The 49,034-nt window shown below is 46.4% G+C and carries 46 protein-coding genes and 1 tRNA gene; 21 read left to right on the top strand and 26 right to left on the bottom strand.

Annotation, left to right across the window (positions count from 1 at the left end; genetic code table 11):
- Positions 1-291 precede the first annotated feature (291 nt).
- Together V2H45_RS09740 and V2H45_RS09735 are read right to left on the bottom strand one after the other, a co-directional pair.
- Complete coding sequence (locus V2H45_RS09740; protein ID WP_330483445.1) at positions 292-813, bottom strand: exonuclease domain-containing protein; 522 nt, start codon at positions 811-813, stop codon at positions 292-294.
- Between the two features lie 168 nt (positions 814-981).
- Positions 982-1,659 (bottom strand): SDR family oxidoreductase, encoded by a 678-nt coding sequence (locus V2H45_RS09735; RefSeq protein ID WP_330483444.1) that lies wholly within the window; start codon positions 1,657-1,659, stop codon positions 982-984.
- A gap of 227 nt (positions 1,660-1,886) precedes the next feature.
- Between V2H45_RS09735 and ffh the strand changes: the two genes are divergently transcribed.
- From ffh to V2H45_RS09720, 3 genes are all read left to right on the top strand, one after another.
- Positions 1,887-3,311 (top strand): signal recognition particle protein, encoded by a 1,425-nt coding sequence (gene ffh / locus V2H45_RS09730; RefSeq protein ID WP_330483443.1) that lies wholly within the window; start codon positions 1,887-1,889, stop codon positions 3,309-3,311.
- A gap of 97 nt (positions 3,312-3,408) precedes the next feature.
- Positions 3,409-4,281, top strand: coding sequence for an isoaspartyl peptidase/L-asparaginase (locus V2H45_RS09725; protein ID WP_330483442.1), 873 nt, complete (start codon positions 3,409-3,411; stop codon positions 4,279-4,281).
- Between the two features lie 69 nt (positions 4,282-4,350).
- Positions 4,351-5,379 (top strand): NAD(P)/FAD-dependent oxidoreductase, encoded by a 1,029-nt coding sequence (locus V2H45_RS09720; RefSeq protein ID WP_330483441.1) that lies wholly within the window; start codon positions 4,351-4,353, stop codon positions 5,377-5,379.
- A 1-nt stretch (position 5,380) separates the two neighbouring features.
- Here V2H45_RS09720 and V2H45_RS09715 read toward each other — a convergent pair whose 3' ends face one another.
- From V2H45_RS09715 to V2H45_RS09700, 4 genes are all read right to left on the bottom strand, one after another.
- On the bottom strand, positions 5,381-5,566 hold the full coding sequence (locus tag V2H45_RS09715) for a hypothetical protein (RefSeq protein ID WP_330483440.1): 186 nt from the start codon (positions 5,564-5,566) through the stop codon (positions 5,381-5,383).
- Between the two features lie 56 nt (positions 5,567-5,622).
- On the bottom strand, positions 5,623-8,718 hold the full coding sequence (locus tag V2H45_RS09710) for a 7TM diverse intracellular signaling domain-containing protein (RefSeq protein WP_330483439.1): 3,096 nt from the start codon (positions 8,716-8,718) through the stop codon (positions 5,623-5,625).
- A gap of 122 nt (positions 8,719-8,840) precedes the next feature.
- Positions 8,841-9,596: a MinD/ParA family ATP-binding protein gene (locus V2H45_RS09705; RefSeq protein ID WP_330483438.1), complete on the bottom strand. Its 756-nt coding sequence runs from the start codon at positions 9,594-9,596 to the stop codon at positions 8,841-8,843.
- A gap of 3 nt (positions 9,597-9,599) precedes the next feature.
- Entirely contained in the window at positions 9,600-10,571 is a 972-nt protein-coding gene (locus tag V2H45_RS09700; RefSeq protein ID WP_330483437.1) for a GAF domain-containing protein, read from the bottom strand.
- Between the two features lie 478 nt (positions 10,572-11,049).
- Here V2H45_RS09700 and V2H45_RS09695 point away from each other — a divergent pair, with 478 nt between their 5' ends.
- The 6 genes from V2H45_RS09695 (at position 11,050) to V2H45_RS09670 (ending at position 19,786) form a co-directional block, all read left to right on the top strand.
- The gene (locus V2H45_RS09695; protein ID WP_330483436.1) at positions 11,050-13,902 is read left to right on the top strand and encodes a COG1470 family protein; all 2,853 of its coding nucleotides are present in this window, start codon (positions 11,050-11,052) and stop codon (positions 13,900-13,902) included.
- A gap of 52 nt (positions 13,903-13,954) precedes the next feature.
- Positions 13,955-15,385 carry a pentapeptide repeat-containing protein gene (locus V2H45_RS09690; RefSeq protein WP_330483435.1) on the top strand — a complete coding sequence of 477 codons (1,431 nt, stop codon included), beginning with the start codon at positions 13,955-13,957 and terminating at the stop codon, positions 15,383-15,385.
- A 135-nt stretch (positions 15,386-15,520) separates the two neighbouring features.
- Complete coding sequence (locus V2H45_RS09685) at positions 15,521-15,847, top strand: type II toxin-antitoxin system PrlF family antitoxin (protein WP_330483434.1); 327 nt, start codon at positions 15,521-15,523, stop codon at positions 15,845-15,847.
- 2 nt (positions 15,848-15,849) lie between these two features.
- A complete protein-coding gene (locus V2H45_RS09680) occupies positions 15,850-16,347 on the top strand; it encodes a type II toxin-antitoxin system YhaV family toxin (protein WP_408648761.1) in 498 nt (165 codons plus the stop codon).
- Between the two features lie 294 nt (positions 16,348-16,641).
- Entirely contained in the window at positions 16,642-17,739 is a 1,098-nt protein-coding gene (locus V2H45_RS09675) for a PDDEXK nuclease domain-containing protein (RefSeq protein ID WP_330483432.1), read from the top strand.
- 145 nt (positions 17,740-17,884) lie between these two features.
- Entirely contained in the window at positions 17,885-19,786 is a 1,902-nt protein-coding gene (locus tag V2H45_RS09670) for a PP2C family protein-serine/threonine phosphatase (RefSeq protein WP_408648762.1), read from the top strand.
- 40 nt (positions 19,787-19,826) lie between these two features.
- Here the strand turns inward: V2H45_RS09670 and V2H45_RS09665 are convergent, their stop codons facing one another.
- Entirely contained in the window at positions 19,827-20,354 is a 528-nt protein-coding gene (locus tag V2H45_RS09665; protein ID WP_330483430.1) for a pentapeptide repeat-containing protein, read from the bottom strand.
- Positions 20,355-20,463: 109 nt separating this feature from the next.
- Between V2H45_RS09665 and ilvN the strand changes: the two genes are divergently transcribed.
- Positions 20,464-20,970: an acetolactate synthase small subunit gene (gene ilvN / locus V2H45_RS09660; protein WP_330483429.1), complete on the top strand. Its 507-nt coding sequence runs from the start codon at positions 20,464-20,466 to the stop codon at positions 20,968-20,970.
- Between the two features lie 73 nt (positions 20,971-21,043).
- Here the strand turns inward: ilvN and V2H45_RS09655 are convergent, their stop codons facing one another.
- Positions 21,044-22,678, bottom strand: a complete 1,635-nt coding sequence (locus tag V2H45_RS09655) for a glycosyltransferase family 39 protein (protein WP_330483428.1) — start codon at positions 22,676-22,678, stop codon at positions 21,044-21,046.
- 314 nt (positions 22,679-22,992) lie between these two features.
- On the opposite strand from V2H45_RS09655, the gene V2H45_RS09650 reads away from it, so the two are divergent.
- From V2H45_RS09650 to V2H45_RS09620, 7 genes are all read left to right on the top strand, one after another.
- Positions 22,993-24,348 carry a tetratricopeptide repeat protein gene (locus tag V2H45_RS09650; protein WP_330483427.1) on the top strand — a complete coding sequence of 452 codons (1,356 nt, stop codon included), beginning with the start codon at positions 22,993-22,995 and terminating at the stop codon, positions 24,346-24,348.
- A 156-nt stretch (positions 24,349-24,504) separates the two neighbouring features.
- Positions 24,505-25,341 carry a Cof-type HAD-IIB family hydrolase gene (locus V2H45_RS09645; protein ID WP_330483426.1) on the top strand — a complete coding sequence of 279 codons (837 nt, stop codon included), beginning with the start codon at positions 24,505-24,507 and terminating at the stop codon, positions 25,339-25,341.
- 92 nt (positions 25,342-25,433) lie between these two features.
- Positions 25,434-26,699 (top strand): vWA domain-containing protein, encoded by a 1,266-nt coding sequence (locus V2H45_RS09640; RefSeq protein ID WP_330483425.1) that lies wholly within the window; start codon positions 25,434-25,436, stop codon positions 26,697-26,699.
- Positions 26,700-26,737: 38 nt separating this feature from the next.
- A complete protein-coding gene (locus V2H45_RS09635; protein WP_330483424.1) occupies positions 26,738-27,457 on the top strand; it encodes an FHA domain-containing protein in 720 nt (239 codons plus the stop codon).
- 353 nt (positions 27,458-27,810) lie between these two features.
- Positions 27,811-28,500: a (2Fe-2S) ferredoxin domain-containing protein gene (locus tag V2H45_RS09630; RefSeq protein WP_330483423.1), complete on the top strand. Its 690-nt coding sequence runs from the start codon at positions 27,811-27,813 to the stop codon at positions 28,498-28,500.
- Between the two features lie 53 nt (positions 28,501-28,553).
- A complete protein-coding gene (locus V2H45_RS09625; protein WP_330483422.1) occupies positions 28,554-29,297 on the top strand; it encodes an amino acid ABC transporter ATP-binding protein in 744 nt (247 codons plus the stop codon).
- A gap of 154 nt (positions 29,298-29,451) precedes the next feature.
- On the top strand, positions 29,452-30,228 hold the full coding sequence (locus V2H45_RS09620; RefSeq protein ID WP_330483421.1) for a photosystem II S4 domain protein: 777 nt from the start codon (positions 29,452-29,454) through the stop codon (positions 30,226-30,228).
- Positions 30,229-30,252: 24 nt separating this feature from the next.
- Here the strand turns inward: V2H45_RS09620 and V2H45_RS09615 are convergent, their stop codons facing one another.
- The 6 genes from V2H45_RS09615 to corA form a co-directional block, all read right to left on the bottom strand.
- A complete protein-coding gene (locus V2H45_RS09615) occupies positions 30,253-30,708 on the bottom strand; it encodes an ATP-binding protein (protein WP_330483420.1) in 456 nt (151 codons plus the stop codon).
- 28 nt (positions 30,709-30,736) lie between these two features.
- Entirely contained in the window at positions 30,737-32,059 is a 1,323-nt protein-coding gene (locus V2H45_RS09610; RefSeq protein ID WP_330483419.1) for a gluconeogenesis factor YvcK family protein, read from the bottom strand.
- Positions 32,060-32,485 carry a secondary thiamine-phosphate synthase enzyme YjbQ gene (locus V2H45_RS09605; RefSeq protein WP_330483418.1) on the bottom strand — a complete coding sequence of 142 codons (426 nt, stop codon included), beginning with the start codon at positions 32,483-32,485 and terminating at the stop codon, positions 32,060-32,062.
- Positions 32,482-33,339: an RsmE family RNA methyltransferase gene (locus V2H45_RS09600; RefSeq protein WP_330483417.1), complete on the bottom strand. Its 858-nt coding sequence runs from the start codon at positions 33,337-33,339 to the stop codon at positions 32,482-32,484. Before V2H45_RS09600 ends, V2H45_RS09605 begins: the two co-directional genes overlap by 4 nt.
- A gap of 70 nt (positions 33,340-33,409) precedes the next feature.
- A complete protein-coding gene (locus V2H45_RS09595) occupies positions 33,410-37,456 on the bottom strand; it encodes a PAS domain S-box protein (RefSeq protein ID WP_330483416.1) in 4,047 nt (1,348 codons plus the stop codon).
- Between the two features lie 187 nt (positions 37,457-37,643).
- Positions 37,644-38,795: a magnesium/cobalt transporter CorA gene (gene corA / locus V2H45_RS09590; protein WP_330483415.1), complete on the bottom strand. Its 1,152-nt coding sequence runs from the start codon at positions 38,793-38,795 to the stop codon at positions 37,644-37,646.
- A gap of 168 nt (positions 38,796-38,963) precedes the next feature.
- Between corA and V2H45_RS09585 the strand changes: the two genes are divergently transcribed.
- Entirely contained in the window at positions 38,964-40,577 is a 1,614-nt protein-coding gene (locus V2H45_RS09585; protein ID WP_330483414.1) for a glycoside hydrolase family 10 protein, read from the top strand.
- Between the two features lie 91 nt (positions 40,578-40,668).
- On the opposite strand, the gene lspA is transcribed toward V2H45_RS09585, so the two are convergent.
- The 5 genes from lspA to V2H45_RS09560 all read right to left on the bottom strand — a co-directional run bounded on the left by lspA (position 40,669) and on the right by V2H45_RS09560 (position 44,056).
- Positions 40,669-41,136: a signal peptidase II gene (gene lspA, locus V2H45_RS09580; protein ID WP_330483413.1), complete on the bottom strand. Its 468-nt coding sequence runs from the start codon at positions 41,134-41,136 to the stop codon at positions 40,669-40,671.
- 112 nt (positions 41,137-41,248) lie between these two features.
- Positions 41,249-41,422, bottom strand: coding sequence for a chlorophyll a/b-binding protein (locus V2H45_RS09575; RefSeq protein ID WP_330483412.1), 174 nt, complete (start codon positions 41,420-41,422; stop codon positions 41,249-41,251).
- A gap of 300 nt (positions 41,423-41,722) precedes the next feature.
- A complete protein-coding gene (locus tag V2H45_RS09570) occupies positions 41,723-42,625 on the bottom strand; it encodes a Sll0314/Alr1548 family TPR repeat-containing protein (RefSeq protein WP_330483411.1) in 903 nt (300 codons plus the stop codon).
- 129 nt (positions 42,626-42,754) lie between these two features.
- A complete protein-coding gene (locus V2H45_RS09565; RefSeq protein WP_330483410.1) occupies positions 42,755-43,621 on the bottom strand; it encodes a hypothetical protein in 867 nt (288 codons plus the stop codon).
- A gap of 36 nt (positions 43,622-43,657) precedes the next feature.
- Complete coding sequence (locus tag V2H45_RS09560; RefSeq protein ID WP_330483409.1) at positions 43,658-44,056, bottom strand: GIY-YIG nuclease family protein; 399 nt, start codon at positions 44,054-44,056, stop codon at positions 43,658-43,660.
- A gap of 120 nt (positions 44,057-44,176) precedes the next feature.
- Here V2H45_RS09560 and V2H45_RS09555 point away from each other — a divergent pair, with 120 nt between their 5' ends.
- Positions 44,177-44,311, top strand: coding sequence for a hypothetical protein (locus tag V2H45_RS09555; RefSeq protein ID WP_330483408.1), 135 nt, complete (start codon positions 44,177-44,179; stop codon positions 44,309-44,311).
- A gap of 180 nt (positions 44,312-44,491) precedes the next feature.
- A tRNA-Gly gene (locus V2H45_RS09550) sits at positions 44,492-44,563 on the top strand.
- Positions 44,564-44,611: 48 nt separating this feature from the next.
- Here V2H45_RS09550 and V2H45_RS09545 read toward each other — a convergent pair.
- The 7 genes from V2H45_RS09545 to V2H45_RS09515 are packed head-to-tail and all read right to left on the bottom strand — an operon-like array spanning position 44,612 to position 48,193.
- Positions 44,612-44,938 (bottom strand): hypothetical protein, encoded by a 327-nt coding sequence (locus V2H45_RS09545; protein ID WP_330483407.1) that lies wholly within the window; start codon positions 44,936-44,938, stop codon positions 44,612-44,614.
- Positions 44,939-44,961: 23 nt separating this feature from the next.
- Positions 44,962-45,720 carry a DNA cytosine methyltransferase gene (locus V2H45_RS09540; RefSeq protein ID WP_330483406.1) on the bottom strand — a complete coding sequence of 253 codons (759 nt, stop codon included), beginning with the start codon at positions 45,718-45,720 and terminating at the stop codon, positions 44,962-44,964.
- On the bottom strand, positions 45,707-46,174 hold the full coding sequence (locus tag V2H45_RS09535) for a hypothetical protein (protein WP_330483405.1): 468 nt from the start codon (positions 46,172-46,174) through the stop codon (positions 45,707-45,709). Before V2H45_RS09535 ends, V2H45_RS09540 begins: the two co-directional genes overlap by 14 nt.
- A gap of 1 nt (position 46,175) precedes the next feature.
- Positions 46,176-47,333: a hypothetical protein gene (locus tag V2H45_RS09530; RefSeq protein ID WP_330483404.1), complete on the bottom strand. Its 1,158-nt coding sequence runs from the start codon at positions 47,331-47,333 to the stop codon at positions 46,176-46,178.
- Positions 47,330-47,587 (bottom strand): hypothetical protein, encoded by a 258-nt coding sequence (locus tag V2H45_RS09525; protein ID WP_330483403.1) that lies wholly within the window; start codon positions 47,585-47,587, stop codon positions 47,330-47,332. Before V2H45_RS09525 ends, V2H45_RS09530 begins: the two co-directional genes overlap by 4 nt.
- Entirely contained in the window at positions 47,577-47,996 is a 420-nt protein-coding gene (locus V2H45_RS09520) for a hypothetical protein (protein WP_330483402.1), read from the bottom strand. Before V2H45_RS09520 ends, V2H45_RS09525 begins: the two co-directional genes overlap by 11 nt.
- Positions 47,993-48,193, bottom strand: coding sequence for a hypothetical protein (locus tag V2H45_RS09515; protein ID WP_330483401.1), 201 nt, complete (start codon positions 48,191-48,193; stop codon positions 47,993-47,995). Before V2H45_RS09515 ends, V2H45_RS09520 begins: the two co-directional genes overlap by 4 nt.
- Positions 48,194-48,285: 92 nt before the next feature.
- Here V2H45_RS09515 and V2H45_RS09510 point away from each other — a divergent pair, with 92 nt between their 5' ends.
- A complete protein-coding gene (locus tag V2H45_RS09510) occupies positions 48,286-48,969 on the top strand; it encodes a LexA family transcriptional regulator (protein WP_330483400.1) in 684 nt (227 codons plus the stop codon).
- Positions 48,970-49,034 lie beyond the last annotated feature (65 nt).

Raw genomic sequence — 49,034 nt, 5'->3', positions numbered from 1 at the left:
GGATGATTCAAATCCTCCTAAAACGTCTTGCTTAACTTCTCAAACACTCTCTAACGCTTGATAACGACTTTGTTTTTTCTTCTTCTGCTTTAGGCAAAGCCAGATTGAGAATCCCGTTTGTATATTTCAGAAGTAACTCTATTATAACTTACTGGTGCTACATGGAAGCCTGAAAATCCCTATATCTAGGCTGTTTTAATAGGGCTCAGCCCTAGCCCTACGGAACTTTTGGCTTCTTTAAAGTTCAAGGAATTTAGGGAGTGAAGAATGTGCTAGACCCTTGCTTACAAATTACCCCAAACTAATTTTGAGCCCATACTTCTCTTTGAGTTGTAAAAGTGCCTCCGCATTACCCCGCACATCATCGACAGGATGGTGAGTATGGGCAGTTTTTCGCAAATGCTTAAAGTTAACAAAGGTATCTTTAACCAGACCTTTATAAAGCGAACCAAGATTCGACGATGAATAGCCAAATGGGTTCTTCCCACAAAAATGATGGAAGTACCAATTGATAAACTGCCAGTCAAATCCATTGTTGTCTGAGATAAAGAGGGGTCTTCCTGAGCTTTCCGCTTCAATCCAATCGGCAAACTTTTCCATTGCCGTTTGAGGTTCTGCAAATGTTAGGGTTTCTTCGCGGCTAAACCCACTAATTTTGAGAGCTTCTGGAATCCATTGTGCTGAAATTGGTTTGAGTTGGGCATAAAACGTTCTACTCAGTGACGGCTCTACCACGATCGCGCCAAAACAAATCATTGAGTAGTCCCCTGGAATTGGCCCATCAGACTCCACGTCAACCATGATGTAACTCATCTGTACCTCACATACCCCTAGGATCTCATTACACTAATTATAGGTATGTAACTATGCGCTCCCTGCGATCGCCTTGTTAGTTTGTCCTGAATGAAGAATGAAAGAGATTGAACTTTGGGCAATCCTAGAGTTCAATCTGGAGTCACGCACGATTCGATTGGGATTTTTTTAGGCAAGATTGGCAAATAACTCTGCGATGTCAGTAGATTGCTCGGTGGTCGGCACTGCAATTCCAGCCTTCGCAATTACCTCTACAATTTTGTTGCGAGCGGTAGCCTGAAATAAAGCATCCACACAGACTTTCGCTACCTTAGGGCGAGGAATACTGCCTTCAAATAGGGTGTCAGCTGGCTTCATAATCACGACATCATCGTTATCTTCGTACTTGAGTCCCCCCGGACGCACGATTGTATAGGGCAGACCGCTCACTTGCAGAAATTCCTCGGCTTGTTTTTTCCAAAATAGAACCAACCAAAATAAGTTTAAGGGATGCAAGACTAAGGAAGTGCAGAGGGATGACACCATCACAAATTGTTCGATGCCCTTGGCTTTGGCAGCATTGACTAAGTTTTTTGTGCCTTCGTAGTCCACCATATAGGGCGCAAAGGGATCGAGGCTAGGCTTTGCACCTGTCGCTGAGAGTAAAACCGTACAGTCAGCGATCGCATTCACAAGCGTTTCTTTCTGTAAGACATCACCAACCACCAACTCGACTTCGGCTGGCAAAATTTTCTTGGCAGCTTCTAAATCTCTGACCAATGCCCGCACGGGAATATTGCGCTTGACTAATTCGGCAACAATGCAGCGACCCGTCCCGCCTGTTGCACCTGCGACAAATGCTTTCATAGAGTTTTTGACTTAATATTTGTTATGCCACCATCTTAATCTTACTTAATATTTATAGGGTCTGCCGTAAGGGCGAGAAGGACAACGCATTAAAACTAAGGAACAGGTAATCGGTGATGGGGAATTGGTAAAATGAGCAATCAGCATTAAGCTTTTGGGACACCACTGATAACTGCTTACTGAATAACTGACAACGACTCACTGATTAGAAGGCACGAAAAACTACTATGTTCGACGAAATTACCGAGAAATTTGAGGCTGCGTGGAAAAAGTTACGCGGTCAGGACAAAATTAGTGATTCCAACATCCAGAGTGCAATTCGGGAGGTGCGCCGAGCCTTATTAGAAGCGGATGTAAACCTGCAAGTAGTCAAAGAAGTCGTCGAGCAGATCTCTAAGAAAGCTTTAGGCACAGAGGTGGTGGCAGGCGTCCGCCCCGATCAGCAGTTCATCAAAGTGGTCTACGACGAGTTAGTGAAACTGATGGGTGAGGCAAACCAACCCCTCGCCGAAGTAGAGCCTACACCGACAATTATTTTGATGGCGGGTTTACAGGGGACGGGTAAAACCACCGCCTCAGCAAAACTGGCATTGCACCTACGCAAACTCGATCGCAGTGCCTTACTGGTAGCAACTGACGTCTATCGACCTGCGGCGATCGATCAGCTCGTAACCCTGGGCAAACAAATCGATATTCCTGTCTTTGAGCTGGGCAGCGATGCCGATCCCGTCGAGATTGCCCGTCAAGGGGTGGCACAGGCAAGAGCGCAAGGGATTAACACCGTGATTGTCGATACGGCGGGACGCTTACAGATCGACCAAAACATGATGGCAGAGTTGGCAAGAATTAAGCAGGAGATCCAGCCGAATGAGGTTTTGCTGGTCGTCGATGCGATGACGGGTCAAGAAGCCGCCAATCTCACCCGCACGTTTCACGAGCAAATCGGGATCACTGGGGCAATTCTCACCAAGATGGATGGCGATACCCGGGGTGGTGCGGCGCTTTCAGTGCGCCAGATCTCAGGACAGCCAATCAAGTTTATTGGGGTAGGTGAAAAAGTTGAGGCGTTACAGCCGTTTTACCCCGAACGTATGGCTTCTCGGATCTTGGGTATGGGCGATGTGCTCACCCTCGTTGAAAAAGCGCAGGAAGAAATTAATCTTGCCGATGCTGAGAAACTCCAAGAAAAAATTCTCTCGGCTAAGTTTGACTTTGATGACTTCCTCAAAAATACCCGCATGATGAAAAGCATGGGGTCATTTGGCGGACTGCTCAAAATGTTACCCGGCATGAAAGTCAACGACGCGCAGTTGCAGCAGGCAGAAGTTCAGCTAAAACGCTGCGAAGCCATGATTAGCTCCATGACCAAGCAAGAGCGCCAAGATCCCGACCTGATCGGCAAAAGCCCAGGGCGAAAGCAGAGAATTGCCAAGGGCTCGGGTTATACCAACCAAGATGTCACCAAGTTGGTGGCTGACTTCCAGAAAATGCGGACGCTGATGCAGCAAATGGGTCAAGGGAAAATGCCCAATATGCCCGGGATGGGTGGCTTTCCAGGCATGCCGGGGATGGGTAATCAGGGGAATACTAGTCCTAGTGGGTTGCCCTATGGAAAGAAAAAGAAAAAGAAGAAAGGGTTTGGGGAGTTGTAGGGTTTATTAGTTGACAGTTGATAGTTGTCAGTTTTGAACTAATTTCCAATAACTGTCAGATCTCAGTCTCAGTAATTTCAAGATATATCGCTAAAATATGCAGCCTAAGTTAATTATTCATGGTGGGGCAGGTAGCTCGCTCGAAAGTAAGGGTGGACTAGAGCCTGTACGCCAGTCTCTTCATGCCGTGATCGCCGCCGTCTATCCTTTATTGTTACAGGGTGAAAGTGCGATCGCTGCGGTCGTCAAAGCCTGCCAACTGTTAGAAGACGATCCCCGCTTTAACGCAGGGACAGGCTCGGTGTTGCAATCTGATGGGCAGATTCGCATGAGTGCCTCGCTGATGGATGGCGATCGCCAAAGCTTTAGTGGCGTCATTAATATCTCGCGGGTCAAAAACCCGATCGAGCTGGCTCAAGCGTTACAAACCAGTGACGATCGCGTTCTCTCAGACTATGGTGCAGCCGAGCTAGCCCGCGAACTTGCCGTGCCGATTTTTAATCCGCTCACCGATCAACGCTTGCAAGAATGGATCGAAGAACGCAAGACCAACTTTAGCCGCAAAATGGCTGAGGTGGCGATGGGAACGATTGGCGCAGTGGCGCTCGATCGCTCTGGTCGGCTTTGTGCGGGCACATCGACAGGAGGACGCGGGTTTGAACGCATCGGACGCGTCAGCGACTCTGCAACGGCGGCGGGCAACTATGCCACACAAATGGCTGGTGTAAGTTGCACGGGAGTAGGCGAAGATATTATAGATGAGGGGCTAGCAACTCGGATCGTGGTTAGGGTGACGGATGGTCTAAGCCTCCAGCAAGCCGTCGAAAAATCTTTTGACGAAGCCCGATCGCGCGATCGGGACTTTGGTGCAATTTGTCTGGATGCCAGCGGGGCGATCGCTTGGGGTAAAACCTGTGCGGTCTTGTTCGCTGCGTATCATGATGGAAATTCGATTGGTGATACGCTGTAATAGATTTGAAAGCATTGTTTGTGCTATTAGGTTTCGTTTATGTTATTGGCTTAACTCAGTGGTTCAACTATGAAAGACGTGATGATTATTGGTGCGGGTTTGGCAGGTTTGACCTGCGCTCGGCAACTTCGCCACGCTGGATTTAAGGTCACCATAGTTGAAAAATCGGCTGGTGTAGGCGGACGCATGGCAACGCGACGGCTGCAAGGAACTTGGGTCGATCATGGGGCACAGTACATCACCGTGAGGAATGATGGCTTCGAGCGATTTATTAACAAGCTGGAAGAAAAAGGCATCGTCCAAAAATGGACGCGAAATTTTCATTACCTCACAGAAAATGGGCTGCGACCTCCAACTGCCGATGAGATGTATCCCCGCTATTGCTGTCCTGCGGGGATGACCGCGATCCCGAAATATTTAGCCAACGAGCACCTTGCCAACGACCAAAAAATAATTTTTAACACCCGTATTGTTGCGGTCAACTGTGATGCTGGGAAGTGGCAACTGATCACCGACCAACGGGAACTCTTAGAAGCAACAGCGGTGGTCGCAACCATGCCTGCGCCACAGTTCTTACCCCTATTTGAATCTGTGCTTGCCCCTGCACCGAACTTTCAACAGGCGGTACGATCGGTGAAATTCTCTCCCAGTATCACGATCATGGCGGGCTATACGCCCGGGAATACGGTGCTTCCAGAATGGCAGGCGATTAAATGCCTGAACGACCCTATTTTGAGTTGGATTGGTTTAGATAGCAGTAAGCACCCTGACAAAGCCATCCAACCTGTGTTTGTGTTTCAAAGTACGGCGGAGTTTGCCAAACATTCTATGGAGGAGTCAGACTTAGAATTGGCTGGTAAGCCGATCTTAAACCGAGTAGGCAAACTTTTAACAAAGTGGTTAAGTAGTCCCGAATGGTGGCAGGTACATCGGTGGCGCTATGCGATCGCCGAAGAAGTCTTAGGTGCTGCTTGTCTATCCACTTCCATTCCATTGCCTCTGGTTTGCGCGGGAGACTGGTGCGCTGGCTCAAATGTGGAAGCTGCCTATCAATCAGGTCTAGCGGCGGCTGAGTCTTTAATGGAATTGGTGAAGTAGTTCAAGCAGCGATCGCTTCTTGGGGTTTCTTATATACCGTGAATTCGGGATAAGGTATTGAGGAGCGTACAAGCGTTCTGGGCGAGCACAGGGGCATCGCCCCTACCACAATTCGTAGGGGCAGCGGATGGTGCGTGCCTGCCCTGATTTGCTGGATAAATGGGATTTTTGGGAGAGAATTTGGCATTTACGGCATCAATAGCTCAGATAAAGGGTTTCAGCTTTTCTTATCCCGAACTGAGGCTATATAGATTCTAAAATTGATTTCAGGGCTTCTAGGCGAACGGGTTTGGCAATAAAATCGTCCATACCCGCCGCAATGCAAATATCGAAGTTTTCCGTCAGAGAATTTGCTGTCATTGCAATAATTTTAATTGGGGTAAAGGGGCAGGGGTCTTTGCTCTTTGTCTCCATGACTTTCCGATCCCTCTCCATCTCTCGAATTTTGATGGTTGCCTCTAGCCCATCCATCTCAGGCATTTGCATATCCATGAAAATGACGTCATAGTCTTGCCGATTGAGAATCTCTAGTACTTCCAAGCCATTATTGGCAAGATCGGCTGTATAGCCCAAGTTCTTTAGCATTTTTATGGCTACTTTCTGATTGACGATGTTGTCTTCAGCCAGCAAAATCCTCAAGGAATGACGGACAGCCTGATTATCCTTTTCTTTATTGGTTATTTTTTTGTTCGTTATTTCTCGCTCTAGTGAACTGGAACTATCGGCATAAAGATATCGTACGCCAAGGTGTTCGGCAATCTTTGCAAACACCGTCTCTTGCTGAACGGGTTTACGCACGTAATCATCACAACCTGCTGCTAGAACCAGCGATCGCTTTTCTTCAAAAGCACTGGCAGTTAGAGCAATAATCACGGTCTTTGAGAATTTGGAATTGGATACCATTGATTCCTTTTCTGCTAACAGACGTTCTCTCTCTCGGATCTTGCTTGTAGCTTCATAACCATCCAGAATGGGCATCCGCATATCCATCCAAATTAAATGGGGTTTCCAACTTTCCCAGAGGGCAACTGCTACTTCCCCATTCTCTGCTTCTTTGAGTTCAAAGCCAATGGGAGAAAGTGTTTTCAGGATTAGCTGGCGGTTTTCCCAGACATCATCGACAACCAGAATGCGGTAGATAGGTAAATCGGGAGCCAGCGCGATCGCTCGTTGGCGTGGTGCCTGATTTTCCTGGTCTATAGGAGATCCCAAGCATGCTTGGATCCAAAACTGAAATGTCGTTCCTTGCCCGATCGCACTGCGAACCTTAACTTCTCCACCCAATAGCTGAATAAATTTTTGGCTAATCGGCAATCCTAGCCCCGTTCCTTGCTGAGATTGCTTACCAGATGCAGTTTGTACAAAGGGTTGAAATAAAAGGTCCAGTTCATCCGCAGAGATCCCCACCCCCGTATCTTCGATCTCAAAATGAACTGCGATCGCAGTGGGATCTTGGAACCCATCTGAAGTTGCCGATACCCGCAACGTTATACTGCCATAGTTGGTAAATTTAATGGCATTCCCCAACAAATTAATCAAGATCTGACGTAACTTCCCTTCATCTGTTTGAATAAATTGAGGTAGGTTAGGAGAATACTCAAACATGAACTGTAGTTTTTTAGAGCTTGCTCGTAAAGCAAATATCTCTTCCAAACTATTTAAGAATTTGTATAGATCGAAGCTATTTTGGTTGAAACTAATATAGCCAGCCTCGATCTTAGACATATCTAAGATGTCGTTAATCAATTCCAACAAATGATCGCCACTACGACGAATGATACTGAGATTTTCTAACTGTTCGGCTGTAAGCGAACTGTCTCCTCCCATGATTTGAGAAAACCCAAGAATGGCATTTAAAGGGGTTCGCAGTTCATGACTCATATTGGCAAGAAATTCGCTCTTGGTGCGATTGGCAAGATCTGCTGTTTCTTTTGCCTGTTTTAGATCCTTGGTGCGCTCTGCTACGCGCTGTTCCAATTCATCTTTCGCTTTCTGTAATGTAGCAGACCATTCATCCTTGAGCCGCAGAGCCTCTTGTTGTTCGCGCATGACTTCTACTTGGGCTTCCACCTTTTCTTGCTTCAAAAGATTGATGCGATCGCCAAGAGCAAGGGAAAGCATAAACACCATAAACACCAGTCCTAAGCGCAGGCTCTCATCTGTAAAGAAGTTGCTGGGAATGAGATTAAATAGGGTTAAACAATAGGCAAATGCACCAATCAGCACGAGCGAATAACCGATGAGATAATAGCGAGCGGGTCGATAGCCTCTTTGCCAAGATTGCACGCCAACGGTCATACCGATTGTGCAGCTAATTGCCAGCAAAGCTACAGCCATTTGAGCAACAGGTCGATAACTGCCAAACACTGCTGCCGCTATGATACATAGCCATAGGAAATTCACGCTCAAAATGATTCTGCGAAGTCGGGGACTGTAAATCTTGGTCTGTAAAAATTCATTCATGAAATTGAGCACAGCGATCGCGGCGATCGCTGCCAGAATAATAATTGCAACATTGTTCCACCAGATCTGCTCTGGCCAAAGATATTGCAACCCAAACCCATCAGTGGTAGCAACCCAAGTACCACCACTTAAAACAAACAGGACGTAGTAAAAATAGCTGCGTTCTTTGAGTACCAAGAAAAGAATGAGATTATAACCACTCATCACTAAGAGAATGCCGTAAAACCCTCCCAAGAGAAATTGTTGGTGATAGCGATGTTGGGCAAAAGCCTCTAACGACCAAAGTGTAAGGTGAAGCGGCAAACTGCTGGTCGTTTCAAAACGCAGGAAAATCGTTTGTTCGGCTTGGGGGACGAGAGGGAGTTTAAAAACAGAGAGGCGATCGTCTACCTCTCGAATTGCGAAGGGATAGGAGTCCCCTGCATATTTAACAATCCATTTTTGGGGCTTTCGATCTGATGCTGCGACATTTTGAGGCTGTTGAGTGCGTTCGTCAGGCAGGTACAGTGCAATGCGATCGATTAAAGGATAGCCTATTTCCAATCGCCATGCTGTCCTTGGTGATGCTTGATTGCGAAGATGTAACCGCACCCAGTAGGCGGAATGGGTAAATCCATAGGAAGGCCGTTCAGTTTGGTTGCGGACAAACTGTTGTGACAGTGGTGGTTGGTTCACCGCATCAATTGTCCATTGCGCCGATTTATCTTCTAAAATCTCTAAATATGGGCCTAAGGGATATCGATCTTGAGCGTCCTGTAAAATGAGAGAAGATGGATACGCCAGAACTTGGAGCGGTAAACTTAGAAGTGCCAAAGCCACGATTAGCAGTATCGCAAAGAATATATCTAGGAGTGGCGATCGCTGTGGGGAAGTCATGCAAGATAAGCGTTCCGAGTGCCGCAAGCTCTTATAAAAGCAAAATCAGGCTCTTGTGAAATCAGAAAATAGCTACTCAGTTATGTTAACACTCGCATCATGATTTCTTCGGTATGCTATTCCTAGGCAGTAATGAGATTTGCGATCGCTTGATATTCCAGACTAAGCGGATGATTGGGGTGGAGGAGCAAGAATAAGCCATTACTGGCGAGCAGCATCATATCTTCGCTGTTGGGTAATACACCCGCCACAGGGACTTGGTATGTTGTTTTGATTCTGGCTTTTAGCATTTCTTGGTCGAAGCTGGGTAACATGCGATTGATCACTACCAGCATCTGCGATACACCGAGCTTACGGGCTACATCAATGGTTACGGCTGTGCCTTGAAAGTCTTGTTGATCGGGACGCATGAGCAGCACCAAAATATCAGACATCGTGATCGATAGGAGGGTTTCCTCATTCAGTCCAGGATGGGTGTCAATAAATAGATAATCTAACCCTAAGCGATCGATCAGCGCTTCAAAGCCATCTTGCAAAATCTCAACACTAAACCCCTCCCGTAAAATCTTGGAAATGTCAGCCATTTTGATGCTTGACGGAACGAAAAAAACACAGCCGTTCTGTGCTTGAACCTCCTTAGGGCTGACATCGTAGGCGGCTTTGTCGATAGAACAGTTGCCCCATAGATAACTATTTAACGTAAACTCAATGCGATCGAGATCTAATCCAAATAAAACGTGAATTCCTGGGGATTGAATATCGGTATCGATAATGCCCACCCGTTTGCCTTGACAGGCGATTGCTACGGCTAAGTTAGCCGTAGCATTGGACTTCCCAGTTCCACCTCGAAACGAATGCACTGAAATAATTTTTGACATAACCTACTGATCGGATAACTCACGATGTCTATTGCGTCTCTGTCGGTGCTCTTCTGCTTTTTTGAGCAAAAGCCTAAACTGCTCAGTTTCCGTAATTTCGGCTACCTGCTGCACTCGATTTACTTCATCAATCTCAAGCCGTAATTCTATCAACTGTTGTTGCAATTTGTGTTCCCGTTCTTGAGCTTGGCGCATCTCATTTTCATAGGTAAGTAGATTGTCTATGGCTGGCGTGACTTGAGATGCAATTGTTTTTAAAAGCTTGAGATCGCTAGCACTATAGCGAATCGGGAGATCGTTACTAATATTGATTACCCCAATGATTCGCTCTTTTCCGAATAAAGGTACGCAGATCATGGAATAGATGGGATACGCCCCCTTAATAAATCTGGGGTCAGCGATCGCGTTGTTAATTACTTCACCTCTGCGTTGCTCGATTACAGAAGCCGCAATCCCATTCTTTAGATCGATAATCGTCCCAGGGGTATAGTTGCCAGCCGTGCCAAATCCTGCTACTAGTTCTAGGTCGTTTCGATCGCGATCGCGATTGACCATGATCGAAGCACTACTAAACTCTAAAACGCGTTTAGCCGCTTGTACGGTTAATTGGGCGATATCTTGGATTCCTTTACAACTGATTAAGCCTTCGGCAATGTGATATAGACAGTTGATCTCTTTAGATCTTTCTAAAGCCTCATTCGTAATAGTTTTCTTTTCCAATTCCGATCTGTACATCGCGGAAAGCCACTTAGCAATGGTATCTGCATGACGCTCAGCGATCGCCCAACCCACAACTTGCGCCTTCCAGCCAATCGGAAATTTTTCCCCAGAGATCTGACGAACCTCCCCATATAGAATCTCGCCATCAAGGTCTTGAATGGCGATCGCAGTTGTATCCCCCGCCATACAATCCAGTAAAGCGAGGACTTCAGGCTTCAGAATTTTATTTAAACGAACTTGGATTGCCTTTGGCACGTGACTTAAGTTCCCTATGGCTGCTTAGGGATCGCTAGCTATTGCTTCCTGTGTAAGCTTAATATTATCCTAGTCTAGGTAAGCATCAACACAAGCTTACTGGGGCATCCTAACTTTTACTATTTTGTAATGTTATTCAGTAGGCATTTTATGTAAATCAACTGTTTGAGAAAATGTGCTTTTACTGAACAATGAATAAAACTTTTAGCCATCGTACCTTTAGCCATCATATTGTATTGAAATATCTATAAGATTCATGATTGCAACTAAATCTCAGTCTAAATGTCAACAGAATAGACTCCCCAAAATCTGTTGTGTCATCCTTACAGATTTTTCCCTTTTTGACCATGCTTCGGCTTTTATCAGCCAATTACCAGACAATTAATTGTTTTGTCAAACAGAAGCTTGTGCAAAGATCTCTTTCTCGTAAACAGGTGTTGGTAACGATCGGATCTAATCTAAAGGGGTGAATTAATTCATGAGAGGAGATCAGAGCTATTCTACGGAGACCAACCCAAAAGTGGCAACAGACACTAGTGCTGGTGTCAGCATGGTTGATATTCTGACGTTACCAACTAGGCAGCAACAGATTGTCAATTGGATTATTCGCCGCAAGGAATGCGGCATCTCTGAAATTGCTAGCCAAATTGATGAAGATGAAAACTTGGTTCGGGCTGAACTTGAAGCGCTCGTAGTGCAGGGCTTTTTGCAAGAAACTCGAATTTTAGGCGAGACGCGTTACTCGATTAAGTTAGCAGCAAAGCGCCAAGCAAACTCTATGAGTGACTCTCAAGCACTCACTCCCGGTAAGCCTCTCTCTACGATTATTAACCCTTCTGGCGAAATCGTGGTTACGCCAGGGTCTGAGTTTGAACTTTGCGTGACGATTACCAATCAAGGAAACCAGAGTGCGATCATTGATGTTTACCTTGATGAAGTCTCTGGTCTTTTGCGTCAATGGTGTGGATCGCCATTTGAACGTCTTGCTCTGAGCTATGGGCAGAGTAGTGAAGTTGTGTTCTTGATTCAGATTCCACCTGAGGCAACGCCTAATACCTATAATTATCTGCTGATTATTGATGCGCCTCAGCATTATCCCGAAGACACTCCCATTCAGCATTTGGGAAGAGTTACGGTCACAGCATCCGTACAGGAAGTCGTTAAGATCAACGATCCTACCTTTAGACTGCTGCCTCGCACCAGTTCAGATGCTCCCCACCCCCTCCAACCCAACGAACCTTTCCAAGTCACGGTCACGGTTTTAAATCGCTCCGATCGCGTCGATCGCTTTCGGGTGTCTTGCCCAGAACTCGATACAAAATGGCTGACGATCCATTATCCCGAAGGTCTACCTTCCTTGGGTATTATTAACGCCGCCGATGGGTTGCAGCTTAATCCGGGCGATCGCGGCGATATTCGACTGACCATCAAACCTCCGATCGACACTTGGGCTGGGGTTTACGCTCCTACCATTCGCCTACATTCATCGAATAGTCCAGAGTTGATGCTTTTGGATGTGATTTACATAGAGGTATTGCCGACTTACCAGATTGACGTTGAGTTGCTGACGTTGCTGGGTCGTGTCAAACGCCAACCAGCGCTTTATGATGTGCGTCTCCACAACCGTAGTAACTTGATTCGTGAAGTCACATTTCAGGCAAGAAGTACCGATCAAGTCGATCTATGTACCTACGTGTTTGCACCTGAGTCGGTGAAGATCTTACCGAAAGGAGGTGTGAGAGTTAGCCTTCAAGTACAGCCCACCCAGAAATGTAAGCCTCGCTTTTTTGTAGATCGTTATCTTCCCTTTATGGTGGAGCTAGAGGATAAAGAAGGCTTTCCATTACTGAATAACCGCTATCCCGGGAATTTAATTATGGAATCCCGTCCTTGGTGGCAGTTCCTCTTGCTGCTTCTGAGTATTTTGGGAACCATTGGTTTTATTGTCTTCTTAATTTGGTGGTTCTTCTTTCGTCCGCCTGCCAGTCCGCAGGTTGTGGAGTTTGCCTCCGAAGCAAATTCCTATCGTGAAGTCGAAGGGGAAGCGGTGCGTCTGAGATGGCGTATTACCAATCCCAACCGTTTGCAAGAAGTTGCGATCGCGGGCATGTCACCCGATGGCAAAATCATTAGCGCTCCTGTCACTTACAACTTTAGTCAGGGCATTCCCGCCGAATTAAAGAAAAATTGTACGATCGAGCAAGTCCTGATTTGCCAGAATGTACCGACAGACGCCCATAAAGCGGGTAGTTATGTGTTTGAGCTAAAGTTGGTACCTAAAGATGCCAAAGGTGTTCCCGTCGCTACGCTCAAAACCAGTACGGTTTTGATTGAGCCAATTCCTTCTCCTAAAATTGCTGAATTCACTTCGACTCGCCCCCTCTATGCCGAACTCAAACCACCTACAAAGGGAACGAGTTCCAACCCCAACGCAAATCCCAACACAGCAAAGGAATCCTCCACAAGCACGGTAACTTCCACTAGTTCCACATCTTCACAAAATACCACGACATCCTTACCGAATAGTGTTGTGCTAATCCCAAACGATCCGAAAGCTGACCCTAAAAACCCGCCACTTCCCAATGGACTGATTCAGTTGAATTGGAAGATCGATAATTTTAGACAGCTTAAAGGCGTGACGATCGTAGGGCGATCGCCTGAGGGTGAAGTCAACAGCCCCCCCGTAACCTATGACTTTAGCCGAGGTATTCCTAAGAACTTGCAACTGCTTTGCAAAGTTGCCCAAGACCAACTTGTCTGTCAAAGCGTGCCTACCGATGCCCTCAAACCCGGAAGCTATGTGTTTGAGCTAACTACAATTTCCAGACAGATACCCCAAGATCCTAAAGCTCCTCCAGAAGCAAAGAAAACAGACACGATTAAGATTGCACCCTTATCTTCGCAAATTTTGGAACTCAAGGTCAACGGACAGGAAGCATTACCCCAATATTCCTTTAACGTTACGCCTGATATTCCTACAATCTTGACGATTAGTTGGAAAGTGGAAGGATCCGCTGCCATGAAGGTCGAACTGCTACCCGCGCCAGGTACAGTACCACCCGTAGGTCAGGCAGCGATTACCCTTAGCCCTCAAACCGCATCTGAGAACTATGTGTTACAGGTAACGGGTGCAGATGGCGAGAAGGTGGTGCGATCCTTTGTCGTCCAGACGATCGCCCCTCTCCAAGTTCCACCCTCAGCGGATGCGAAGACCGCACCACCGATCCCCCCTGTCCCTGAAATTGATTCTCCGCTCGTGCCTAGCGATCCATCGGGTCGTCCTAGAAGCGATTCCCTTTCTCCTTCTGAGTTGCCACCTCGGCGAAATTAAGAAATGAATTGCATTACCATTTATGTATCGACACAGGACTAGATTCAACCTTATGCAAACAGAAGATTGGTTAGCGCCCTGCGATTCTAAAATGGCGGATCGCCGCGAAGGACAGAAAAAGGGTTGGGCGGGGGTAGCGATCGCCTTACTCTGTGCCCTTAGCGTGCATCCCACAGCAGTCTTGGCTTACAACCAAAGCCATGTCGATCAACTGATCAAAACCCGCGCCTGTGCCGAATGCGATCTGCCCAATGCCCGACTGGGGGGAGCCGAACTCAACAGTGCAAATTTAAGAGAAGCCGACCTCAGATATGCCGATCTAAAGGCAGCAAAGCTAGAAGGGGCAAACCTAACCGCAGCAAATATGATCGGAGCTGACCTCAGAGAGGCTCTGCTTTCAGGGGCAAAACTAATCGGTGCCAATATGCTAGAAACCAAGCTAGCAGGTGCGAACTTCTTTCGAGCCAATTTGAAATTAGTCAATCTGGAACGGGCAAACCTCAGTCAAACTGTGTTACGGAATGCCAATTTGGAGCAAACCAACATCAGCAACGCCAAACTCGATGGGGCAAATCTCGATGGAGCGAATTTGCGATTAGCCGATCTACAAAAGTCCGATCTGAGTAACGCGCGCTTTAAGCATGCCATTTTAACCAGAGCTAACCTAGAGTCAACGAATTTATCAGGAGCGACGCTAGAAAGCGCCAATCTAGAAGGAACCAGCCTCGCAGGAGCAAATCTCTTCCACACCGATCTGAGGCATAGCAAAATTGACGGCGATACGGCTTTCGATCCCAAATGGCTCCTAGTCTGGAAGGTGGCGAACCAACGGCTAGAAGGTCAAAGCCTTGTCAAAGCCGACCTGTCTGGCGCAAATCTGGAAAAAGCCAGTCTCGAAGGAGCAAATCTCGAAGAGGCAGATCTATCGCAAGGCTATCTGTTTATTATCAACCTGCGGCGGAGCAATCTCACCCGCGCCAATTTAACCACTGCCAACCTGCGTTATGCCGACCTGAGAAACGCCACCATGGTCGAAGCCAATCTAGGCGGGGCCCAACTCTATAACGCCAATCTAGAGGGAGCCGACCTGCGCCTAGCCAATCTGAGAGAGAGCAAAATCAATCTGGAGACCGTGCTCGATCGCAAGTGGCGCATTGTCTGGGAAATTGTCAATGTCGGTGCTGAAAATCGCAATCTCGCTGGTGCGGATTTGGCAGGCGCAAACCTAAAGCTAGCAAGACTGAGAGGCGCAAGATTAACTGAAGCTAATCTGAGAGGCGCAAATCTGAGCGGAGCTGATTTAGTCGGTGCTAATTTGCTCAAAGCCGATCTGTCAGGAGCCGATCTATCAGGAACCAATTTGCGAGCTGCTACCCTGAATGGCGCAAATTTACGCGGGGCAAATTTAGAGGGAGTTTTGCTCAATCAGACCAGCTTATGCGGGGCAATCATGCCCGACGGAGAAGTCAAACGCTGCCAATAGCCATTTGTAAAAAGCGTCTAAAAAGATCGTGAAGAGTAATACACCTTCATGGTAATTTGCCGATCAATCTTGACAAGACAATGCATTTGCATTACCTTTGTTTTAAAGTTTAGCTGCCAAATTTTGGAGGTCGCTATGGCTGAAATACTATCCCCTTGCTCAGAATCTACCTTGACCGATCGCTATCAAACCACAGTTCCCGAACCTGTTCGTAAGGCTCTTGGCTTGAGTAAGCGCGATAAAATCTGCTACACGATCCAAAATGACGGTCGCGTCGTAATTTCTCGTGTCGGACAGAGCGATCCTCTGCTTGGAAAGTTTCTAAACTTTCTGACAAAAGATATCGCAAATAATCCCGATCGCTTACAAGCAGTTAGTGCCGATTTAGCCAGCCGCGTTCAGTCTTTGGTTGCTGGGCTGGAAGTCGATCTTGATGCCCAACTCTTGGATGAGGATGAATAGTCTTGTCTGTGAATCAGCCGCTAGTCATTAACGGATGGAGCATATTCGCTCATGCTCTCTTTCTGAATCAATTGGAAGCACTCATAACCCAAGTTGAGAATTTACGTCAGAAGTATCCTCAAGATTACAGGAAGAAAAATGCCACAAAGCGTCTGGCCGCGATCGCAAAGCTAACATTTGAAGTGATTCCTCAAGATCCAACCCGAAGTGAATATCGGCAAGGAACTACACTTGGAGATGACTACAAGCACTGGTTTAGAGCGAAGTTCTTTCAGCAATATCGACTGTTTTTTAGATATCATCTAGAGAGCAAAATCATTGTTTTCGTCTGGGTCAACGATGAGAACTCTAAGCGAGCCTACGAAAGCAATACAGATGCTTATCGAGTTTTCAAGAAAATGCTTGATAGTGGGAATCCTCCAGATGATTGGGAAAAATTAATGGAAGCTGCAAAAAGCGAAACTTATCGTTTAGAGAAAGTCTTTAAAGTGGATATTTAATTCACTAAAAATGAGTAATGCGATCGGCTATTTCGTAAACGTAAGCATTTTGGTTTTAAACAGGTCTACATCCTCTGCCAAACGTTGTGTGAGATCTAAATCTCCCTACGTGAGGCTTCTGTCTACACCAAGCAATACCTTCCCCACAGATTTCTCGGTGCATTCAATCCACTACTGGTAAGACAAGCCTAAAATAGTGTGTAAAACCATAGGGAATTTGCCCACCATTAGCCCTGTCGGTCCACTACAATTACGCGATAAACTGAAAAGGATTTTAACAGAGGCGATCTGGCAATGAAAAAAGAACGCTTAACCCGTGGGAATAAACGAGAAGGGGCTTCATTGCCCATCGCACCTAGCAAATTGGAACTGCCAGAACAATATGCCGAACTTTTTCTAGAAATTAAAACTAAAGTTAGTAGTTCTCGCCTACGGGTGGTGATGTCTGCTAATTCAGCATTAGTCATGCTTTACTGGGAGATTGGGCAGTCGATCTTACGCCGCCAAAAACAGGAAGGTTGGGGTGCTAAGGTCATCGATCGCTTATCCTACGACCTGCGGGATGCGTTTCCCGATATGCAGGGGTTTTCTCCGCGCAATCTTCTCTTTATGCGTGCCTTTGCTGAAAATTACCCAGACAGCGAAAAAGTGAAACAGCTTGTTTCACAATTACCTTGGGGACACATCATTCTTTTGATGCAACGGGTCAAAATGCCTAGACAGCAAGACTGGTATATGAGCCAGTCAATTCTTCATGGCTGGAGCCGCAATATTCTTGCCTTGCAAATCAGTAACCAGTCCTATGAGCGTCAGGGGAAAGCAGTCAATAATTTCACTGCTACACTACCGCCTGCTGACTCAGATATGGCAACACAGGTTTTTAAAGATCCTTACCTGTTCGATTTTTTGGGCACTGCCGATCCTCGTCGCGAACGGGAGGTAGAGCAAGCGTTGGTCGATCACATTCAAAAATTTTTACTGGAATTGGGGAATGGCTTTGCCTTTGTTGGTCGTCAGGTTCATCTGGAGGTTGGTGACAGCGACTTTTACATCGATTTGCTGTTTTATCATCTAAAACTGCGCTGCTATGTGGTCGTTGAACTTAAAGTCGTTCCCTTTGACCCAGCTTTTGTTGGCACGCTCAATCTTTATCTTTCTGCTGTTGACGATCTTTTGCGTCACCCTGATGATAAGCCAACAATCGGGCTTTTGCTTTGCCGCTCTAAAAGTCAACTGGTAGTGGAATACGCCTTACGCGATTTCAATAAACCGATTGGGGTAGCGGATTGGGAAACGCAAATTACTCGTGCTTTGCCTAAGGAACTGGCTTCTAGCCTTCCCTCGATCGAAGAGATTGAGGCAGAATTACAAAGCGAATTGAAGACAAATTAATGATGCACAGCGTTAATCTTCCTACATGCGGCAGTTTTGATTGTTGATACGATCTCATGCCCTTGCAACAAGATATCCTAGGATACTAGAAGTTTATCTGGGGTCAGACTTGAACTTACCATTGTTTCGGCCTGCGATCGCCTTGATGAATCGCCTGAAATATCCGCAGAAATTTGCGCTGATTAGCCTCGTGTTTGCCATGCCGCTGATCTTGGCGATGTATCTTTTGCTTTCAGAAATTAACAGTCGGATCGATTTCGCCCAACAGGAACTCTATGGCAGTCAATATCTCCGCCCCCTTAGCAAACTATGGCAGTACGCACTCTCTAATCAACCCGTAAGCCAGATTCGCAGCTCTGACCCGATAGACGATCGCTTGCTTCAAGACTTGGCGAATCGCGATCGCAACCTAGACGAAAAATTACGATCTACCGAAAAATTCAAGCTCCTCGAGCAGTCATGGCAAAATCTGCATCGCCAAGACAACCCCAAAAATCGGGAAGTATATCGCCAACTCAGCGATCGCATCGAAAAATTAAGGGCGCATGTGGGTGACACATCCAATTTGATCCTCGATCCCGATCTAGATACCTACTACCTCATGGATAGCAGTTTACTCAAACTTCCAACTATGCAGAAAGCTTTGGCAGAAGTTAAACTGATGAGTCTAAAAATTGGCGATCGCAGGCAAATCACGCCAGAGGAAAGAGGGCGACTGATCGAATTATCTGGACTGTTGAAAGAACAAGCCAGCGACCTATCCAGAAATCTCAATACCGCCTTTACGAATAATCCTGCCAGTAATCTTCGTGCTAAATTATCGAGACCTCTAAAACTTTTCCTTGACAACTCGCAACAGCTTTCAGATGTATTAGATGAATTAACCGAGCCCAATACCCAGCTATTTGCTTCCACATCTGTTTTAGTAAAGACAAACTTCGACCAAAGCTTTGCGCTCTGGGATCAAATCGTTGATGAATTAGATTTCCTCTTGCAACGACGGATCGATGGATTTCGACAAAGGCAGCTATTCGGCTCCATTTTTGTTCTCATTACCCTATTGGTAGTTGTCTATCTGTTTATCGCGTTTTATCTGGCTGTCATGAAGACCGTGCAAGACCTTGATGTTGTTGCCAAACGCATGACCAGTGGCGCTGCCGATGAGGAGATCCAAAATATTACGCTAGATACACAAGATGAACTAGGACAGGTGGTTGAATCTTTTAATCGCATTGCCACGGCTCTGGTATCTGCCAGTCTAGAAATCAATCTCCTCAACGAAAGGCTCAAGGTTGACAACCTTCGCATGAGTTCGGAGTTGGGAATTAGCCACGAACTGCAACAGATGCTCTTACCTAGAGAAGAGGAACTCAAAAAAATCAAAAATTTAGATATTGCTGGATTTATGGAACCAGCCACTGAAGTCGGTGGAGACTACTACGATGTTTTGATGGTTGGCGATCGCGTCAAAATTGGAATTGGGGATGTCACAGGACACGGGTTGGAAAGCAGTGCGATCATGATTATGGTGCAAACAGCAGTACGAACGCTATTGATTCACAATGAAACCGATCCTGTGAAATTTCTCAATACGCTCAATCGCACGATCTACGACAACGTTCAACGCATGAATTCCGACAAAAACCTATCTCTGGCTCTGCTGGACTATCATGATGGCAAACTCACTCTGAGCGGACAACATGAAGAAATGATTATTGTGCGTGCCAATGGAACTGTGGAAAGATTGGACACGATCGATTTAGGCTTTCCCATTGGGCTTGAGGCGGACATTGCAGGTTTCATCGATCGCGCTCACGTCCAACTCAACGCAGGTGATGTGGTCGTACTCTACACAGACGGTATTACGGAAGCCGATAACATGAGGCAAGAGCAGTATGGGTTAGATCGATTGTGTGAAATCATCAGCCAAAATATTCAGAAAACATCCGCTGAAATTCGGCAGGCAGTGATTCAAGACGTGCGATCGCATATTGGCGAACAAAGAGTGTATGACGATATTACTCTCGTCGTCATGAAGCAGAAATAGCAGAAATAACCGTCACGGCTCAGCATCCTCAAAATGTCTGCTAATCTCCCTGCGTGCGGCAGTTTTGATTGTTAATCGAATTGTCTGGCATGATCGTGCGGCAGAGCTTGGCATTGCGGAGATTAGTCCCCTTGGTTACGGCATCTGTCAATCTAGCATTGGTCAAATCTGCCTTGGTTAGATCGACATCACTCAAATCTGCGTTGGTGAAGTTAGCACCTCTAAGGTTGGCATTGTATAGGTTGGCATTTTGTAGATAGGCTCCATTCAGATTGCCACCGATCAGATTGGCATTACTGAGATTCGCCGCTCTGAGATTGGATTGGCTGAGGTTAGCGCCATTGAGTGCGGCACTATCGAGGTTGGCATTACTGAGATTGCACTCAGGGCAAGAACGGGTGGTCAAAAGCCGATCGATGGGGTCGGCAAGCACTGGGGCAGAGATCGCCGTCTGCACGCCTAACATAATCGCTGCTACCCACCAAAATTTTGCTTCGATCATAGATTTCGTCCAGCAATTCACAAATAAATAGTTGTTTGAGGCGATCGCCGCCAATTTAAACATCATAATTTGAAAGAATTAATAGGTTATTAATTAAGTTGCTAAAAATTACGCAATCTAATTCACTAAGATTAGAGATCGCTGATTTATTTTTACTAATTTATTCGATCGCGCCATGAAACATACGCTCTCAGTTGTCGTTGAGGATGAGGCAGGAGTTCTTACCCGTATTGCCAGTTTATTTGCCCGTCGTGGTTTTAACATCGAAAGCCTAGCTGTGGGCAGTGCCGAACAAAATGGTTGTTCTCGCATCACGATGGTAGTGCCCGGAGACGATCGCGTGATCGAACAACTGACCAAGCAACTCAATAAACTGATCAATGTGATCACCGTACGGGATCTGACTGAAATTCCCTGCGTAGAACGCGAACTAATGCTGATTAAAGTCAATGCTAACCCTGCCAATCGCTCGGAAGTGATTGAAATCGCTCAGATTTTCCGCGCGCGCGTGGTGGATGTTTCTGATGATTCGCTGACAATTGAGGTGGTAGGCGATCCCGGTAAGATGGTGGCGATCGTCAAAATGCTGCAAAAGTTTGGCATCAGGGAAATTGCCCGTACGGGTAAAATATCTCTAACTAGAGAGTCTGGTGTAAATACGGAGTATCTCAAGGCTTCCTAGATGAGAATTATGTAAGCGATCGCTAAACGAGTTCGTGAATTCGCACAGCAAGCAAAGCGATCGCTTTTGAGCATCAGCTTTTAGTTCTTGGAACTCGCCATAGCCCTCCCGCACCAGATAGAACCTCTAACTCTTGTCCCTTTGCCTGAAAATAGAGGCGCAATTTACCTGAAGGGCGAAACACCAGCCAATCGGAGTAGGTTTTCGATAGCTCTGGGGGCTTTTGCGTGCGAGCGAAGCTCAGTAACTGAAGTTTCACCTTATCTTGAAGTCGATAATTGACAGAAAATAAATCAGCCACATTTATGCCTTCCCCTTCGTCAATCAGCAAGAGGGGGCGTTGCATGGCATTGATTTGGTCAGCAACCTCAGCATTAAAGTGGCTGGGTTCATTACTCCACCATGTATTTGACAGGGCACTCACAGAACAAGAAGCAATACTGCAAGTAAAGAGCAAAGCCAGTGCACTGCGCCAAAACCAGTGAGAGCGAAAGGATTTTACCTCTTCTTTTACTTGTTCCTTAGGGGTTTGGTCGGACTGAGGTTCTCTAATTTCTAGATTTGTTGCCAGTAAATAAGCAACTGCTAACTGCACAGCAGGAAAGCATGGGATTAGATAGCGACTAACGGAACTGCGGTGACCGCCCAAAATAATATCGGGTAAAACCAACATCAGGAAAGGTACAAAGATTGAGGTTAAAACAAATAGCCATATTTTTTGGCTAGTGCGACGATATAACAAATATAAGCCTGCCACAATCGCACCAAAAATTGGAAGCCTAAAAATGTATGTCCAAACATTATCAAAGCCAACATCCAAATCTAGAAACAAGGCAGTAAAACTGAGCATCCAGAGTTTACTGACAATCAACCAAGATATTTCACTACCTGTCCAACTAGTTCCGCTTAAGGCTCTTTGATAGTTACCAACTAAAACTACGATCCAAGGACTATAGAGAATTAGGGTCGTTCCAACAGAACCCAAATACTTCAAAAAGAACGAGCGATCTTGAGAACTCCTTCTGTCGCGTGCATTCCATAAATACAATAAAAACGCATAGACTCCATGCCCGACGATCGTAAAGCTAAAAAATGGATGCGTGTACAGTCCGATCGCATTGGTAACTGCGTAAACACCCCAACTGAGCAAAGTTTTTTGGCGCATCACTCGCAATAAGCAGAAACTACTGGCGATCGCCATCACCGTCAACAGACTGTATTGCCGCGCAATTTGCGAGTATAGGACATCAAAAGGCGATAGAGCCAAAAATGCGACAGCAAGTAAGGCGACTAATGAGTTGCCAAATAGCTCCATAGCAAGACCATACATCAAGGGTAGCCCTAGCAAACTCAACAAAATTGCTGGCAATCGCATTGAGGCAATATCGCTGCCGACAAACTGCATCCAATAGCGAGAGAGTGCGTAATAAAGCGGTGGATGTTGTGGATCTTCGAGCGCGAGTGACCGAACTGTATCCGAGAGCGTGCTATTAGGCTTTAGCTGCTGATATTTCAGCAGGTCTTTTGGAGAGTAGAAGCGATCGCTAAAAATCTCTTGGGCAATTTCTAACGTGGTATAGCCTGCTGAACGCAGAGAAGTATGCACCTCGTCATACGAATATAGTTTGCGGTCGATTTCTGTAAACCGAAACCCGATGCCGATCGCAATCGCGATCGCTAATAAAATTGAGAGTATGCGTCTTTGCATGAGCCTAACGATCCATCAACAGTTATATTGAAACCGAGGAGTACGAATTTCTCAAAAAGTACTTTTACTGCTTTGTAAGTACCATAATTCCCAAAGTTTCAGCTATATTTCCTGATGATTTTTTGCTCCTGACAGCTCTAAAATTGCGTGCGAACCTAGTAAGGACTGGAAGCCTTTGCAGGCAAGATGCCTGCGCTACAAATTCCACAAATGAATTGCAATTCATTGAGGATTTCTATAGCGATCTGTGGCGATTGTGGAGCGATATTGGTTAAATGGGTAAAGAAGGCTTATATCCTCATTCTCTAAACACTATGGCGCAGGAACACTATAACCAGGGAATCGCGAAGGCTGCGGCAGGAGACTATCTTGGGGCTGTCCATGCCTTTAGCCGTGCCTTGCAGGCTAATCCTGAATGGGTTGAGGCCTATTATCGACGGGGTTTAGCCCTATTTGACTTGGGCGATCGCCAAGGTGCGATCGCCGACTATAACCAAGCCCTCACACTTCAGCCAAAATTTCTCGATGCTTACTTGGGGCGGAGTATGGCGAGGTTGGCGATTCAAGATTTAGAGGGGGCGATCGCCGATGTCAATCAAATTATTCAACTTACAGGGGCTGAGAATCCTAAAGCGGCGATCGCTTATCAAACCCTCGGACTGATTCACAAAAAGTCAGGGAAGCCAATCGAAGCGATCGCGGCTTACAAACAGGCAGCAAATTTATATCTCACCCAAAAAGATGAAGTCAGTTGTCGTCGCTGTATTGAGAGTTATCAACAACTTCAAGCTACCCAACCACCTTCACCCGAAGACTTTTTCCAACAGGCAGCGAATAAGGTCAAAGCCAAAGATTATCTAGGCGCGTTGCTCGATTTAAATTGGATGATTCAACTCGATTCGCAAAACATTAAAGCCATCTGTATGCGCAGTGTGGTGCAGAGTAAGTTGGGCGAGTACAAGCAAGCGCTGCAAGATGTCAATCAAGCCCTGTTCCTCAATCCTCAAGATTTGGGAGCAAAAATCGCGAGGGGAATCATTCGGACAGAGATGGGAGACGCGCAGGGAGCGATCGCAGACTTCGATCGACTCTTGCAAGAGCATCCTCGTTCCATGGAGGTATATGTAGCTAGGGCGGAGGCAAAATGCAAACTTCGCGATTATCGACAGGGAATTGAAGACTTCTCACGGGCGATTAGCCTCCAACCCGACAATCCCGAACTCTATTGCGATCGCGCTGAGGCTCGGAATCAGTTTGGCGATCTGCAAGGAGCGATCGACGATTATCAACAGGCGGCAAACCAATGGTTTCACCAAGGCGATATGAAGCATTATCGGCAAGCGATCGACCAAATCAAATCCTTACAGCAAGCGATCGCAGTGAAGGAATCAGATCTAAAAAAGAGAACGAGCGACATTATTGAGAATTTACTCAGCGATCGGAGAAATTATGCTGTGAATTATCCCACCGCCAATCCCAATGTTTCGCTGCCCAGTTTGCCCAGTCCAGAAATCCAGCAGAAACTCTTGGGTTTAGTGGGGGGCAATATGGCGATGGCGCAACGGCTGATCGAGATTGCCAAACAAAATTATCCCAATATGCCTGAGGAATGGTATTGGAAAAAGGTGATTTTTGATATCGAAAGCGATTCTGAAAGAGATCGCCCGTAAATCTCTCCGATTGCGACGCGATCGCCTTAGGGGAACGAGATGAGACCGTGAAAATCCTAAAGTGTTTCTGTGGTTAGGTTTTAGAATCCTTGGGTTCGTCTATAGTTCTAGGTAAGAACAGGTAAACCTACAAAGTACAACTCTTAGATCTGAGTCATGAAACAATCAATTCAACTGATCGTGGTGGATATTGACGGAACGATCAGTGGTGATGCCAATCAGGTCAACGAACCTGTAAAACAAGCGATTAAGGCTGCCCAAGCAAAAGGGGTAAAAGTTGGGATCGCAACGGGACGTATGTATCGTTCTGCTTTGCGCTTTCACGAAGCGATCGCTTCAGACCTTCCCCTCATCTCTTACCAAGGTGCCCTGATTAAAGATCCGCAAACCCAAAATGTTGTCGGTCACTGGCCTGTAGACCTCACCCATGCCCTTACCCTGATCGATGACTTTGCCGAATTTGCTACCACCGATCGACTGTCCGTGCATCTCTATGTCAACGACAAGCTGTATGTAAAGGAAATAACGCCCCAATCTGCTGCCTATGCCGAACGCTCCAAAGTAGAGGCTATTCCCGTGGGCGATCTGCGAGAGTTTTTAATCGCCAACTCAGCCGAAAATCCGCCCACAAAGATTTTGGCATTAAGCGATAGCGCCGATCTAATTACCGAAATGCTGGCAAAACTCAAAAATCGCTATGCATCGGGCGAACTGTATCTCACCAAATCAGTGGCGACCTTTTTTGAAGCAACCAATCCGATCGCCAACAAAGGCACAGCCGTCAAACATCTCGCCGAGAATATCTTGGGACTCGATCGCACCCAAGTCATGGCGATCGGTGATAATTTCAATGATTTAGAAATGATTGAATACGCTGGGCTTGGTGTCGTCATGGGCAATGCTCCCGATGACTTAAAAGAAAAAGCTGACTGGATTGCCCCCAGCGTAGAAATGGATGGTGTTGCCGCAGCGATCGTCAAGTTTGTGTTGTAATTCATGAGCTGTCAGGTCAAGAGATCCCACAATCTTGATTAGTCTTGGTATTCTATATAGAGAATTCTTTCAGTGAATTTATATAGCCTGCCATGAGTGTAAATCTGTCTTGTAGCCTGAGCGATCGCTGTCTTGACAGCTCCCAACCCAGTAGTCAGCGTCAACTAGCAATTACAGTATCTGCTACTGCGGAAATTGGCACTGGAGCCCCATTAAATCTTTGCCTCGTACTCGATCACAGTGGTTCCATGGGGGGGAGACCTTTAGATACCGTCAAAAAAGCTGCCCGCGATCTAGTCGATCAGATGGTGTACAGCGATCGGCTCAGCGTCATCGGCTTCGATCACAAGGCTACGGTGGTTGTAGAAAATCAAAACGTCGATCGCACTGAAGCGATCAAGGGCAAAATTCAATCGCTCAAGGCATCGGGGGGAACCTGCATCGACGATGGCATTAAACTGGGCTTGCAAGAAATGACCAAGGGCAAGGAGGGCACAATTAGTCAAGCCTTTGTGCTCACAGATGGGGAGAACGAACATGGCAATAACGATCGCGCTTTTCAGTTTGCACGCCTTGCCACCGAGTACAACATGACATTGCACACCCTAGGTTTTGGGGACAACTGGAATCAAGATGTTTTAGAGCAAATTGCCGATGCTGGCGGCGGCACGCTCACCTACATTCAGTCACCAGAGGAAGCAGGGGAACAGTTTCGACGACTCTTACGTCGGGTGCAATCCGTAGGGCTCACCAATGCCCATTTGGTTTTGCAATTAGCTCCCAACGTGCGGATTGCTGAATTAAAACCGATCGCTCAAGTTGCGCCTGACACGATTGAGCTTCCAGTCCAGATGGAAGGTGACACTGTAGTGGTGCGGCTTGGCGACCTAATGACCGATGTCGAACGGGTGGTGATTGTCAATCTGTATATCAGCCAGACAAATGCCATGCCGGGTAGTGCGCCCGATGCGATCGAAATTTTGGCGGCTCAGATTCGTTATGACGATCCTGCCCAAGGGGAGGTCAACTCTATGTCTGCCCCAGTGTTAGTGGAAGCCACCCTGACCAAGGACTTTAAGTCCCAGATCGATCCGCAGGTGCAAACCCAAATTTTAGCGCTGGCGAAATATCGTCAGACTCAACTGGCTGAGGCAAAACTACAGCAAGGCGATCGCACGGGAGCAGCCACAATGTTACAATCAGCGGCAAAGACTGCTTTACAGATGGGCGATCAAAATGCAGCCACAGTCCTTCAAACCAATGCTACCCGCTTGCAATCTGGTACTGAGCTGAGCGAAGCTGACCGTAAGAAAACTCGGATTGCCTCCAAGACTGTCTTGCAGCCTCCTTCCCCATAAGTTGCTAATCTATAGAATCAATCATTAACCATCAGACTATGATTATTTGCCCAAGTTGCGCTCACTCAAACCCTGACGGTGCTACAAACTGTGAAGCCTGTTTTACACCTTTACCAGTGGTTGTGATGATTAACTGCTCTAACTGTGGCGCTTCTGTCCAATCAGATGCCAGTTTTTGCGGACATTGCGGCTTTGACCTCAAATCTACAAAAGCGACTGAAGTCGCTGTATCCGTCGCACCAGAAACAGCCGTGCCACAGCCTGCTGCTGTAGCGGCAACATCTAGTCCAGTTGTCCCAGATCCTTCACTAGTTGCCCCACCTCTCACCTCACCCGACGACTTAACCGAAATCAGTACCGTACCACCTCCTGTAATCGCAGCATCTACGGCTCAGTCCTTTGGAAATAGTGCTAAGACACAACTGCAAACAATTAGAGCTTCGCTGTTTCACGTCCAAACCAATATCACCTTAGAATTACCTGCCCATCTTCCTGTAATCCATTTGGGCAAGCCCAATAACGTCATCCCACCTGACATTGATGTCTCAGGATTTCCAGACTCAGATGTTGTTTCTCGCGTCCATGCCGATATTCGGTTTGAGGGAGATGCCTTTTACTTTGAAGATACGGGTAGCTCCAATGGCAGCTATATCAATAACACCGCACTACCCGCAGGCAATCGGCATCGTCTCCGCGCTGGCGATCGCATAGCGTTAGGCAAAGGTGACAAAGTCAGCTTTATCTTTCAAACCACCTAAACTGGGGACTTAGCAAGCAATACAGTCAAAGAACAGGGCGATCGCCCTTGTGGCAATGCATTTTTTCCCATTTCAACTTTTTGGGATATTACTTTGGACTTATTGAATTTAATTCTCATTTAGGATAGTCTGTATTTAATGATTCAACCGATCCTCTTTTGGTTTGCTTGGGTGAAGAGCTGAGCCTTTTCAGTCTTAGGGCTTAGCTCTTATTTATTGCATTCAATCATTGAAAAAAGCAGTTTTTTCAATGGGAGGGCTCGATCTACCTTTAATTTTATTGCGAATAATTCTACTAAATAAATTTTAGGATTTCATGGAAATTTTGCTCGAACTGGAGATGTTGTTAAAAGATGAGTAAGCTTGACTGTGGCTATCAAGCCAACCCGATATTCTTTCAGGGTAGTTTGCAGGACAGGACAAAAGTAAAAGCTAAAAGCCAAAAATCAGACTTCCAGTTTGAAGGGCGATTTCTGGGATTTCTCACAACTGAAGACTGGGAAGATCGTTGTAAGTATTTCCGCATCCACACATCTAGAGGGGAATATACGATCCAATTGGCAAAACGGCATAGAGCCACGCTAGGTCAAACCCTCGAACAAGGCAGTTGGATTGAGGTTTCAGGCGTTCAAAAATTTAATCCGACCAAGGGTACGTTCAAATTTAAAGCCGATCGCGTTGCAGTAACGCAGGTCAGTTCGACAAATACAGTCAAGGAAAGGATTGCAGCCAAAGCAATGCCTCCACTTCCACCCAGCCAGACTCAAGCGCATAAATCCTCTAAGCCTCAAGCCAGCATCCTGATTTGTCAAAAATCTGATTGCGTCAAACGTGGCAGTGGCAATATCTGTCAAGCTTTAATGCAAGCTCTAGACGATCGCCAGCTCAGCGATCGCGTCCAAATTAAATCGACGGGTTGCCTCAAAGATTGTAAGGCAGGACCTAACTTAGTGGTGATGCCAACCAAAACTCGCCATAGCAAAGTTAAGACCAAACATATTCCTGCGATCGTGGCAGCGATCGACGAACAGTTAAAAAACTGAGTCCTTCCAGCTAAATTGTTCTATCATGCCTGTAGCTAGTGGAGATATAGGAAGTGGTAACACAATCTGAGCCAGCGATCGTCGCGACAAACGTACATAAATGGTATGGCAGCTTCCACGTGCTTAAGGGGGTGAGCCTAACCGTCAGTCGAGGCGAAGTGGTCGTGATTATGGGGCCATCTGGCTCGGGAAAGTCCACCTTTGCCCGCACGTTCAATGCCCTTGAAGATTATCAACAGGGCAGAATTGAGATCGATGGCATCGAGCTATCGGATAATCCTAAAAATATTGATGCCATTCGCAGCGAAGTGGGCATGGTATTTCAGCAATTTAATTTATTCCCCCACTTGACCGTACTGCAAAACATTACACTTGCTCCGATGTGGGTGAGACGGTGGTCAAAGGCAAAAGCCCATGAAATTGCCCTGCAACTGCTAGAAAGAGTTGGAATCTCGCAACAGGCAAATAAGTATCCTGGGCAATTGTCGGGCGGTCAGCAACAGCGGGTGGCGATCGCCCGCGCCCTAGCCATGCAGCCTAAAATCATGCTGTTTGACGAGCCCACCTCAGCCCTCGATCCTGAGATGGTGCGCGAAGTTTTAGATGTGATGCGATCGCTGGCAAATTCTGGTATGACCATGGTCGTAGTTACCCACGAAGTTGGTTTTGCCCGTGAAGTTGCCGATCGGATTATTCTGATGGATGGTGGAACTATTATCGAAGAAGGAACTCCAGAGACCTTCTTCCAAAATCCCCAAGAAGAACGCACCCGCAAATTTCTATCCCAAATCTTGTAAATTTAAGAGAATCAAGAGGGCGAGACATCCGAAAGATAAGTTCTTGTAAATTGAAGAAATTGATGCCCGAATGCTTCGCCTCTACCCTGAAATTTCCCCTGCGATCGATTACGAATTACTGACAACTGATAACTGATAACTGATAACTGAAATTATGCTTCCCCGCGATTTATTAAATGGATTAGAACATCGAGATGTGGTGAGCCGTTTGCTCGATCGCGGCGACCAAGCTTTGCAAAAATGGGAAACCGTTTGTAGTGATTTTCTCTCCCCACCTGAGCTAATTGAAGCAACAGCAGTTTTATCCAAGCTCACAGAAATTCAATTCATCGCTTGGGGTGGCTACGCGCAGGCAGAACGGCAGAGGTTAGCGATCGCTAGAGCCGATCTTCCCCTAGATCTGAGTATGGTTAGCCTTGCTGCAGTGGATGTGGCTGGAAATTTTCTGTTTGATACGGCCACCCATCCAGACTTTCTCGGTGCGATCTTAGGAACGGGTATCGAGCGGCAAAAAGTCGGCGATGTGAATGTTCTAGGGGAAAAGGGAGCACAGGTAATTTTAATCCCCGAACTGGTGGAGTATGTGGAACTCCATCTCACCCAAGTCAGAACTGTTCCCGTCAAGACGCGCAAAATAGAGCTAACCGAGCTAAAAATTCGTCCGCCACAGGTCAAGGAAATTGCGACGGTAGAAGCCTCCTTGCGGCTCGATGCGATCGCTTCGGCAGGTTTTGGCATGTCTCGCAGCAAGATGGTGGACTTGATTGCGTCAGACGATGTCCGCGTCAATTGGAAAAGCGTTACCCAATCTAGCTATCAACTCAAAACAGGCGATCTAATTGCAATTCGAGGCAAAGGGCGTCTGACGGTGGGTGACATCTCAGTCACCAAAAAGAATCGCTATCGGGTGCTTTTAAATCGCACGATGTAAGGTAGAGATTCTGTGATAAGTTTCTTAAACAGAATTTGTTGAGGTTTTGGTGAAACTTTTACGCATCATAAAGCAATTGCGTTGATCGAGCAGTCGGTCGTATCTGATTTCATCGGCGATCTTCTGGCTGATCAGCAGACCTCTACCCCCTGTAGGCAGATCGGCAATTTCAGAAGATGTTCGTTGTTCGGCAGTAAGTCTCTCTATCTCCTGTTGCATATCAAAGGGCTTCCCAAAATCCCAGATCCGAATTTCCATAGCTTCGGGAAACATGGTCACCTCAATATCAATGGGGGTATCTTCTGGCAGCTTTTCATGGGCATGGCAAACAACATTGGTGAAGGCCTCGACCAAAACCAGATCGCACTGCATCCAAATTTGCTTAGGAACCATCGTAAACTGCTTAAACCAACGTTGCACTTGGTTGAGGGCATAGATATCACTATTGGTTCTAAGGTGATATTTTTGGGGTTCTGCCATCTTAAGATACTAAGGGTCTGCGATTTACCTATTGTCGATTGTACCAACGCATTAGTACCCCCGCTAATTTATCGGAATCATGCCGCACGATTCCAGTCGCACTTTCTTGCATGACATTGGCAAGCAAAATCGGACAATTGAGCTTTACCAAGTTATCGCGATCGAATTCGGTGAAATGGCAACCACTGCTTTCATAGTGCTGAAGCGATCGCTCGGAGGGTGGATATTTCTGGACGAGAACCACATCAAACAGTCGTACCCCAGCCACGTTATCTAATGCCCGCACATAATCTGCGACATTGTAGCCTTCGGTTTCTCCGGATTGGCTCATGATATTGCACACATAAATGCAAGGAGCCTGACGATTGACGATCGCTTCTAAAATATCAGGCACTAATAGGTTTGGAATAATGCTGGTATAAAGACTGCCGGGCCCGATGATAATGCAGTCTGCTTCGGCAATGTCTATGACTGCTTGAGGTAACGCTGTGGGGTTTTCAGGGGTACAGCCAATCCGTTTGATCTTGCCGTGGGCTTCGGAAATTTTAGATTCGCCTTCAATGTAGCGACCATCCTCTAGATAAGCCCAAAGCACCATGTCATCTAATGTTGCAGGTAAAACACGACCTCTTACGGCTAAAACTTGCGAACTAGCGGTGACGGCTTTTTCTAAATCTCCAGTAATCTCACTCATCGCTGTGAGGAATAAATTCCCAAAGCTATGCCCAGATAGACCCTCGCCTGACTGAAATCGATATTGAAATAATTCTGTGACCAGTTTTTCTTCGTCAGCGAGGGCAGCGAGGCAGTTGCGAATATCTCCAGGGGGTAAAACCCCATGCTCGCGCCGCAAGCGCCCCGAAGAGCCACCATCATCGGAAACAGCAACGATCGCAGTGATATTGGCACTATACCGTTTAAGTCCTCTAAGCAGCGTAGATAGCCCCGTGCCACCTCCAAGCGCTACTAACTTGGGGCCTCGATTGAGTTTGCGATGGGTGAGTAAGAGATCCACCAACTCTTTATCGTTGTCAGGTACTAAGGCTTGGGTAATCGATCGCAGGATGCGTTTTTGCCCCAACCACAAAAGCCCAATGCCAAGGACGACCGCGATCGGCCCACTAATATGGCGCGGCAGCAATACGGCTAGGGTTTCGAGAACAGAGCCGATCAGACGCGTGATAAATAGAACTGGGGTGAGTTTGGCAGAAATTGCCAGCCCTAGCACGATGAGAATGATGCCAAAAATGCTTAAAAACAGCCAACGTTTCACAAACAGACCGGGTATTAGCCATTTCAGCCAACCGATCGCTTTGTTTTGTTTCCGTGATGTTTTTTTGGGGAATTTCATTCAGTTACCTGAAATATGCACCAATACTTCGCGCGTGCGTCCGAGACTGCGATGCTCCCAGATATAAATTCCTTGCCAAGTGCCTAGGGCTAGGCGTCCGTTGGCGATCGGAATGTTTTCTGAGGTTTTTGTGAGGGCAGTACGAATATGGGCAGGCATATCATCAGCGCCCTCATTGCTGTGGCGATAATCCCGTCCATTTTCAGGTACGAGTTTTGCGAAAAAAGTTTCTAAATCTGCCAAGACATCTGGATCGGCATTTTCTTGAATGATCAAACTAGCTGAGGAATGACGCAAAAACAGCGTACATAGCCCAACCTTGGTGTTCGATTGCGCGACGATCGCTTCGACTTGGCGCGTGATGTCGTATAGAGACTTGCCACGAGTCCCAATTTTCAACAGATTTTGAGTGTGAGTAACGATCATGATTCTGAACGAGCTTCTAGTGCAGCACGAATTATTGCTAATGCTACCACTGGTGCAGTAATTGCCGACAAGATGCGATCGCCAAGGGAGACAGGTTGCCAATGATTTGCGATCGCTAGGGCTTCTTCTTGAACCGTCCAGCCACCCTCCGCACCCGTAGCAATCAGAATAGATTCTGACGCGAATCCTTGCGCTTTGGCATCGTCTTGAAGGTCGATTTGAGGAGAATTTAGGTCGTTATTTGGGCTGTTGGTTAAATAAGTGAGTAAATGAGGCACGTCCTGCTGGTGGGTAACGCAGATCAATCTGGTTTGCCGCATTTGAGCAGGTGCGGCAATTAAATCCTTAAACGCACATGGGGAAGCGATCTGAGGCACATAAGCCTGCCAAGATAATTCCGTTGCTTCTTGGGCAATGCGCTGCCATCGTTCTAGTTTCTGACTCCCTAAGGGGGTATTGGGTTTGATCGCGGTGCGATCGCTCCACATCGGCAAAATCTGTCGCACCCCCAATTCTGCTGCTTGACGAATGACGGATTCGATCGTGTTCCCTTTAGGCATAGCGATCGCCAACATCACTTTGATTTCAGCTTCGGGATAATTTGGAATTTCTGCCAAAATCTGCGCTTGCACCAAGTTTGTAGAAATATTGGACTGAAGGTTGGTGTGAATCTGAGTCAGCCAGCCATGTCCCATACCATCTAGCGCTATGAATTCTGCGCCAGTACTCAGGCGCAAGACATGACAGAGATAGTGTTTTTGTTCGGGCGTCAGGACAAACCTTGCCGAAACCTGAAGTTGCTCGTTTAACTGGGTGCGATCGAGGGTGATGCGTTGAAGTTTACTGCGTTGCATAGAGCGATCCTATTTAAAGGATGGAGGATTGTGAATGTACCGTACAAACTCGAACATCCCTAATAAATCTTCAAGTAACACGACAACGATGTAAGGCCTGCACTAATTCCTCTATCTTAATCGGTTTGGTAATGTAATCATCCATTCCTGCTTCTAAGCAAGACTCGCGCACGCCCTGCATGGCATTAGCGGTCATTGCGATAATGTGAACGGGCTTGGTAGAGAATTTGGCAGATAGGGCGGAGGTATAGGTTGGCAAATCGACCTCATCCATATTTTTGCTTTCTATTACTTTCGTGTTTCCGTTGTCATCGCTGATTTTATGACTTACTTCTCTCATGCGAATTTGTCTGGCTGCTTCCAATCCATCCATTTCGGGCATTTGCACATCCATGAGAATCACATCATAGGCTTGACGATATAGTGCTTCGATCGCTTCTAGTCCGTTACTAGCAATATCAACACGGTAGCCCATCCGTCCCAACAATCGCGAAGCTACCTTTTGATTGACCACATTATCTTCTGCCAAAAGAATCCGTAAAGGAAGGTTTTCAGATAAGTTCGACCCAAGGATTGCTTTTGTCTCAACGGAATCTGCAAGAATATAGTTCCTATCTTTGAGAATACTACCCAGTGAAGCTTTTGTTGTTTCTAAGGCATCACCCGCTTTGTCTAAAGAGCTATCAGCACGATCGCCTATTTCACGGAAGTGAGGCTGTAAAGCGATCGTAAAGTAGAACGTGGAGCCTAAAGACTCATGGGTTGAGATCTGCCAATCAGAGGGAGGATTTCCACTGATACTTCCACTACTTTCAACCCACATTGCACCCCCCATCATTTCACTCAGACGCTTGCTGATTGCCAATCCCAGCCCCGTCCCTCCATACTGACGTGTTGTTGAGGCATCTACTTGACTAAAAGGCTGAAAAAGTCGATGCATCTTTTCTGGAGTAATGCCAATCCCTGTATCTTGGATTGCAAACAGCAGAAAATGTTCAGCTCGCTCTATTTTCTGCAATTCTTGGGGATTATTGATGTTTGCGTCTCGAATATTGCTGCGATCGCTAACGGAAACCAATATATTTCCTTGCTGCGTAAATTTAATCGCATTACCAATCAGATTCACTAAGATTTGCCGTAGTCTTGTAGCATCACCATTGACAACGACTGGTATTTGTGAATCGAGTCGATAAGATAGCGTGATTCCTTTCGTTTTTGCGGAATTTGCTAATAGATCGATAGCACCTTCAACACAACGATGCAAATTAAAGGGATGTTGTTCTAGCTCGAGGTAACCCGACTCAATTTTCGAGAAGTCTAGAATATCATTGATGATCGTTAACAAAGCATCGCCACTATCTCGCACAACTTCCACATATTCTCTTTGCTCTGGAGACAAGTCCATATCAAGCAGTAGTCCCGTCATACCAATTACGGCATTCATCGGCGTGCGAATCTCATGACTCATCATCGCCAGAAATTCGCTTTTGGCACGATTGGCAGCTTCAGCCATTTCTCTCGCTTTCTCTAAATCTAAGTTTTTCGCAATCATCGCTTCCCGTTGCGACTTTTCTTGATCGAGTAACTGAGCGTGGGCGATCGCAATCCCAACCTGTGCTGCTACTGCCTCTAGCAATTCGATTTCGTCAGATGTCCATTCTCGAAAGCGATCGCATTGATGTAAAGCAATCACCCCATTAGGCTTGCCCATATAGGAGGTACGAATCACCAGCATGGACTTGATGCCAAATCGATGGCAGGTAGAAATAGAAGGAGCCAAAAGTGGATCGCTAAAGACATTAGGGGAACTCACAACTTCATCAGTCGCAAGAATTTTTTGAGCATGAGGATTATCTTTTACATGAATATCCATCCCTAGCATGGATACATCATCTTTTTCAAGGTATTCGCCTAAGATCGGGATCAATAAATCTCCAAGGTTATAGGTGTGAATATGACAACGACTTACGCCAAAAGTCATCCCAATCTGAGCTGTTGCTGTCGCAAAAATCTGCTTGCTATCTAAACTCTGACGAATCTCATCGGTAATTTGTTTGAGTAAGAGGGCGCGCTGAAATTGACGGCTAAAGAGTTCTTGAGCAGAGCGGCGATCGCTAATATCTGTATGGGTTCCTACCATGCGCAGGGGATTCCCTGCTTCATCTTTTGCCGTGACTTTCCCTCTGGTTAAAATCCAAATCCATTCTCCATTTTTTTGTAATATGCGTGACTCCACTTCGTAGATCGAACTCAGCCCTTCCAGATGATCTTCCAAATAGGCAAGTGCTAACTCTCGATCTTGCGGATGAATTAGGGCTTCCCATGCCGAAATATGAGACTGAATCTCCCCATCTTCGTAGCCCAAATGCGCTGCTAACCAGCGGGGACTAAAGTAGCATTCCCCTGTGATAATATTCCAATCCCATAGGCCATCATCCGTACTTTCGATCGCCAAGCGCAAGCGATCGGCACTTAGTTGCAATTCTTCTTCGGCTTTACGCCTTTCAGTAATATCCCTAGAGGTCGCAATAATTTCCTGTGCCGCTTGGGTATAAGCATCGCGAATCGTGCGGAAAGTTGTTTCCAACCAGATATAAAGACCATTCTTCGCTCGAACTCGGTAGCTAATGCAATTGGTAATCGGTCGCGCCAGCATAACTCGAATCGCAAGCTCGACTCTTAGCAAGTCTTCAGGAAAGATCGAGTCATAAATCGTACGTCCAATCAGTTCTTCTGGCTCGTACCCAAGTAGGGTGCGGCAGGCAGGTGACACGTAAGTATATCTACCATCGGTTGTATGCCGCGAAATAATGTCATTGGAATGTTCGGCTAACAAACGATAGAGAGATTCGCTCTCGCGTAGTGCTACCTCCGCCTGTTTGCGATCGGTAATGTCTCGCGTTGAGATTGCCACACCATCGATTAAGGGAACGATTTGATGCTTTAGCCAAGACCTGTTTTTACCTTCGACTGCGATCGCCGATTCTTCTTCAAGGGGGGTTCCTGACTCTACAACATGGATAAACTTATCAAAAAATCCTTCGACAAAATGATGAGGTAGAAGTTGACAGAATCCTTTTCCCACAACCTGACTTCTAGGCATGGAGATTAACTGCTCGGCTTGCAAGTTAATATCTACAAACGTAAAGTCAACGATTTTGCCCTGCTCGTTTCTGATGCTATCTAAAATAAAAAAGGCATCCAAGTGCCCCCTCGTGGCAGCGCGATATCTAGCTTCGCTCAATTGCAATTCAGCCAAGGTTCTTAACTGTTCTGTAATGTCGCGACAGATAAAGATGATATGGTCGTCTTCGCTCAGGGTTAAGGAAAGTTCTTCCAAAAAAGCTTTTCCATTTGCCTTCTTAGCAAAAGCTTCGCCTCGCCAACTACCTTGGACTTTTAACAAAGGAAATATCTCTGTTTCAAGATGATTCGCTTCTTTGGGGGAGTATAGGTTGCGCCAATCGCTCCCTAATAGTTCCTTGCGATCTTTATAACCAAAAAGTTCCGCTTGAAAGGGATTGAGATAAACAATTTCTCCTCGACCAGATAAAACCATCATGCCATCCATGGCAGCTTCAAAGGCTTTAAACCGCTTCTGTAAATCCTGTTCTTCCTTGATAAACTCAGGACTTTCGGATGCAATTACAGTTTCTTGAGCTTGAACCTCTCGATCGGGTGGTAAGCGAGATAAAGCTTGGAGAATACTGCGCTCGGAAAGCATTCCGACAAACTCTCCCCGATTGCCTAGCACTGGCAAGTGGCGAACTTGGTGTTGTTGCATGATTTGCAGCAAAGCATTTGGAGAGAGTCTAATAGGTTCGGTAACCGTGAAGACAGAGGGAGTCATCACCTCTTCAATTAGCGTTTCGGCAATATTCGTTTTTGTGGCAATTAATTGGAGGAGCGATCGCTCTGAGAAACTACCTAGAATATGAATGGGAAAAAAATCGGCTTGGTTCTCAACTGGATTTTCAACTGAGTCTACAACCCAAACAATCTCTGCTTGGTGTTGGTGCATCAAGGCAAACACATCTGTCAGTACTCGATTGGGCAGTACAGTTAAAAGCGATCGCTCAATCATGGGATCTGAAGATGAACCGATAAGGGAAACCATTGATGCGTTGGTAGCTAACTTAACCTAGTAGTTTCATGCTAGCAGGACTTTATTCATATTTTTTTTATATGAATAAAATTCTTATACTTCCTTATAGTCTGTTTATATCTGTTTCTGCTGTGTAAGTCCAGAGAATCCGTTTAAACAGTTTCCATTAGCTGCCGAAACCTAAAAATATTTTACCTCTTCAGTTTTTTGTCGGGAATAGCCAGCCTTTGCGCCCGAAGTAAAACAACAAACCGCCTGCAATCGTCAGCATCACTCCCCAACACATGGCATAGCCGTAGGGTAATTTTAGCTCTGGTAAATTCCCGGGTACGGAAGTATCAAAATTCATACCATAGACCCCTGCGATAAATGTGAGCGGAATAAACACCGTTGAAATTACGGTTAAAATTCGCATTGTTTCGTTAATGTTATTGTTAATCGAAGACAAATAGACTTCCATTAGGCTAGAGGCAAGCTCGCGATAGGTTTCTACCATGTCAATTAGTTGCACCGTATGGTCGTAACAGTCCCGTAAATATACCCGCACAGACTTGCGAATCAGAGGGCTATCATCTCGAATCAGCGCCCCGATCGCATCCCGTTGCGGCCAGATTGCACGACGCAACTGCAACAGTTCCCGCTTAATTTTATGAATCTTATCCAAAGTATTCTGTGTAGGCTTATCGACTACTTCATCCTGTAGTTCTTCCAGCCTTTCGCCATAGTCTTCTAGAACTGGGAAAAACCCATCAATGACTGCATCAATGAGTGCATAGGCTAGATAATCACTCTTCTGCGATCGAATCGTGCCGCGATCGCGATGAATTCTCTGGCGGACGGGTTCAAATGCATCTGTTTCTGGTTCTTCTTGCACCGTGAGTAGATAATGTTTGCCCACGATCAGGCTCACTTGTTCGCTGGTAAATCCTTGGCGATCGGGCTTGGGAATTACCATGTGCATAATCATGAGTAATTGATCGTCATATTCCTCGACTTTAGGACGTTGTGGAATATTGACCACATCTTCCAAAGCCAATGGATGTAGTTGAAATACCTGCCCTAACCTGACGAGCACATCCTCAGAGCCCAGTCCCTGCACATCTACCCACGAAACAGAAGTAGTATCTAAATAGGGAATGCAATCTTCGGGAGTGGAAAGTTGTACTCCCACTGCTGTATCCGCAGCATAATCAATCAGGAAGATATTTGGAACTGTAGCATCTTCATCAATGATGAGCGTTCCAGGAGGGCTGCCAGGCTCGTGGAAGGCATAGGACTCAAAGTTATCATCCTCCTCTTCCTCTCGATCCTCTGGGGGTTCGGGATTTATCTTTGAAAGATTTTGCAGCATGGTACTTGCGTTCAACCTTGGTGATTTTGGTTTAATGCTTTGGGCTTAGTGATTTTGGCTTGTGTAACTAGGGCGTAGATTCGTAACACCCATCGTCAAGTTTGACACATTCTAAGCTATGCTTGCGTCTTTATTGCTGTATGACAGGCAGGAGTAAAGAGCAAAAGAATGCAACAATTTGTAAATCGCCCAATCAATCAAGGCATCAATCCTCAACGCATAAATCGCAAAAATGGCATAAAAGCAGCCAATCTTCTCTTCCTGGCTTGTAGTTCCTTTCTTTTTCTAAGCCAGATCTCAAACCAACCCCAAAATGCCCTTGCGGGAGCTTTACCCGAGACAACGCTCTGGGGCAAACCAACCTGTGATGTTAACAAAGCCGAGATTTCGCGAAAAAATGAGTTGCGTAAAGCTGCATTCACTACCAATCCAAAACCCAAGTCTAAGCAGGACTATGGGGTAATTTTAGCGAAGCATAAGACCCAGCTAGAGCAGTGTCGCGATCGCACTTGGCCGAAAACCGAAGCCGTCTGGATCAGGCTATATCCCAATGATGCCAAGCCCGGTGTGCTAGAGGACGTGCTCGATCGCGTGGTCAACCGTGGTTATAACCAGATTTTTGTCGAAGTCCTATACGATGGGCGGGTGCTATTACCTGTGGCTGATAATCCTACCCCTTGGCGATCGGTGCTAGAGGAAGCGGTAAAAGCGGGAGAAGTAAAGCCAGACTACGACCTATGGGCAGAAACCGTTCGCCTTGGCAAGGAACGGGGTCTCAAAGTCTATGGTTGGTCATTTGCAATGAATTTTGGCTATGGCTATGGGGAAAATCGCGATCGCACCGCTGTATTTGCTTTAAATGGAAATGGTGAGAATAGCATTGCCAGAACCCAATTCGATCCCATTCAATTTGCCAAGGGTCGGGCTTTTTATGAAGATGCCTACGAGCGCGATCACCTGTTTGTCGATCCTTACAATGCCCAAGCCAGAGCCGATCTGACGACTGCGATCAAAGCCCTAAATAAAAGGCAACCCGATGGCATGGTTTTCGACTACGTTCGCTATCCCGCCAACTTTGCTGGTACTTCTTTAGTCAACAATGTCAAGCAACTATGGATTTATGGCGAGGCTTCGCGGAAAACCTTACTCAACCGCATTCCCAACCCTGCGATTCGGAAATTGATGGCGCTATTTTTAGAGACTGGCACTGTGACCGCGAACGATATCATCAATATCGAAAACGGCGATAAAAATTCAGCCCAGTCCTTGCGAGATAAAACTTCAGACCCTGTGAGAGCCGCAGAACTTGCCCAAAGAATGCTGTGGCAACTGGCTACTAGCCATGCCTACAACGGCGTCATCGATTTTGTCGCTTCTGTCGCTTTGCCCCTCAGTCAAAATCGCGTTCCCGTGGGTGCTGTGTTTTTCCCCAATGGAAATCGTGCGGAGGCAGGAGGATTTGATATGCGCATGCAAGCTTGGGATCGTTTCCCCATTTATATGGAACGACATCCTATGACCTATGCTATCTGTGCCGATGGAACCTGCGTAGCCGATCAAGTATCGCAAGTTCTACGTCAATCGTCCCCACAAACCTTGGTCTGTCCGATCTTAGCGGGTGCTTGGGGACAAAGCTTTAGAGAACATCCTAGCTTTGAAGTCCAAATGCAAGCGATTCGACAAAAGGAAGCAAAAATCAACTGTGTCAGCCATTTTGTTTATGCTTGGATGGAACCTGAGTCCGATCGCCTGCGTAAAGCAGGGCTGGCAACGGGGCAATAGCACTATCTCCCATAGGGGAAACCCTTCGCAATGTCTTCTCTAGTTCCAAGCGATCGAATTCAGTAGTGGAATCGTTCGATCGTCCTTGCTATCAGCTCGATCGCTTGGGGCTAGCACTGCGCAACACAGCAATCATCAGACAAACCAAACCGACATTAATACTGATATCCGCAATATTAAATACGGGAAAGCGAATCAAGCGAAAATCTAAAAAATCAACGACATAGCCACTGACAAAGCGATCGATCCCATTCCCCATTGCTCCTGCCAAGATGCAGCCATAGCCGGCCTGCTCCCAGCGATCGAGACCATTATGCCAGAGTCCCAACCCAATCAGAACGACACTAACCAGAAAAGAAACCCATTTCAGCCCATCACTGTGACCGCTAAAGAGACTGAATGCTGCTCCAGTATTGACTGCATAGGTTAAGTGAAACACCCCTTCCCAGAGAGAGACTGTGCTAACTCCTTTAAGATGTTGTACGGCAAAGTATTTTGTGGCTTGATCGAGGAGTAACCAGGTCGAAGCTGCAATCCAGAAAAAAAGGTTCTTGATCATGCCCAAGCTAAATTGTTCAATCTAGTTTCGTTAAGTCTGTGTCTATGCGTCTATTTGTTTACAGGTCAATGCCGAATCACGATTGAGTCACAGTGAATTCGTAATGCCCCAATTAAGCAACATTAATCAAGCCTAGCCATGCCAGTAAACCCTGTCCTGTGACAAATTCAATCACGACAGCTAGCAAAAAACCGATCATGGCCGCACGTCCATTGAGACGCTCAGCATAGGTATTAAAGCCAAACTTTGGATCGGTGGCTTGGGGCGTTTGTGTAGGTTCAGTCACGATCGATATGCTCCTATGGATGTCGAGTTAAGATTTGTTATTCTAAACTACTATTTTAGGCGATGTGCAACTTTGAAATCGGAAAATCTCGCCGTTTCTAAAAGTTTCTTGCTTTGCTTGGTGATCGCATTGCATATAGTCCAACATCAAAAACAAAGTATAGAAATGAATTTCTTGGCGATAAAGTCAAACAAAAAATCCCCCAGCAAAATCTTCACTGGGGGCTGATACCAAGCTAAGCAAACAGAACCTGATGAGATAACTTGAACTTTATAGATCTGTTGATTAGATTTCGTCCTACTAATTTTGCATCGGGCAGCTATCGGATCTACCCGTAATTTCATTGGTAAGATTCCGACATTCTGTGCTGATGACACCAACCAGAGGAGGGGGCAACTGTTTTGCTTTGCTCAGAGCTTTAATGTAATTTTGTCTGGCATCATCGCGACTATTGCCTCCTTTAAGCCATAAAATTTGCCCCTTGAGATAATATAATTCGGGGTTGTTTGGTGCTGCTACCAGAGCTTGATTCACCGCTTCTAAAGCAAGGTCAGTTTTTCTAGCATCACGATAGGCCAAGGCTATTCCTCGCCATTTGACATAATCAGGCGCAGCATATTGTTTTAGGCTAGTGAGCGCATTCTCTAAATCCGAGAGTGGTAAAACGGAAGCAATCAGCATATCCATATAGCCCTTGACCAAGTTTAGCTCTGGGTCTTGAGGATCCATGTCTTGAGCCGTTTTGATTTCGTCAAGGGCTGCCTGAACCAGAGGAAGGGCTGTGGGAGCACTAGTCAACCCCTGGGTTTTAACCACATAGCCTGCTTCAATGAGGTTACTGGCAGCGAGATAAATATGCCCCCGCAATTTGTCAGTACTCAACAATTTCTGTGCCTGCGCGCGAGTTTTATCACCGTAGACCTTCATATCAAGATAGTCCTCACGGATAAAGGCAACAGAGGCTCTTAACGCTTGAATCAACGGTTCATCGGCTTCTGATTTGAGCGCAAGATCGATCTGTTTAACCGCAGCAGGAAAGTTCCCTTCTTTAAATAGCAGTTCAAAGGATTTTTGCGTCTCTGCGCCAATCGGACGAGGATTTGATGAGCGAAAGAGATCGCCTGCCCAGCTCGGCAGTGCGATCGCTGTTGCTAAAACACTGGCAATCAGGGAAGCTGAAACAAAGTTAACAGGTCGCATCATAATTGAGTTCCTTGCTTATCTCAAACGAGAGATGATTTTGGTAAAGACAGATTTTGAGGAGATGAGCTTCTTAAGATCGTAAGTCACAATTTGCAAGACGCTCCGATCGATCGGAAGGTTTCCACTTGATTAAATTCTACGCTTTAGAATATTGGGAGCAGTAATGGTTGCCGAAAATTCAGCCAGATCTTGTATTGGAGATAGGTCATAAACTCCTGCCCAAGCTGCCAATAGGCGATCGCCCATTTGTCTGCCAGTTTCTAAAATTCCCGAACTTATCTCGTCTGTATATTCTGCTGGCACCTGTCCTTGGTAAGCCCCTGCGATCGCGCCGATACTTGCCCCAATAATTGGATTCATCTGCTGGGTGCGCTTTGTGGCGAGTCCCCAATGGTGGGGCGTGCTGAGAAAGCAATAGAGCCCATAGGCAATCGGTTGATGCAGGGTATGACGAGCAATTACCCCACTTTGACCGCGATCGACCAAATCCTGCGCCAGTCGCAACTGTTGAATTAAGGTTTTCAAACTCTCTGCATTCAGTTCCTCCTCTAGCTCCTTGGGTAAATACGCGCAAATATGTCCGATCAGATTTCTTGGGTAGAGTGCATCTCGACAGCAGAGCGCGATCGCATAGGCCAAAATCAAATGCTCTGGGGTTGCCACATAGCTAGACAGTACCTTAGATAAAGTATGGACGTCTTGATGCCAAAACAAACCTAGGGCGATCGCTTGACAGACCTTTGTCCAAATATCCAATTCTTGATTTGCGAGCGGCTCAACAGGAAATTTTGTCTGAGAGATGATCGCTATCTCAACCGCACCAGATATTTTCTCGCGCTGATGGGATGGCAAAACAAGCAATGCACCTGTTAAGGCAGCCCGAAACCGACTTTTGAGTGAATGATGATTTACCAAAATGCCCTTAATGGTTTGAGCGAAGTTTTGAGCTTTGAAGTATTTATCTAGAAATATTTTCGCAAAAATAAAAGCAAACAAATTTTGCCAGAAAAACCTAAGTCTGAATCATTAAATTCAAAGAAACCAAATGAGATAGATGGCGATCGCAACCAAAGCGAGCACGATCAGGGTGTAAACAATAACACGCAACCATACGCCTAGAAATAAAGTTAACAGCCCAAAAAAATCTGGCACCCTGCTGTAATTCCACACAGGTTTATAGTGCTTGATTTCAGCCTTTTCGTAGGCAGCGATCTGGGATGCAGGCATGGTCTTATAGTGCAGTCGCCCAAAGGGGGCAAGCAGCTTGAATTGGTTATACCTCTGATGGTTTTTACGCCAGCGATTCCGTAGATTTTTTGCCTGCCCCACATAAAACACCAGCCAAAAAGCCGTGACGTAATAAACTCCAGCTTCGGTGGGTAATTCGTGGAGCTTATGAATAGATTTGCTAGGCAGCAAAAAAATTTTCATCCCTCGGCTAGTTGTGATGGAGGTTAAATAAATGCAAAGGATATTGCCTCAGTATTTGCAGGTAGTATATAAGTAAGTCAGCCTTAAGTAATTGAAATAGGTAGGTTAGGTTTTACTTATATGTCAGACTTTAATCGTGGCATTATGAAGTTTGATGGTGCTGATAGCCCCGTGGCGATCGCACTTTCAGCAGTTGTAGTTTTAAGCGCGATCGGCGTTTTGTTATGGTGGGGTTTCCAATCTGCTTATATGTAAATATGAGTGGTTGTGGTAGGTGCAGAAGCTGCTCACCAGTCTCAGAAAGGATTTGGTTGAGCAGGTACCAAAGCACTTTATTTCTATTCAACTTTGCTTAAATAAAGTGCTTGACTTGGTGGTACAAGTTTGTCATTATAGTTAAGCACTTTTTGAAGTTAAGCACTTTTTGAGTGACCTGCGGGTGTGGCTCAGTGGTAGAGCATCTCCTTGCCAAGGAGAATGTCGAGAGTTCGAATCTCTTCACCCGCTTAACTTCTAGGAAACTATTTTAATTGTCTACCCAGTTTCTGCCCAAACTCATTTTGGGAGATTGCGATTTTTTAGATTGCTCGGTAGGCTTTTCTGCCAGTTTTCGATCGCTCGTAGGTGAGCATTGGGATCGTGTTGATTTGCTACCCAATCTTGCAATAAGTAGGCATTGTAACGAATCGATGTTCTACCCATGTTCTGGTAGTGAATACCAGCCAGCAATTTGCCAGATTCGCGAAGTTTTTTGAGTGTTTCAGTAGACTTACCAATAATTCTTGCAGCCTGATGCTTGTCTACCCAAACTGAATTCGTCAGCTTACCTATGCCGAGTAGCTTGAGTGCTTGATATTCTTGGTCGGTAACTTCAATCAGCATGATACTTCTGTCTATCAATCGACTCAATTTGATATGTGGCTTAAACTCTGGAGATACAAAACACGTAGCAAAGCGATCGCCGCCACTTGAGGCACCACCGCATTACCTAGGGCAGCAAGTCGGTCCAATCGCTTGGAAAGCCCATGAGCCACTCCACAAACAGGGGGCTTAACACTTCGCCAAGGGGCAAGAATGGTTTCATTTCCGCTACCAACCCGAAGCCCTGCGAAGCAGTTGGAGTCGGTAACAGCCTCAACTTGAGATCCAACTTGTTCTGACCAGGGCGACGCTTGCCCGAGTAACTGGTCGGCGTAGGCAACCACAAAGACTCGTTCGCGTAAGTGGGGCGCACCAACTTCCGCCGCCGATAAGATCTCCACATCGAAGCGATAGCCACATCGGCAGAGTCCACGCAAAACCTCGGGAAGTCCACCCGTGTAGACAGCCCCCTTAACGTTTTCCCAGATAACGAATTTGGGCTTCGCCTCATCGATGACCCGTAACATCTCAAACCAGAGAGACGATCGCTTACCCCTAATCCCCGTCCTTTTCCCTGCAAGGCTGAGGTCTTGACAAGGAGAACCACCCGTAACGAGGTCAAATTGCCCCGAAACAGGGTGAAATGACCTGATGTCGTGGTGGATTGGCACCTTCGGGAATTTTTTGGCAAGGATATGGCAACAGTGAGCATTGATTTCAACGAATTGAGTAGTACGGATGCCGAGGGCATGGGCGGCAAGACTGAAGCCACCAATGCCAGAGAAAAGGTCAAGATGTCTCATGTTCGATCGGCTCCAAATACCTGATAGAAATTGCCCAAAGGTTTTCACCCAATCCAAAATCAATCGTTGCCAACATGAGAGCCTCATGAAACAACTCAATCTTTTGGATCGTGCCGACCTTATCCTGCACAAACTGATGCTTGAGAATTCGGACGCGATCGCCAACATGAAAGCAATCAGCAGGCATCTGTCCTCTTGAAGCGTCCGCACACCATTCGAGCGTGAGAATTAATCCCTCATCAGGCCGTTCTCTAACTTGTTCGGAATCGTTGCCTTTCCGCTTCAGTGAGCCGCCATTCTCGGCATGTGCTACAGAAGGAGGCATCAAGTCCGGGGATAGCAACTCGACAATCCGATCGCGAACAGGTTCCTTGGTAGATCGGTTTGACCTGCCCGGCAGAATTTCTTCGTGGCATAAGTCAAGCAAATTCAACTGGATATAGCGACGAGCCATCTCAAAACGCCTCCCATTTGTCCAACAAAGTTTCAGGATCGGCATAGGCAGGTAAAGCAATCCCTGTATCCGTGACCTCAAAACCCAACTCTTGCGCCTGAGCGATCGCTGCATTACGACATTGAGGGAGCATCCACTTTGCCTGCAACATCGCGCACTTACTGCCGATGGTGGCAAACTTGGCTGGCGGGGGATGAACGGGCTGAATTGGAGCCAACCGCTCGATCTCTGCCCGTTCGGCTAGCTTCTGGCAATGCTGAACGTATCGCCGTTGCGTTTCAGGTTTACGGGCAAGACTGCTGACCAACAAATCCTCGTTGAGCGAGTCGCGTTCGGGCTGGTCTGGCATCTTGCGGATGCAATAGCCCACAATCCAAGTTCGATAGTCGGGGTCGGTGATGTCCAGTTGGACATGGCTTGTGGTTTTGTTTCCATCCTCGTCTTTGCTTTCAACTGTGACAGTCACGATCTGCGGGGAATCAGGAGACTGTTTCTGTCCAGAGGTTAGAGATTGGGCGATCGCTCCAGCACTTTCAAAATTTGAAATTTTGGGCTGCGGCGCGGGCGCGGAAAAATTGTCCTCACCGATCGCTTGTGCTTTTGCAGACAAATCCTCGCCTTGTGAATCGCTTATTTCAGGTACGCTCTCGGCTGGGACAGATCCTGTTTCCGATCTATCAAAATTCTCTCTCTCGGCTTGGCTTTCAAGTTGAGAAGGGGTAGGGGAAGAGAGAGTATTTGTTAATTCAGTATTTGTTCTATATGTATTTTTTGTGCCCGATTTTCCAGATGCGGTTTTTCCACGTTCGGTTTTTCCAGATGTGGTTTTTACGGTTTCGGTTGATTCATCTTCACCGACCGAGTTCGCTGTCTCAGAGATCACGTACATCCAACCGCGAAACTTACCGCAGGCATCCTTGACCCGTTGTTTGTACAAATAACCCAAAGTTTCGAGTTCCTTGAGTCCAGTTCGGACTGCTTCTTCACCATCCTTTTCTGACGCTTCCACCAAAGCGGGGACATAGATTTCCCAGTTATGGGGATAGCTCAAAAGCAGAGTCAGCAAACCTCTGGCTTTAAAACTAAGGCGGCGATCGCGGATGGTTTCGTTGTCAATCTGCGTGAAGTTACGTTCGTGGTTGACTTTGATAATGCTCATACTGTCACCTCCGAGTTATCCCAAGCCCCTTCCTTATGGGCCAGTCTCACGGCACAGGCATCGCAAAGCTCAAAATATTCATCATCACAGCCATAACACCAAGGCACAACGCGATCGCATTGTTTGCACTCGTAGGTTTGGATGATGCCCGTATCATTATTATCAGGATCGAAACACTGACCGCAGGTGCAAGGCACTAACTGGGCAAGACTGCTGAAATACTGTGCTTGTTCGAGAGCTTCTTTAATCAGCATAGGGATCTTCTCCTGTTTGATACAGGGGACTGGGGAATGTATTCCGCGCTTTGGGGCGGCGGCGTTTGTTTGCCTGCTTGCGTTGTTCGCGAGTGACGATTTTGCTAGCGATCGCCATGCGAATCGTTTTGACCAGACTTTCCAGTTGAGGTAGAACCGCTTCGATATCTGCGTCTACGACCATGCGAAAGTTGACCTGAGCGCGCCACTCTTGCAGCTTTTTGACGGCGACGGATACGGGCGATTCCATTGGTAGTAGTGGAATGCGAAAGAGCGTGCAAACTTCCTGAGCGTACTTGGCGACAGGAATGCAGTACTTATCACTCTTGGTAAATTCTGCAATCAGGCGTGTGGTGGCGCCGATCGCGCGTTGTCTGAGCGTTGCGTCGAGCGGGAGAAGTGGCTTCATGCCTTGCCTCCAATCGCCTCTGGTTTGACCGAGCAGATTGCTGCTTGTCTGGTAATTCCCAGTGTGTAAAGCGTCGGCAAGTATGCCGCGATCGCATCGTTGCAAGCCTGTACCTCGTTCATTCCAGCCTGTTGGACAGCCTCTTTAAATTGCAGCAAAAGGTCATCTCGGATGTAGGTGGTGTACTTGATTTTCATGATATTTTATCATTACTGGTAGTTACTGGTAGTTACATAGTATCAACTAGATTTGAGCGTGTCAATCTGGTGTTGCTGCGTAAGGTTTAACAATGACAATCGCTGATGAATTGACCTACACGATTAATCCAGAGCCTTTACAGGATTGGATACGCGATCAGCTATCGCGCACGACTCAAAACAAACTGGCAAAGGAAATGGCGATCTCCCGCCCGATTTTGAGCGAGATTTTGCAAGGTAAGTCGAAGTTTAAAGGTTCGACAATCAAGGCTTTTGCTAAGAAGCAAGGACTTTCTGCGGAGCGGCTTCTACAGCAGTTAGGCGCTGAGGTAGTGTCTGAATATTCTGATACGCCTGCGCTTGGCTATAACCTTGCCCACATTCCCGTGTACGATATTTTGGCAGGAGCGGGTAATGGCAGCTATGCTGGAGACATCGTGCAGATACTAGGATTTGAGAGGAGTTGGCTGCGAAGCGAGTTTGGCGCAGTCGAGTCACTAGAGGGCGTTCGTGTCTCTGGTGACTCGATGGAACCTACGCTTAAATCTGGTGATGTTGTGTTAGTAAACCGTAGCGATCATGCTCCCAAAGATGGAATTTACGTTTTGCGAATCGAACACGATCTATTCGTAAAGAGGCTATCAAGACTGCCTAGCAATAAGATAGAAGTCATTAGCGATAATCCTAGTTACTCGAATTACACGATCGATCTCTCGAATCCTCCTACAGATTTTCAGATTATTGGTAGGGTCGTGATGAAGTGTCAGAAGTTATGATAAATATTTGCTTAAGGGCATCTCTAAAAATACAAACAAGAGTAGGAAGGGATTTGAGGAAAATG

Source organism: Tumidithrix elongata BACA0141 (assembly GCF_036349135.1).
GTDB classification, from domain to species: domain Bacteria; phylum Cyanobacteriota; class Cyanobacteriia; order Pseudanabaenales; family Pseudanabaenaceae; genus Tumidithrix; species Tumidithrix elongata.
The sequence above is the reverse complement of the archived record's forward strand: the minus strand, read 5'-3'. Positions and strand labels throughout refer to the sequence as shown.

What these genes read in the sequence shown, in the direction of transcription:
- V2H45_RS09525 (WP_330483403.1), bottom strand. Translation starts at nt 47,587, where the DNA reads ATGCTGATTAAAGAAGCTCTCGAACAAGCACAGTATTTCAGCAGTCTT.
- V2H45_RS09540 (WP_330483406.1), bottom strand. Translation starts at nt 45,720, where the DNA reads ATGAGACATCTTGACCTTTTCTCTGGCATTGGTGGCTTCAGTCTTGCC.
- V2H45_RS09555 (WP_330483408.1), top strand. Translation starts at nt 44,177, where the DNA reads ATGTCAGACTTTAATCGTGGCATTATGAAGTTTGATGGTGCTGATAGC.
- V2H45_RS09585 (WP_330483414.1), top strand. Translation starts at nt 38,964, where the DNA reads ATGCAACAATTTGTAAATCGCCCAATCAATCAAGGCATCAATCCTCAA.
- V2H45_RS09655 (WP_330483428.1), bottom strand. Translation starts at nt 22,678, where the DNA reads ATGCAAAGACGCATACTCTCAATTTTATTAGCGATCGCGATTGCGATC.
- V2H45_RS09535 (WP_330483405.1), bottom strand. Translation starts at nt 46,174, where the DNA reads ATGGCTCGTCGCTATATCCAGTTGAATTTGCTTGACTTATGCCACGAA.
- V2H45_RS09520 (WP_330483402.1), bottom strand. Translation starts at nt 47,996, where the DNA reads ATGAAGCCACTTCTCCCGCTCGACGCAACGCTCAGACAACGCGCGATC.
- V2H45_RS09515 (WP_330483401.1), bottom strand. Translation starts at nt 48,193, where the DNA reads ATGAAAATCAAGTACACCACCTACATCCGAGATGACCTTTTGCTGCAA.
- V2H45_RS09685 (WP_330483434.1), top strand. Translation starts at nt 15,521, where the DNA reads ATGGCTGAAATACTATCCCCTTGCTCAGAATCTACCTTGACCGATCGC.
- V2H45_RS09725 (WP_330483442.1), top strand. Translation starts at nt 3,409, where the DNA reads ATGCAGCCTAAGTTAATTATTCATGGTGGGGCAGGTAGCTCGCTCGAA.
- V2H45_RS09610 (WP_330483419.1), bottom strand. Translation starts at nt 32,059, where the DNA reads ATGAAATTCCCCAAAAAAACATCACGGAAACAAAACAAAGCGATCGGT.
- corA (WP_330483415.1), bottom strand. Translation starts at nt 38,795, where the DNA reads ATGCTGCAAAATCTTTCAAAGATAAATCCCGAACCCCCAGAGGATCGA.
- V2H45_RS09640 (WP_330483425.1), top strand. Translation starts at nt 25,434, where the DNA reads ATGAGTGTAAATCTGTCTTGTAGCCTGAGCGATCGCTGTCTTGACAGC.
- V2H45_RS09715 (WP_330483440.1), bottom strand. Translation starts at nt 5,566, where the DNA reads ATGCCAAATTCTCTCCCAAAAATCCCATTTATCCAGCAAATCAGGGCA.
- V2H45_RS09645 (WP_330483426.1), top strand. Translation starts at nt 24,505, where the DNA reads ATGAAACAATCAATTCAACTGATCGTGGTGGATATTGACGGAACGATC.
- V2H45_RS09705 (WP_330483438.1), bottom strand. Translation starts at nt 9,596, where the DNA reads ATGTCAAAAATTATTTCAGTGCATTCGTTTCGAGGTGGAACTGGGAAG.
- V2H45_RS09665 (WP_330483430.1), bottom strand. Translation starts at nt 20,354, where the DNA reads ATGATGTTTAAATTGGCGGCGATCGCCTCAAACAACTATTTATTTGTG.
- V2H45_RS09720 (WP_330483441.1), top strand. Translation starts at nt 4,351, where the DNA reads ATGAAAGACGTGATGATTATTGGTGCGGGTTTGGCAGGTTTGACCTGC.
- V2H45_RS09615 (WP_330483420.1), bottom strand. Translation starts at nt 30,708, where the DNA reads ATGGCAGAACCCCAAAAATATCACCTTAGAACCAATAGTGATATCTAT.
- V2H45_RS09740 (WP_330483445.1), bottom strand. Translation starts at nt 813, where the DNA reads ATGAGTTACATCATGGTTGACGTGGAGTCTGATGGGCCAATTCCAGGG.
- V2H45_RS09560 (WP_330483409.1), bottom strand. Translation starts at nt 44,056, where the DNA reads ATGAAAATTTTTTTGCTGCCTAGCAAATCTATTCATAAGCTCCACGAA.
- V2H45_RS09620 (WP_330483421.1), top strand. Translation starts at nt 29,452, where the DNA reads ATGCTTCCCCGCGATTTATTAAATGGATTAGAACATCGAGATGTGGTG.
- V2H45_RS09650 (WP_330483427.1), top strand. Translation starts at nt 22,993, where the DNA reads ATGGCGCAGGAACACTATAACCAGGGAATCGCGAAGGCTGCGGCAGGA.
- V2H45_RS09695 (WP_330483436.1), top strand. Translation starts at nt 11,050, where the DNA reads ATGAGAGGAGATCAGAGCTATTCTACGGAGACCAACCCAAAAGTGGCA.
- V2H45_RS09635 (WP_330483424.1), top strand. Translation starts at nt 26,738, where the DNA reads ATGATTATTTGCCCAAGTTGCGCTCACTCAAACCCTGACGGTGCTACA.
- V2H45_RS09710 (WP_330483439.1), bottom strand. Translation starts at nt 8,718, where the DNA reads ATGACTTCCCCACAGCGATCGCCACTCCTAGATATATTCTTTGCGATA.
- V2H45_RS09605 (WP_330483418.1), bottom strand. Translation starts at nt 32,485, where the DNA reads ATGATCGTTACTCACACTCAAAATCTGTTGAAAATTGGGACTCGTGGC.
- lspA (WP_330483413.1), bottom strand. Translation starts at nt 41,136, where the DNA reads ATGATCAAGAACCTTTTTTTCTGGATTGCAGCTTCGACCTGGTTACTC.
- V2H45_RS09545 (WP_330483407.1), bottom strand. Translation starts at nt 44,938, where the DNA reads ATGCTGATTGAAGTTACCGACCAAGAATATCAAGCACTCAAGCTACTC.
- V2H45_RS09670 (WP_408648762.1), top strand. Translation starts at nt 17,885, where the DNA reads ATGAATCGCCTGAAATATCCGCAGAAATTTGCGCTGATTAGCCTCGTG.
- V2H45_RS09510 (WP_330483400.1), top strand. Translation starts at nt 48,286, where the DNA reads ATGACAATCGCTGATGAATTGACCTACACGATTAATCCAGAGCCTTTA.
- ilvN (WP_330483429.1), top strand. Translation starts at nt 20,464, where the DNA reads ATGAAACATACGCTCTCAGTTGTCGTTGAGGATGAGGCAGGAGTTCTT.
- V2H45_RS09600 (WP_330483417.1), bottom strand. Translation starts at nt 33,339, where the DNA reads ATGCAACGCAGTAAACTTCAACGCATCACCCTCGATCGCACCCAGTTA.
- V2H45_RS09530 (WP_330483404.1), bottom strand. Translation starts at nt 47,333, where the DNA reads ATGAGCATTATCAAAGTCAACCACGAACGTAACTTCACGCAGATTGAC.
- ffh (WP_330483443.1), top strand. Translation starts at nt 1,887, where the DNA reads ATGTTCGACGAAATTACCGAGAAATTTGAGGCTGCGTGGAAAAAGTTA.
- V2H45_RS09690 (WP_330483435.1), top strand. Translation starts at nt 13,955, where the DNA reads ATGCAAACAGAAGATTGGTTAGCGCCCTGCGATTCTAAAATGGCGGAT.
- V2H45_RS09630 (WP_330483423.1), top strand. Translation starts at nt 27,811, where the DNA reads ATGAGTAAGCTTGACTGTGGCTATCAAGCCAACCCGATATTCTTTCAG.
- V2H45_RS09570 (WP_330483411.1), bottom strand. Translation starts at nt 42,625, where the DNA reads ATGATGCGACCTGTTAACTTTGTTTCAGCTTCCCTGATTGCCAGTGTT.
- V2H45_RS09595 (WP_330483416.1), bottom strand. Translation starts at nt 37,456, where the DNA reads ATGGTTTCCCTTATCGGTTCATCTTCAGATCCCATGATTGAGCGATCG.
- V2H45_RS09735 (WP_330483444.1), bottom strand. Translation starts at nt 1,659, where the DNA reads ATGAAAGCATTTGTCGCAGGTGCAACAGGCGGGACGGGTCGCTGCATT.
- V2H45_RS09675 (WP_330483432.1), top strand. Translation starts at nt 16,642, where the DNA reads ATGAAAAAAGAACGCTTAACCCGTGGGAATAAACGAGAAGGGGCTTCA.